The sequence below is a fragment of the Streptomyces sp. LaBMicrA B280 genome, from assembly GCF_049222185.1.
In the GTDB taxonomy this organism is placed as follows: domain Bacteria; phylum Actinomycetota; class Actinomycetes; order Streptomycetales; family Streptomycetaceae; genus Streptomyces; species Streptomyces murinus.
The window spans coordinates 111,500-169,170 of record NZ_JBMJCT010000065.1 but is presented as its reverse complement, the minus strand read 5'-3'; the positions used below and the strand labels follow the sequence as shown (position 1 = coordinate 169,170).

Here is a 57,671-nt window from a genome sequence, read left to right as displayed (position 1 = left end):
CGTTCATCTGTACATGCCCCTGAGCCACTCAGTGTTTGACTTCAGATACCGCAGGTTGACCCATTCCTGGGCAAGGCGATTTTCGCCGCACAACAGCGAGGTCGCCATGGACTGGTGCGAGGGGTCAAGCCAGCGGACTCGACCGGCTGCCTGTTGCCCCGTAAGCCGTCTCTCCTTGCGCGGCAACGGGGTGCCGATGGCAAGCAGCGCGTCATAGAGCCCGATCGCAGGCAGAACCGCGGGGAGGTCGTTGTCCTTGGCGGCTTCCTCGGCAGCCGCCGCCGGGATGGACAGCCCGGTCGGGTCGAGATCGCCGAAGTAGCGGATCTCCGCGATCTTGCCGCGTCGGAGCATCTTGACACCGGCGAGTGAGGCCAAGAACGAACTTCCCATCCCGCAGGCCACGTAGCCGACTGTGTGGTCCTTCATCCCGTCCAACGCCTCTATCAACGACCAGCATGTGGTGACGTTCTCCACTACGAGGAGAATGTCACCGTCGCCGATGCGCCCGTAGTAGCCGTCGCTCTCTGCGATGAGCCTTTCTGTGAGGATTTGAGGCGGCGCCGCATACATGTGCAAGAGTTTGTGCAGCGCTTCCCGGTCTGAGAAGAACGGACCACCCAACTCGTCGAACGCTTTTTCTTCGGCCTCGAACCATCCGGAGTATGCGCGACTACCGAAGATGTCAAGAGCGCGCTCACGTTTCGGCGCAGGCTTCATGTCCGGCTCGGAGAGGAACCAGTTGTTGACCGCGCGGTAGCCGACTCGTGTTCTGGGTGCGGCGTTGTCCCAGTACCCAGCCACCTTGCGCACGCTCGGATGCAAGGGAGGAAGAGGCTCCCGCACCCTCTTTGCCGCCTGATGAGTGGGTAGCACCCACACGCCCTTCGGCAACGGAATTTTCTCCCCGTCATCGCCCTTCATCGCTGTGATGGCTCCGCACTCGTACAGCTCGTCCAGGTGGCGGCTCAGAACCATAGACTCCAGCTCGTCCGCCACCTTCGGATGGGGCACCGTGCGGAAGACACGGCGCAACTCCGGCAGAGAGACGCTGGTCTTACGCGTGCCGTCCCACTTCTTCTGTGAACGGGCGTGTTCGTGCAGCGCGCTCAGTAGCTCACGTGCGGGACGACTCAGACCGGTCAACGCTCTCTTCCCCGGAATCCTGGTGGTTGTGTTCCGCGCCGGCGCGAGGGTGGTACCTGATGGACGTGATCACCGGGTTCTCGCCCTCTTCAAGAGGCTCAAGAAGATGCTTCCTCCTGTCGCCCACGACGGTGAGGTACATGCGGTGTGCGCGGAGGTCAGCGTCATTGCGTAGCCGGATCACGAGCGGGAAGGAGTCCAGGACCGCCAGATCATTCAGGCCTGTGGTGTAGACGAGTTGGACACCCAGCGCGCGGGCGACCGATTGCTGAAGCCGCAGCAGATATCCGGCCGAGGCACGACCGATCGGGTTGTCCAGGAACAGCACACCCGAGTTCCGGCGGTGCTGGACCTTGCCCTTCTCGTTCGCGCGCAATGCTGCCATGGTGCAGTAGAGGACGATTGCCGCGGTCAGCACCTGGCCGCCCGAGAAGAGGTCTTTCATGGCCGAGACGGGCACTCGTTCCGTCCGCAGAACGGCGTCCGGTTTGAGGATGCGTACCCTGAACCCCTTGGGGGCGGCGGCTTCGGTCACGCCGCGCAATAGCAAGGCCAGGCCGTCCCGTTTGACCTCCCTTCCGTGGATCACGGCTTCGGCGGTCTCGTCCACGACAGTGCCGAGCCGGTCCTCCAGCACTTGTTCGGAGACCTCGGTGAAGCGGATCCGCAGGAATTCCTGCTCGGACCACTCCTGCAGCCCTCTGGGCAACCGGGAGAGGGACTGCGCCCGCTTCAAGGTCCGCAGCGCCTCTTGCACCTGCTGGCAGAGCTGGAGCACGATCTGCCGGCGGTGCCGTTCGATGGAGTCCAGGTCCACGGTGAGACTACGCAGCCTGGGGCGAAGGTTGTCGCTCCATTCAGCCGCCCGTGCCGGCAGTTCGGCGCGAGGACAGGACTGGATGACGGTGCGGCTGGGGGAAGGCAGCCCACCGAACCGCGCGTCCGCGGCAAACCCGACCAGCTGGTCGGTCAGCGTTCGTTCTTCGGCGAGTGCCGTCTCGACCTTTGCCCCGATCCGGTCGTACTCGGTCTTCAGCACGGTGTGCCGGTCCCGGGCGGCCGAGACACCGCCCTCGTACGGCCTGTCGTCTTCTCGAGGCTCACCCGACCGGGACAGGACGGTGATCAGGTCCGTGAAGTTCTCCGCGGAGGAGTGCAGGGCGGCGGCGGTGCGTTCGGCACGCTCGCTGTGGTAGGCGACTTCGCGCCGGATACGTTCAGCCTCGTCCCGATCGTGCTCCGCCGCCTCGATCAGGCGCATGCCGTGCAAGACGTGCAGAGGCGGACCGTAGGGAGCGAGATCCACGTCGGTGAGCGGTTCCGGGAAGTCTTTGAGGACCGCTCGGTGTTCCGCGACACGCGCGTCCGCTTCGGACAGCGAGGCCTGGCAGTCAAAGACCGCCTGTTCGGCACGGCGTTGGGCGGCGGCCCGACTCGCGCCGTCCACTCCATCGGGACCGTTCAGCAATGCCTGGGCGGCTGCTCGGGATTCAGGAGAATCATCACCCAGCTCCTGCGCCGCCTGCTTCTCGCGGCTCTCCGCCTGATGCATGTCGAGAAGGAGGTCGGCTCCGACTGATGCCCGTTCGTACTCGATGGCAGCGGCTTCGTAGGCGCGGCGCAGCACGGGGAGCGGTTCCGCCGGGACTTCTGTCCCGTTCTCCGCAACAGCGTCGGCCCCCGGAAGCTCATCCAACTCGGCGGTCATACGGTGGGCGGAGCCGGTCAGACGGTCCATCGTGCGCACGTGCTCGGCGCCGGCAGCCCGGTGACTTTCGGCAGCTCTTTCCGCTTGCTGAGCGGCCTCTCGTGCTCGAGCCTCCGCCGTTCGAGCCTGGTCCACGGCGGTCTGCCAGTCGGGAATCCGCTCCTCTTGTGCGGCGAGTGCACGCAACGCGGACTTACGAGCTTCCAGTGAAGACTGTGTCTTGCGAAGCGGCGGAATGGCTTCGCGGATGGCTTTGAGATGGGCGGCTGCAGCCTCACGCTGCTTGGTCTGCTTGGTCAGCTCCTCCTGGGCCTCGTCGTGATCCTGCACCCGGATGGTGACGATTTCGCGCAGCTCGGCGAGCCTTCCTTCAGGGAAGTCCGACCGCCACTCTTCAAGCCGGTGGAGCAGCGAGAGGAACATACGTTGCCGCGCGTCCCACTCGTCGATCCGCGCGCGGTGTTCGTCATGGCGACGACCTAGGGCGAGCCGCTCCTCCGCGGCTGCTCTCTCGTCGTACAGCGCCGGGTGCGGAGGCACTACGAAATCCAGCCCGGAGAGTGACGCGTCGGGTTCGTGCATGTCCGTTGTGGTGCCCAGTGCCACCAGTGTGCTGGGCCACAGCTTCTGGCAGGCCAGGATCTCCACTGCCTGTGCCGTCTGTTCTGGATCGTTCAGGAGCACGCCCGTGACCAGATGTGGCACACGCTCGATGAGTGCACGGCGCTGCTCGACCCGGGGCAGGCCGGCGAGGTAGTCCCATCCGGCATAGGCGTCGACACCGGCTTCTCGCAATGTCTCGCACGCTTCCGCGGCCTCTGGGGAGGGCGGCAGCAGTTCGTTCGTCTCCAACGCGAGCCTGGCTCGTTCGTCACGGACCATGGCGATGCGGATCTCGGTCCTCGCCACATCAGCGGCGTCACGTCGCTGAACGAGCTTGCTGACCAGCCTGGGAGCATCCACCTCGAGATCGAGACGCTCGATGTCCAGGAGTGTGAGCGGCTGGATCTCCGCTTCCAGAGCACGGGTGCGCTCGTCGGCTTTCGTCCAGTCGCGGCGCGCCAGATCAAGCGAGTGCCGGGCCTCGGCCACAGCCTGTTCGGCGGCTTGGCAGGCCCGGTGGGAAGCATCGAGAAGACCCGCCGCGTCCTCGGCGGCGGATTCTTGCCGAGATATCTCCTCGGCGTTCTTATGGGCCTCCTCCTCGGCTTGCCGCGCGGCGTCACGAGCCGTCATGCCATCGCTCAGCAGACCGTCGCGCACGGCGTCTGCGAGGGCGTCCTGCACTTCCTGGATGCGAGTGTCGAGCACCTTGGCCTGCGCCCGGTGCTCGGCAGCCAGGGCGACGGCGGTGTTGTGCTCGGTCTGAGCCTGCTCGGTCAGCGTGTGTTCGCTCTCAGCCTGGCGTCGCGCTGCCTCCGCCTGCTCAGCGAGGCGCCGTGACATGGTGCGCAATGCCCCGACGAGAACCTCCAGCGCGGCGTCCCGGGCCTGCAGCGCCGGAAGGGCGGCTTCCTCGGTACGCCGGACCAGCTCACGCAACCGGTTCGCGTTGGCGGTCGCTTCCAGACTCCTGGCCAGGCGGGGTACGACCTTCCAGGCGCGGTCGGTCTCCTGCGCTCGATTCCACGCAGCGCGGGCCCTCTGCTGTTCCTCCTCGGCTTCGGCTAGCCTCAATGAGGCTGTGAGGCGGCCGAGTTCACGAGCGGCCGCTGCGAGCTTCCCGTGGTGGAGCACGGCCCGCCGCAGGTCGCCGTCAAGGCGTTTGGCGATCTCCTGGCTGGCCTTCGCGGCCTCGGCCTCACGGTGCGCGCGTACCTTCACCGAACGGACAAAGGTGTCCAGTGTTTTCCTCGCGGTCCGCTGTTCCTCCTGGGCGGTGAGAGCGGCGGTATGGACGCCTGCCAGCGGTTCGAGGAACTCCAGCGCGCCGGCTACGAAGTCCCGTTCCAGGGTCAGTGCACCACGCCTGCCGAGCTTGTCACCGTAGGAATTCAGCAGGTTGGCGAGATCCTGTGCCGGTCCGGTGGGCACCACGGCAGACAACAGGAACTCTACGAAAGCGGCGTCGCTGGCGAAGGAGAAGACGTCGGCCGCCTCCCCCTCCCCGGCATTCATCGCCCTCTGGTAGCGGAAGAGTTCAGGGTCCAAACCGAGGTCTGTGAGCCGTTCCGTCCACTCCGACTGGACGCGGAAGTGATTGAACTCAAGTTCGGGATCGGTTCGTTGAGCCCCGTCGAGTTCGCCGAGGAAATCGGCCAGCCGCAGATACCGTCCGGCCTCGGCCACGGGGAGGGTGTCGAGTGTGGTTCCCCGTGTAGGGCGGAAGTGGTACCAGCGCTCCACCAAGTTGGACGGGTCCTGTGTCGCCTTAAGGTGGCGCCACTCGGTGACTTTGCCGGTCACCAGCCGACGCCCGCTGCGGGCATGGGTCCACTCCAGCGCGATGTGGGCCACATCGTTGTCGAGTACGAAGCCGCTCAGCGTACGAGGATCACGAGCACCCACCACTTGACGGCGTCCGGGTAGCAGGACCGAGAAGATCAGTTTGATCAGTACGGACTTGCCGCCGCCGTTCTCCAGGAAGAGCACCGTGGCCGGGGAGGGGCGCCGGGCGGGTTGCTCGTCCCTGGTGCTGAACAAGGTGGCGGGGCGGTCGGCGATGGGATCTCCGACGCCGCTGAAGTCCAGTAGGACGTTCTCGTAGCGCGCTGCCTTGGGTCCGACGCACTGTAGAAGCACTCGGGACAACTCATACATCCTCCGGATCCTCCGCCACGATTCCCGGTGCGGTCGTCACAGCCATGGGAGGGACTACGCCGAGCGCCACCAACTCCTCGAAAGCGCTGGTGGCCGCAAGCTCACGCACCTGAAGCTGGTAACGCCGTGTGGTCTGAAAGACGTCCTCACCGGCGTTCTTTACCGGGGTCAGGAAACCCTGCTCCGCGAGGAAGTTCAGAGCTCGGGAGACCATGCCCTTGGTGGTGTTCATCGCCCGACGCTTGTCCTTAGTGGGGAAGGCCTCAGGGCGGTTGGCGTACGCGTGCCACGCCAATTCCAGTTCCGGTGCGTCACTGGGTACGTCGGCTGACTCCTCACGGGACGCCGCTTTTTCACGCAACCGGTCGCAGGCTTCGCGAACGACGGCGTCGACCACGTCGACACTGACCCTGCCGACGTACTCGTCTTCGGCGAGGTCGTCCGGCCGAGGAAAGGACACCGCGGCGACGGCAAGGTGGATGATGCCGTGCAGAAAGCGCTCGGCGTAGCCGCCTTCCTTTTGGGTGCGCCGGGCGTAGCTCTCCATCTTGGTCTCGAAGGGAGAACCGCCGTCGGCCGCGATGGCGAGGCCGACGTCCTCGTGTTCTCCCAGCACTCTGAGCCCCAGACCGGCGGCGATCCGTCCGGTCAACGTGCGGAACGCGCCGTCCTGCCGGTAGCGGCGCAGAAGCTCTCGATAGGCATTGTCACGACTCGGCAGCAGCCGAGGGCGCATCGCGAAAGCGAGCAGCTGCGCGGCGTGCTCGGCGTCGTCATCCGTGAAGCGAGATCTCATCACCGAACTCCTCGTGCCGAGCCGTGCGCGGCTCCTCCGATCCTGGAACGGCGGGCTTCACGCCTGCCTTCGTGAGCCACAGTTCATCACCGTCGAACTGCGGGCTGTGCAGGGGGTCCCCCGTGGGTACGGCGATCAGCACCTCGGGTACCTGCTCACGTACCGCTTCACCGACGGACGGGTTGAAAGCGTGTGCCGCCCGATGCATCACCAGCCGGGCGACTTGAGGCTCATGGTGACGCGCACGTGCGAGCAAGTCGCTCAGATACGCAGAGCCACCGGACAGGGAGAGGATCTCGCTCGCTAGCCTGAAATGTTCGGGAGTGAACAATTCCCGTTCCGGTATGGGGTCGAACTGAGGGTCTTGGACCTCGCCGGCGAATCGCTCAGGTTCCGAGGGCCGTTGCAGGAGACGTTCCACAAGTGACGGCAACGTGAGAACTTCGGGGGGCGCTGGGGCGACCGCCCCACGGAAGAAGTCGTAAACCGGCCCGAGTGCTTTGCCCACGGGAAGTCCGAGCAGTGGTACCAGCAGTTGTCCGTGCAAGTGGAGCGCGGCACGCTGCGGTTCGCCGGAGAATAGCTGACGGTCCTGCTCGGAACGGAACTGGTCGCCCGCTTCCTGTACGGCCTTCTGGAGCTGCATATGACGCCGGATGCAGTCGCGGACGATCTCCACGAGTTCCGCTGCCCGCTGCTTGTGGCGCGGATCGTCGGAGTCGTCCCGCGCGGCGGTGATGTTGATCAAGATGGCGTGTTCCGCCGTGTAGCGACCCTCGATGTGCTCAAGCGCGTCCAACAGCAGGTCTGGCACCACTCGTTCCCAGTCCACGGTGCGAACATCGCGGCGGGTGGCGTCGAGGTAGCGACGTAGTGTCTCTCCATATTGGACCGTGCGGTACCTGGCTTGTTCGGCGGCGAGTTTGGCATCGGCGAGCCGACCGCGCCTGATGAGGTTGTCGAGTTTGACCTCGGCGGCGATCTGCGCGGATTCCACATCCGTGTCCAACGCGCCGACGAGTACGTTGATGGCTTCATCGGTGGCCCGCAAGGAGAACCCATCGGGTGTCGACTGCTCCACCAGCAATTTGAAGTCGAACTCGAAGCGGCTGTAGGTTCCCTCGTCCCCGACGAGCCCGTAGTTCCAGGAGAATCCACGCTCGATGGTGCCAACGTTGATCAGCCGCTGGAGCACCCAGTTGGCCACAGCGGCGTGCTCGGCGTCACCCCTGTCGGGCGCCTGGGCAGCGACGAAGTGCCTTACTTGTTCAAGCACCTTGCTGTGCTCAGCTCCGGCGTCGAAGTCCATCGCGATGGTGACCTGATCGATCGTGTGCAACCCGATTTCAGCCATGTGATAGACCCTGGCATCTGCCCAGTCCAGCGATGCCTTGCGCTGATCCAATGCCTGCAACGGTGCTGTACAGGCCAGCGCCTTGACGCGGCGGACCAGTCCTTCGTCAGGCAAGTGTGGTGGATGGGGCAGTTCGTGATGCACGATCAGTCACGCTAGCACCCCCTGCACCATCGTAAGTGGGGATTCTCGGATACCCGACTTGACGGCTCCCTTCGCTCATGAGTGAGTCACGGGCTGAGAATCATCGCTCACGAACTGATGTTCCCCCTGTGCGGTGCGGTCTGGGCTCCTCAGGGTGCCGGATAAATCCAGCATTCGGATCTTCCCGTTCCGCTACAAGTTGCACCGGGAGCGGTCGCGATTTCAGTGTTGGTGCCAAGGGTGGCGGTGTGTGTAGGGAGCTTTCACCCTTTCCGGAAGAGTGCGGGTCGCGATCAGGGAATGTCATGTCGGCGGGTGCTGGGGACTTTGCGCGAGCAGGTGGCCCAGCTTCGTCAGCATCCGATGGCAGGTCAGTGCCAAGGGGCATCGCGAGGGCTGCCTGACACCCTTTGTCCCTCTCATGCATCGGATGGAGAAGGAGCGCCGAGACATCCCAACCGCCCTCGTTCGTCGAGCACAAGATCGATGCTCATCTCCGTAGGTAGAAGCCGCTGTCCGTGGTCTTCACGGGGAAGAAGGGCAAGCGGATCCGGCTCGAGATCTTCTTCACCCCGGGTCAGCCCGGCGTCGGCGTGATGCCGTCCGTCGCGTCCTACGGCTACCAGTTCAAGAAGGCATGCCTCTCGGCCGGACTGATCGATCTGGACGGCAATGCCAAGTACACGCCTCGTAGCCTGCGGCACTTTTTCGCCTCGACTGCCCTGGCCCCAACGGTGTGCCGATCCACGAGGTCTCGCGTTGGTTGGGGCACCGTCCGGTCAAGGCGACGGTCGATATCTACGGGCCCCCTGCTATCCAGCGCGTGGGAGCGCTGCCGGGAAGTCTTGCAGCGCTCCATACGGTCGGACCCCGGACGTGACGTCCCTACCGTCCGAGGGGGCGAACTCGAGCGCCGGCAACCGAGCTGTGTAGGCGTACGAGAGCCGACTGGCCTGCGTGGTGCTGGGATAGAACGCCCATGCTGGGATGGTGCTGGTACGCCCACTGTAAAACCCGCGTTTCCGCCGGTGGGGGCCCCTGCACGAACAGAGTCCGCTTCAACGTCTGAACCGATGAAGTGACGCCACGCCGCTGACGCGGCGGACACGGTGTGTCGAAGGGGTCGGGCTCGTGGGAGTCCGGCCCCTTCGGTTGTCGGGGTCACACGCCGGGGCGGCCCGCGCTGCCCGCGTAACCCGGGGCCGGGTAGGGGGAGGGGTCGGTGATCCAGCCTGACATCAGGGTCAGGCGGGAGTCGCGGTCGACGGCGAGGAAGGCGAAGGGGCGGTCGAAGGCGGCGTGGACGACGGTGGTCTCGTAGCGGGGCTGGGGCGGGGCGCCGCCGTACGTCTGCGCCACGGCCGTCACCGCGGCCGCGCGGAAGCCGAGGGCGCCGAAGCGGGTCACGGCCGACTGGCGGGCCTCCGAGACGGCCAGGGGGTGGGCGCTGACGCCGGGGAAGTGGCCGAAGCGGGGGTCGGTCGCGGTGTGCAGGCCGAAGAGGTCGGGGTGGGCGAGCAGATCGTGGTCCGCGCGGACCTCGTAGGCGACCGTCCGTACGTCCAGGGAGGTCGGCTCCGGGGTGATGGACTGTTCCCGTGCCACCCGCAGTCCGGGGCCTACCTCGCCGTACGGCAGGGTGCCGCCCGGGGTGAGCGGGAGCGTGCGTTCCGCCACGGACACGCCCGCGGCGATGACCTGGCCCGGCGTCATGCGCTCCTCGCCGAGGACGAGAAGGACGTCGATGCCGTTGTCCCCGGGGACCGTCAGCGCGGTGACGAAGCCGTCCGGGGTGCCGGCCACGCCGACCCGGTCCGGGCGCACGCTCCGCCGGTGCAGGCCGCGCAGGGTACGGCCCTGCCAGGGGCCCGCCGCCGGGGTGAGCGGCTGCTCGGTGAAGGGCTGGCGCCAGGTGGTGTGCAGGGCGAGCGCGCCCGCGAGCACCAGCCGCGTCCCCCGGTTCAGCGGCACCGGCATCCGCTCGACCAGCCCGCCGGTGCGCTCGGCGGCCCAACGGTCAAGGCGTTCCTGCGCGGTGACGAGATCGTCCCCGAACGAGCCGTGCGTGGCCGCCGGCAGTTGGGCCAACCACTCCTCGCGCAGCAGTAGTTCCTCTTGTGTCCACAGGCCGAGCGCCGCGTCCAGGCCGGACACCGAGCCCAGGGCCGCGAGCAACTCCCGCGCGGTGGCGGCCGCTTGATCCGCGGGCACGCCCAGCGCGTCGGCCAGTTCCTGCCGGGCGGGGCCCGCCGCGCCGTCCGCGAGGAGGGCCAGCAGCGGCCAGACCCCGGCGGCGGAGAACGCCGTGCCGCCCCGCGCGGTGGCGCCCCAGCGCGCGGTGAGTCTGTTCACCGTGCGTACGACGGCGCCGTCGACGACCCGGTTCTCCACCTTCAATTCCGCCCCCTGTGTCCCGCTTACCTGCGACAAGTCGTAAGAGGCACGGTACCGGTGTTCCTGGACTGCCGTTCGGGCGGCCGGAGTTGTCCGGGGCGCTCGGCAGGTGTGAAGGGGGGCGCGAGCGGGGGAGAAAGTGCTGGGTGGGGGCCTGCCCGGCCAGATGTCATCACTTCGAGTGATTCTCTGGCCTTTGCTTGCACGGCTCAACCCACGGTTGCCACGCTGTTGCTGTCTGTACAACCTGATGGGAGCGGCCAGTGACTTTCGGTGAACAGCCGGCGTACCTGCGCGTCGCGGGTGATCTCCGCAAGAAGATCGTCGACGGTTCACTGCCGCCCCACACCCGGCTCCCCTCACAGGCCCGCATCCGCGAGGAGTACGGCGTCTCGGACACCGTCGCCCTGGAGGCCCGCAAGGTCCTGATGGCCGAGGGCCTGGTCGAGGGCCGCTCCGGCTCGGGGACGTATGTGCGCGAACGGCCCGTGCCGCGCCGGGTGTCCCGCTCCGGCTACCGTCCCAGCGGCGGCGCGACCCCGTTCCGGCAGGAGCAGGCCGACGCCGGGGTGCGCGGCACCTGGGAGTCCAGCAGCCGGCAGGCCGAGGCCGGAGCCGCGATCGCCGAGCGGCTCGGGATCGAGATCGGCGAGCGGGTCATGCGCACCAAGTACCTGTTCCGCGAGGCCGGTGAGCCGATGATGCTCTCCACCTCCTGGGAGCCCCTCGCCGTCACCGGCCGCACCCCGGTGATGCTGCCCGAGGAGGGGCCGCTCGGCGGGATGGGCGTGGTCGAGCGCATGCGGGCCATCGACGTGATCGTGGACAACGTCACCGAGGAGGTCGGCGCGCGCCCCGGGCTCGCCGAGGAACTGCATCTCCTCGGCGGCGTCCCCGGCCATGTCGTCCTGGTCGTCCAGCGCACGTACTACGCTTCCGGGCGCCCGGTGGAGACCGCGGACGTGGTCATTCCGGCGGACCGGTACCAGGTGGCGTATCACCTGCCGGTGCGGTGAGGGTCGTACACAAGGTGGTACGCCACCCGTCGGCCGCGGAGTGACCTAGCGCACATCCCGGGCTCGCGCGGGAGGCGGATGCGCCGGTGACGGGATTACCCGGGTTGCGGGGCCGATGCTGCGATCCGGGTGTTTTCGCAGGTGGGTGCCGGTTCCGCTGGAATGCGTCCGGTGGCCTCGCCCCGGGCGCATTCGCTCTTGTGCGCCCCCGCCGGTCTGGCTGGTTGCGTACCTCTTTGTGAAAAGGCGTATTCGCTGAGTGAAGGTTGGGCGTACGCTCGGGCATATGCGGAGTGCGGTTTCCTCAGGCGGGGCCCGGCGAGGGCCCGGGACGGGATGGGGGTCCCGTGATGCCGGAAAGGGTGAAGGGCGCGATGGGGGCGGAGCGGACCATGAGTGAGGGCACGGCTTCCTTGCCCTGGATCGTCATACGGCAGGACGACAACGGCAACCGGTACCGCGTCGGCCGGTACGCGACCGAGGCCGAGGCGCAGAAGATCGCCGACAGCTTCGAGGATCCGGCGAACAAGCGGCTCTACATGGTCGAGCGTCTCGGACAGAACGGAGACGGCGGCCGCGGCTGACCCGCCGCCGTTCGTCAAGGGGTGACGGCTCGCGGCGCCGTGCGCCCCTGCGCCTCCCGTAGGCTCCGTTTCCATGACGTCCAAGACGCCCATGACGGAACGGACCGTGGTGGTCGGCGCCGCCCTGCTCGACGGTGGCCGCCTGCTCGCCGCGCGCCGCAGCGCGCCCGCCGACCTGGCCGGACGCTGGGAGCTGCCCGGCGGCAAGGTCGAGCGCGGGGAGCGGCCCGAGGACGCCCTGGTGCGCGAACTGCGCGAGGAACTCGGAGTCGACGCCGAGACCGTGGAGCGGGTACCCGGTGAGTGGCCCCTGCGGGAGCCGTACGTCCTGTGGGTGTGGACCGCCCGGCTGCGCCCCGGCTCACCCGCGCCGCGCCACCTCCAGGACCATGACGAGCTGCGCTGGCTGACCCCGGCGCAACTGTGGGACGTGCCATGGCTGGAGCAGGATGTGCCGGCGGTGTCGGAGGTCGGCGAGCGGATGGGGGCGGAAGCGCGCTGAGGCGGGCACTCCGTTCTTCCGCGTCCCCCCACTCCATTCTTCCGCGTTCCCCCATGGTCGCCTGTCGCGGGGTCGGCGGACGTGCGACGGCTGTCCTCTCCGCACGGCCATCCGGTGCCGTCCCTTACGCTGCCGCCCGCTGCGGCTGTCCGGCTCCCTCGGCGCGGCCCGGGTAGGCCGTTCGACCCACACCCCGACGGCCCCGGCGGTATTGGCCATCACTTATCGGGTATGGGCCCATTAACCCCACGAAACCGGACGGCTTGCGGCCTGGGAAGTGATCGGCGTGATCGACACCGATGGCGACTGCGCCGAGTGGACCTTTCCCGCGGAACCGGGCGCCGTGCGCAGCGCCCGGACCGCGGTCCGCGGCCAGTTGCACGGCTGGGACCTCGACTGTGTCGCCGACCTCGCCGCGCTGCTGGTGAGCGAACTGGTCACCAACTCGCTGCGCTACGCCACCGGCCCCATCGGGGTACGGCTCGTACGGCCGGTCGGCGCCGACGACTCCCTGTTGGTGGAGGTGTCCGACCCGCTCCCCGATCCGCCGCGCGAGCGGGTCGCCCGGCCCGAGGACGAGAGCGGGCGCGGACTCCAGCTGCTCGCGGGGTCCTCGCGCCGCTGGGGCACCCGGCCCGGCGCGAGCGGGAAGACCGTCTGGTTCGAGCTGGCCGTACCGGGATGACGGTGCCGGGGGCGCATCGGGGTGGCGCGGGGGTGCCCGGGGTGAGGCAGGGGCGCCCGAGGGGGCGGAGGGGGTGTACATCGACCGCCGTACGGTCCACCGTGTGACCCCGGCTCGCGGACGGGTGCGGAGTGTGTGATTCGAGGCCGTGTTCCCTGGTTAGAAGAGTGGAAGTGTTGTCGCGGAGCGGTCCGAAAAACGTCTGGACCGAGCTGTGATCGTGAACACCGTGTCGCGCGGCGCCGTAGTACTGGATACTGCGGGCAGCCGCCCCCGGTGACCGGTGCCGGGCGCGGTGAGCTGGAGGGGACGGTTCGCGTGAGCGAGATACCAGCGAAGGCCACGGAGTCCGAGGACCCGTCGGACGGCGCGAGGGACCAGACCGCCGCGAGTGCGGCGGCGACCGGTGGCGCCCTGTGGCAGAGCAGTCCGCCCGGCTCCATGTACGACTACATAAAGGTGGCCTCCTTCTCCATCGGCCCCGGCGGCCTGGTGGACCAGTGGAGCCTGCGCGCCGAGCAGCTGTTCGGCATTCCGGCCACGCGCGCCGTCGGTATGGATCCCATCGAGGCGTTCATCGACTCCGACCTGCGGGAACAGGGCCAGCGCAAGATGGCGGAGATCCTCGACGGGCGCGAGTGGACCGGGGTCGTGCCCTTCCGGATGCCGGATCCGCCGGAGGGCGGGCGCGGCGCGGACGGCCTGGCCGAGGTCTATGTGATGCCGACCCGGACCGCGGAGGGCGAGAAGGCCGCCGTCTGTATCGTCGTGGACGTCCGCACGCTGCGCAGGATCGAGACCGATCTCGCCGCGTCCCAGGCGATATTCGGACAATCCCCCTTCGGTTTCCTGCTGCTCGACTTCGACCTGCGGGTACGGCGCGTCAACCAGCGGTTCGCCAACGTCTTCGGCGGCAACCCGGACGACCACCGGGGCAAGGGCGTGTTCGACTATCTGCCGCGCGGCGAGGCCGAGCGGGTCTCGGCGACGCTGCGGCGGGTGCTGCAGAGCGGCGATCCCATCACCGACATGCATGTCACCGGTCATGTCCCGGGGACCGAGGAACGCCGGCACTGGTCGGTCAACCTCTACCGCGTGCACAGCGGCAGCGGCCGGCCCATCGGCGTGGCCTGGCTCGCCACCGATGTCACCTCCCGCCGCGCCGCCGCCCGCGAGGCCGCCGCCGCCCGGCGGAATCTGGCGCTGCTCAACGAGGCCGGGGCGCGCATCGGCAACTCGCTCGACCTGGAGACCACGGCGCGTGAACTCCTCGACGTCGTCGTCCCCGGCTTCTGCGACCTCGCCACCGTCGACCTCTACCAGGGGCTGCTGACCGGCGACGAGACCCCGCCCGGGATGGCCGACGGCAGTGCCGAGCTGCGCCGGGTCGCCATCGCCAGCGCGGTCGCGGACGCCCCCGTGGGCCGGGTCACCGAGACCGTCAAGGTCGGCGCCGTACACCACTTCCCCTTCAACTCCCCCTGCGCGGACGCCCTGCGCACCGCGCGGCCGCGGGCGGTGCCGGCCGAGGAGGGGAGCCTGGTGCAGTCCACGCTCGCCGTGCCGATGGTCGCGCACGACACGGTGGTGGGGCTCGTACGGTTCGCGCGGACCAAGGGCAGCGAGCCGTTCGGGGAGCGGGACCGGGACCTCGCGGTGGAACTGGCCGCGCGCGCCGCGGTCTGCATCGACAACGCGCGGCTGTACCGCCGGGAGCACGAGCGGGCGCTGATCCTGCAGCGCTCGCTGCTGCCGCCGGGCGACCCCGAGGCGTCCGGCCTGGACATCGCCTGCCGCTATCTGCCCGGCAACGCGGCGACCGAGGTCGGCGGCGACTGGTTCGACGTCATCGAACTGCCCGGCCACCGCACGGCGTTGGTAGTGGGCGATGTGATGGGGCGCGGGCTGCGGGCGGCGGTCGCGATGGGTGAACTGCGGACGGCCGTACGGACGTTGGCGCTGCTCGATCTCGAACCGGCCGAGGTGCTCTCCGCGTTGGACGAGATCGCGCGGGGGCTCGGCACGCCGGGGGGTGTGCAGCAGGCGACGCGCACGGCGCGGCAGCCCAGGGACGCGGATCTGTCAGAGGTGTATCTCGCGACGTGTGTGTACGCCGTGTACGACTCGGTGACCCGGCGATGTACGTTCGCCAACGCGGGCCATCTGCCGCCGGTGCTGGTGGAACCGGGCGAGCCCGCGCTGATGCTGGACGTGCCGCCCGGGATGCCGCTCGGAGTGGGGGGCGAGCCCTTCGAGGAGGTGGAGGTCGAGCTGCCCGAGGGCGCGTTGCTCGCGCTGTACACGGACGGTCTGGTGGAGTCCCGGGACCATCCGCTGGACGAGGGGCTGCACGCGTTCGTCGGCGCGCTCACCGATCCGGCGCGGCCGCTGGAGGATGTCTGCGACCACGTGCTCAACACCCTCGACACGCATCACGGCGAGGACGACATCGCGCTGCTGATGGCCCGGGTGCAGGGGCTGCCGGCGGATTCCGTCGGCGACTGGACGCTGCCGCGCGAGCCGCGGAGCGTGGGGCGGGCGCGGGAGCACGCCCGTGCGCAGCTGCTCGACTGGGGCCTTGAGGCGCTGGTCGACACGACGGAGTTGCTGGTCAGCGAGCTGGTGACGAACGCGCTGCGGTACGGCGAGGGGGAGATCAGGCTGCGGCTGCTGCTGGACCGGACGCTGGTGTGCGAGGTGTGGGACGGCGGGCTCGTGCAGCCCCGGCGTCGGCGGGCCCGGGACACCGACGAGGGCGGACGGGGCCTGCAGCTGGTGCAGTTGCTCAGCGCGGCATGGGGGTCACGGCGGACGCCCCGGGGGAAGACGGTGTGGTTCGAGTTGCCGCTACCGGGGGCGGAGGCGGTCCTCACCGACCCGGCGGAGGCACTGCTCAGCCTGTTCTGACCGCTTTTGAGGCCCCTCCGCGGAGGGCCACGGCGCCTCCTCATGCCGGCGCCCGCAGATGTCTTCGCCCCCGCGTCGACGGCCCCCCGAACGTGGCCGGGGGCCCGCCGTCGGGGTCCTCGGCGAGGAGGATGCCGCCGAGGACCGCGCCGGGGAGGCCGGTCGTGGCGGTGTCGGGGTAGGGGGTGCCGTGGGCGCGGACATCGCGTTCGGCGAGAGCGCGGGCCTCGCGGGCGGCGGTGTCGGCGGCGAAGGCGGTACCGGTGTCGGTGGCAGGTGCCCGGGCCGTCTCCGACAGCAGGGCGCGGGCCTCCGGGCCGACGGCGCCGCGGTGCACCGTGACGAAGTCCTCGGCCGAGTCCAGCGAGGTGCGGGCGACGAGGAGCGCCGCCGTGTCCAGGACGCCCGAGCGGCCCACGTCCAGGCGGTCGACGGCGCGGGTGATCCGGCGCAGGGCGTCCAGCGGGTCGTACGGGAGGTCGCCGGTCAACTCCTCCCGTACGGTGGCCAGTACGCCGTCGGCGTGGGCGAGGCGGGCGGTCAGCTCGCCGGTGGCCAGGGCGGTGCGGGAACGTCCGTGCCGGGCCGCCGTCAGCTCGGCCTCCGCGCCGGTCAGGGCGGCCGGTACCAGTGCGGCGGCCTCCCGTAGCCGGGCGGCGAGCCGTTCCACGCCGGTCACCAGGATCTCGGCCTGCGCCACGGCGCCCTCGGCGGCGCGCAGGTTCCGGGCCGTGCCGTCGCCGTCGGCGGCGTCGATCGACCGGCGGGCCGTGTTGAGGTGGGCGGTGGCGAACAGCAGGCGGTCCTTGGCCTGCTCGACCGAGCCGGTGACGGGGTCCGTGGCCGAGGGCGCGTACCGCTCCCGCAACGCCGCCAGGGTCGCGTGGGCGGCCACGGCGCGTGCCGCCAGCGCCCGGAACCTGCCCTCCACCACGTCCAGTGCCGCGCCGGCCCCCGGTCCCTCCAGCCCCCGTACCTGGTCCAGTGCCGCGGCCTCCGCGTCCAGCCGCCGCCCCGCCTCGGCACACCGCCCGACCACCCCGACCAACGCCTGCCGCCGCGCCCCCGCTTCCCCGGGCAACCCCCGCTCGTACCTCCGCCACATCGCGAACGCCGCCACCAACTCGGTTTCGGCGCCGCGCAGGGCATGAACGAAGGACGCGGTCGCCGTCTCCGCCTCGATCTCGGCAGCGGGTTGTTGCCGGGCCTCTTGCGGCGGGTGTCCGAGGGTGCCGCCGCCCGGTTCGGTCCCGGGTGCCGCCCGCGCGCTCGCCTCCGCTCCGGGCGCCACCCCGGCTCCGGTCGCCGCGCCCGCCTCGGGTCCGATCTCGGCGGTGGCCCGATGTCGGGTCTCCTGCGGTGGGTGTCCGAGGGTGCCGCCGCCCGGCTCGGTCCCGGCCGCCGCCCGTGCGCTCGCCTCCGCCCCGCTTCCCTGCCGAGTCCGCCGGTCGGCGTCGGCCCCGGCCTCGAACCGTGCCCCGGCCGCCCCCGCTCGCGCCTTCGCGCCCGCCTCGGCGTCGAATCCCCCGTGCGCCGCCTCCGCCCCGGACCCAGCACCCGTGCCGATCGCCGCCCCCGGTATCGCTCCGGTCCGCATCCCGTCTGCCGTAGGTGGCCCCGCCTCGGCCTGCGGTCTCCCCCCACCGCCTTGGGGCGCGGGCCCCGCCTCGGCCTGCGGTCTCCCTCCACCGCGTTGGGGCGCGGGCTCCGCCTCGGCCTGCGGTCTCCCTCCACCGCGTTGGGGCGCGGGCTCCGCCTCGGCCTGCGGCCCCTGTTCCTCCCGGGCCCACCCCCCGGCTTCACCCCTCAGAGCGCCCCCGCCCTTCCCCGCCCCGAATCTCTCGCGCACGAAGCCCAGTTCCTCGCGGCTCGTCCGTACGCAGTCGTCGGCCAGTACCAGCGCGATCCGGGCCTGGCGTTCGGCGTCGGCGATCGTGGGCGGTGCCGGGCGCCTTGGCAGTGTCGTCCCCGGTGTCGTACGAGTCCGGGTGCGGCGGACGCGGCGCAGGTAGCCGTAGGCCGCCAGTACCGCCGCCGCGGCCACGGCGATGAGCGGGAGCACGTAGTCCGCGGCGGAGGTGCCGCCCTGCCCCGGCGCCGCCGCCTCGGCCGGCATCCCGGGGGAGGTGGCGGGAACCGGACGGCGCGTGGCCGCCGTCATCAACGGCAACATCAGCCACCCGGCCCCCACCAGGGCACCCAGCACGGCATGCGTCACCCGCACCCGTATGTGCGCCTTGGCACGCCGGGAGCGGCCCCGGAACAGGGAGGACGTCACATTTCGGAGCGTATGGGGGAGTGGACCGCACCGCGAGCGGGGCGGATACGGGTGGGGGACCAGGCGGACAGGGGGACGGAATGGACGCGGAAACCGGGCCGGGGAAGGGACCGGGGACGGATCCGACGCCCCCCACCGAGAACCGCCCCCACCGCCCCCTCCGCCGCGCCCTCGCCGCCCTCTCCCTGGTCCTTCTCCTCCTCGTCCTCGCCCTCCTCACCGCCGAAGGCGCCCTTCGCGTCAACTACTCCGGTGAACCCGCCCCCGGCACCCGCACCCGTGGCCAGGACGCGCTCTGGCTCGGGCACGCCTGGGTGGACGGGCGGAAGAGCGAGGCGGATGTCAGGGCGCTGGCGGGGCGGTTGCGGGGGACCGGGATCAGGGATCTGTATGTGCACTCCGGGCCCCTGGAGGACGACGGGACACTGCCCGACGCGGACCACCCCAAGGCGCGTTGGCTGATCGGCGCCCTGCACCGGGAGCTGCCCGATGTCCGGGTGCAGGCCTGGCTGGGGGACGTGGTCGCGAGCGAGGGACCCGAGGGGCTGCACCTGGAGCACCCGGCGACCCGCTCCGCGATCCTCGCCTCCACCCGGCGGATCCTCGCCGCCGGTTTCCAGGGCGCCCACTTCGACCTGGAGCCCCTGCACTCCGGCGACCGCGACTACCTGACCCTCCTCGACGACCTGCGCACCCTCACCCGCGCCCACCACGCGCTGCTCTCCGTCGCCGCCCATCAGATCGACCCCCTGCCGGGCTTCCACTCCTTCTGGGGCGCGACCACCGGGCACCCCAAGTGGTGGTCGCAGGCGTACTTCGGGCAGGTGGCCCGCCGGGTGGACCAGATCGCCGTGATGTCGTACGACACCATGCAGCCGCTGCCGAGCCTGTACGGCGGCTACGTGGCCCAGCAGACCAGCCTCGCCCTGGAGGCGACCCCCCGCTCCACCACCCTCCTCATGGGCCTGCCCTTCTACCACGAGAACCGGTTCGGGCACTGGGCCCGCGCGGAGACCGTCCCGGCCGCGGTACGGGGCGTACGCCTCGGACTGTCCCGTACCGACGCCCGCCGCGCCCGCTTCGGCGTCGCCCTGTACGTGGACTTCGCCGCGACGGACGCGGACTGGCGGGCCTACCGCGCGGGGTGGGTGGAGTGAGGGGCGGCGGTCAGGAGGAACGCCTCCTGATCTTCGAGCCCAGCCACACCAGCGGGTCGTACTTGCGGTCGACGGCCCGTTCCTTCAGCGGGATCAGGGCGTTGTCCGTGATCCGGATGCCCTCCGGGCAGACCTCGGTGCAGCACTTGGTGATGTTGCAGTAGCCGAGGCCGTGTTCCTCCTGCGCGGTGCGCGCCCGGTCGAGGCCGGACCGCTCGGCCGCGTCCAGCGGGTGCATGTCCAGTTCCGCGACCCGCATCAGGAAGCGCGGGCCCGCGAACGCCCGCTTGTTCTCCTCGTGGTCGCGCACCACATGGCAGGTGTCCTGGCACAGGAAGCACTCGATGCACTTGCGGAACTCCTGCGAGCGGTCCACGTCCTCCTGGAACATCCGGTACTCGCCGGGCGCCAGTTCCGGGGGCGGTACGAACGCCGGGATCCCGCGCGCCTTCTCGTAGTTGAAGCTCACGTCCGTCACCAGGTCGCGGATCACCGGGAAGGCGCGCAGCGGGGTGATCGTGACGGTCTCCGCGCGGTCGAAGACCGACATCCGGGTCATGCACATCAGCCGGGGGCGGCCGTTGATCTCCGCCGAGCACGAACCGCACTTGCCCGCCTTGCAGTTCCAGCGCACCGCGAGATCCGGGACCTGGGTCGCCTGGAGCCGGTGGACGATGTCGAGGACCACCTCGCCCTCGTTGACCCCGACCGTGAAGTCCCGCAGCTCGCCGCCCTGTTCGTCGCCCCGCCACACCCTGAAGCGGGCCTCGTAGCCGCTCATTCGGACAGCCCCCCTTCCAGTTCCTCGTCGGTGAGGTACTTGGCCAACTCCTCCTTGTCGAACAGGGCGAGCAGATCGGGGCGGACGGGCGGGGTGGTCTCGCGGGTCAGGCGGATGCGGCCGACGGACGAATCGACGAGCGTGCACAGCAGGTTGACGTTGCGCCACTCCCGCTCCATCGCCGGGCAGTCCTCGCGGGTGTGGCCGCCGCGCGACTCCGTGCGCTCCCGCGCCGCCCGTGCCACGCACTCGCTGACCAGCAGCATGTTCCGCAGGTCCAGGGCGAGATGCCAGCCGGGATTGAACTGCCGGTGCCCCTCGACGCCCGCCCGGCCCGCGCGCTCGCGCAGCTCGGCGAGCCGGGTCAGGGCCTGCTCCATCTCGCCCGCGCGGCGGATGATGCCGACCAGGTCGTTCATGGTCTGCTGGAGTTCCTGGTGCAGGGTGTACGGGTTCTCCGGGCCGCCGCCGCCCGCCTCGGCGGCCCCGGTCGCCCCGCCTTCCGCCCCGAGGGAGAACGGGCGCAGCGCCTCCGCCGAGGCCGCGCCGATCTGGTCGTCGTCCACGCGTGGCCGCTCCCGGGCGAGGGAGTGCGCGTACTCGGCCGCGTGCCATCCCGCGCGCCGCCCGAACACCAGCAGGTCGGAGAGGGAATTGCCGCCGAGCCGGTTGGAGCCGTGCATGCCGCCCGCCACCTCGCCGGCCGCGTACAGCCCCGGCACCCCGCGGGCCGCCGCCGTGTCGGAGTCGACGGCGACACCGCCCATCACGTAGTGGCAGGTCGGCCCGACCTCCATCGGCTCGGCCGTGATGTCGACGTCCGCCAGCTCCTTGAACTGGTGGTACATGGACGGCAGTCGGCGCCGGATCACCTCCGCGGGCATCCGGGTGGAGACGTCCAGGAAGACACCGCCGTGCGGGGAGCCGCGGCCCGCCTTCACCTCGGCGTTGATGGCGCGGGCGACCTCGTCGCGGGGGAGCAGCTCGGGCGGGCGGCGGTGGTGCTCGGGATCGTCGTACCAGCCGTCGGCCTCCTGCTCCGACTCGGCGTACTTCTCCTTGAACACGTCCGGCACGTAGTCGAACATGAACCGCCTGCCCGCGGAGTCGCGCAGCACCCCGCCGTCGCCGCGCACCGACTCGGTGACGAGGATGCCCTTGACCGACGGCGGCCAGACCATGCCCGTGGGATGGAACTGCACGAACTCCATGTTCAGCAGCGGCGCCCCGGCGAGCAGCGCCAGCGCGTGGCCGTCGCCGGTGTACTCCCAGGAGTTGGACGTCACCTTGAAGGACTTGCCGATGCCGCCGGTCGCGAGGACCACGGCGGGGGCCCGCAGGACGAAGAAGCGGCCGGTCTCGCGGTCGTACGCGAAGACCCCCGAGACCCGTGAGCCGTCCTTCAGCACCCGGGTGACGGTGCACTCCTGGAAGATCTTCAGGTCGGACTCGTGGTCCCCGGTCCGTGCGTGGTCCCGCTGCTGCAACGCGACGATCCGCTGCTGGAGGGTGCGGATCAGTTCGAGGCCGGTGCGGTCGCCGACATGGGCGAGGCGCGGGTACTCGTGGCCGCCGAAGTTGCGCTGGGAGATCCGGCCGTCCTTCGTACGGTCGAACAGCGCGCCCCAGGTCTCCAGCTCCCACACCCGCCGCGGGGCCTCCTGGGCGTGCAGCTCGGCCATCCGCCACTGGTTGAGGAACTTGCCGCCGCGCAGGGTGTCGCGGAAGTGCGTCTGCCAGGTGTCGTGCTCGTTGGCGTTGGCCATCGCCGCCGCGATGCCGCCCTCGGCCATCACCGTGTGCGCCTTGCCGAACAGGGACTTGCAGATCACCGCCGTACGGGCGCCCCGTTCGCGCGCCTCGATCGCGGCCCGCAGCCCGGCGCCCCCGGCCCCGACCACGACGACGTCCCACTCCTGGCGGTCCACCACGGGCATCAGAAGAACCTCGGATCGTCGAAGGCACCGGACGCGAGCAGACAGACGTAGAGGTCGGCGACCGCCACGCCGAGCAGCGACGCCCACGCCAGCTGCATGTGCCGGGCGTTGAGCCGCCCCACGAGCCGCCAGGCCCGGTAGCGCACCGGGTGCCGGGAGAAGTGCTTGAGCTGGCCGCCGACGATGTGCCGACAGGAGTGGCAGGACAGGGTGTACGCCCAGATCAGCGCGATGTTGGCCAGGAAGACCAGGGTGCCCAGGCCCATGTGGCCCCACCGGTGGTGCTCGTCGCGGAAGGTCAGGGCGGTGTCGTAGGTCAGCACGCCCGCGACGAGCAGGGCGGCGTAGAAGAAGTAGCGGTGCAGGTTCTGGAGGATCAGCGGGAAGCGGGTCTCGCCGGAGTACCCGCGGTGCGGCTCGGCGACCGCGCAGGCGGGCGGGGAGGCCCAGAAGCCGCGGTAGTACGCCTTGCGGTAGTAGTAGCAGGTCAGCCGGAAGCCCAGCGGGAAGACCAGGATGATGATGGCGGGGGAGATGCCCCACCAGCCGCCGAAGAGGTCCGCATTGGGACCGCCGCGCATGGACTGGCAGTTGTGCGCCAGGCAGGGGGAGTAGAACGGCGAGACGTACGGCGACGCGTAGTAGTCGGCGTTCGCGAAGGCCCGCCAGGTCGAGTAGACGACGAAGGCCAGCAGACCGGCCGCCGTACCGGCGGGCGCCAGCCACCAGCGGTCGGTCCGTAAGTGGGCGGCGGTGATCGCGGCGCGCCCGGGGGCACGCACGCCGCCGCCGTGGGGTCGGTGTTCCGTACCAGTGGCCAAGACAGCACTCCGCTCGGCTCGGGGAACAGGGGCGTATCAGGGGGCGTGCCGGTCGCGGGCGCCCAGGCCCTCGTCGTCCGAGTCCGTCCACAGGCTGATGTCGTACGGCGTGTCGGAGATGGTGACGAGGTCGGGCCGGGTGGCCGAGCCCTGGGCGGCGGCCGCCTCACGCAGCAGCGCCACGCTCTCGCGCAGATGGTCGGCGTCCAGCCGGGCCCGGCGCATCTCCAGGCCGCGGCCGAGCTGCCGCTCCAGCCGGCCCAGCGACCGCCGCAGGTCGTCGAGGCTGCGCTGGACCATGGTCAGGTCGTCGTGCACGGACATGATGTGCCCTCACTTCCGCGGATGCTGCGGGTCCCGGGCGGCTTTGCTCATGCGCCTGAGAGTGTCGCGCGTCACACCCGGTGCTGTGAAGGGATCTGCGTCGATCGGTCAGGTGTCCGGGCGCTCGTCCCGGTGCGTTTGCGCCGCACGGGTGGGCTTGCCGTCCGCCGCCGCCGTGTCGCTCGTGGTCGGCGGATCCTTTCCTCTTCAGTAGCCGCATAGATCTGATCAGCTCCAAATACCGCCAAACGTGATCATATCGCTCGCGGCTTCCCGGAGGTAGCAGAGATGTCCCACCACGGCGTCGGCCTGCGCGCGGTCCTGCGCTCGGCCGCCTTCCTCACCGCGGGCGCCCTCGCGGCAGCGATGCTCACGGGTTGCGGCTCGGACGACGACGTGGCCAAGCCCCTCGCCGCCCAGGACATCGATCTGGTCGCCCGCAGTCAGGTGGCCGACGGCGGCACCCTGAAATGGGCCGTGGACGACCTCCCGGAGACGCTGAACACCTACCAGGCCGACGCCGACACCGGGACCACCCGCGTCGCCCAGGCCACCCTGCCGTCCATGTTCCGGATGGACGCCACCGGCCGCCCGGTCGTCAACCCCGCCTACCTGGAGTCCGCCAAGGTCATCGAGACCGAGCCGCGCCAGGTGGTGCTGTACAAGCTGAACCAGCAGGCCGTGTGGAGCGACGGCCGGGAGATCGGCGCCGCCGACTTCGTCGCCCAGTGGCGGGCCCTGTCCGGCAAGGACAGCGCCTACTGGACCGCGCGCAACGCCGGGTACGACCGCATCGAGAAGATCGAGCGCGGCGCCAACGACCTCCAGGTCCGGGTCACCTTCTCGCGCCCCTACGCCGACTGGAAGTCGCTGTTCTCGCCGCTGTACCCGAAGGACGTCATGGGCACCCCGGACGCCTTCAACGACGGCGCCCGCCGCAAGCTCGCCATCAGCGCGGGCCCCTTCAAGGTGGACAAGGTCGACACCATCGCCCAGGACATCGTCCTCACCCGCAACCCCCGCTGGTGGGGCAGGCCGGCCAAGCTGAACCAGATCGTGCTGCACACCGTGCCCCACGACAAGCGGGTCGGCGCGCTCGCCGACGGCACCGCCGACCTCGCCGACCTCGACCCGGCCGACGCCGAGCGGATCGGGCTCGCCACGAGCGGCAAGGGCGGCTCCTCCCCGCTCCAGGGCGGCGGCAGGACGTCCCTGTCGACGCTGCGCTCCTGGGCGCGCGCCCACGGGCTCGACTCCGCCGACGCCAAGGCGGGCCGCACCGAGCTGGCCAAGGCGATCAGCGAGTACCTCGCCCAGCAGACGGCCCTGAAGGCCTACGGCGTCCGCAAGTCCCTGGAGCCCGCCTACACGCAGCTCGCCCTCAACGGCGCCTCCGGGCCGCTCACCGACGAGCGGGTCCGCCGGGCCGTCGCGCGCGCCCTGGACCGCAAGGAGATCGCCCGCCTGGTGCTCACCCCGCTGGGGCTGCCCGCCGTACCCGTCGGCAGCCATCTCGCGCTGTCCGGGCAGCCCGCGTACGCCGACGACAGCGGGGCGCTCGGCGCGCAGGACACCAAGGCGGCGCAGGCGCTGCTCGCGGACGCCGGGTGGGTGGCCGGCGGACCGGTGAAGGAGGAGAAGAAGGGGCAGAAGGCGGCCGGGCCCGAGAGCGGCCAGGGGGAGAAGCCGGAGGAGAAGTCGGACGGCGGCCATGACGGCGAGTACATCGTCGGCGAGGACAACAAGGGCGACGCGGGCGGCAAGCACCTCGCCGAGTCGGGCCGGCACGGGGGAGCGGCGGGTGCCTACGCCCCCAAGGGCACGGCGGCGCCCGCCGGGGCCAAGGCCGGTCCGCTCGCCAAGGACGGCAAGGCGCTCACCCTGCGCTTCGTGCTGCCGTCCGGGCCGGGCTCGGACACGCTGAACACCGTCGCCACCCGGATCTCCGCGATGCTGGACCGGCTCGGGATCGTCACGACGATCACCAAGGTGTCCGACGAGAGCTACTTCAAGGACCACATCGCCGCGGGCGACTTCGATCTCGCGCTGTACTCCTGGCCGTCCTCCGCCTTCCCCGCGACGGACGCCCGGCCGATCTACGCCAAGCCGCTGCCCGGCGCGGACGGCTCGGTGAACGTCGAGCAGAACTACACCCGGGTCGGCACCGACCAGGTCGACCAGCTCTTCGAACAGGCGGCGACGACGCTGGACGAGGGCGAGGCGAAGTCCCTGATCCGGCAGGCCGACACCCACATCTGGGCCGCCGCGGGATCGATCCCGCTCTACCAGCGCCCGCAGCTGGTAGGGGCGCGGAAGGACCTGGTCAACGCGGGGGCGTTCGGCTTCCAGACACCGGTGTACGAGGACATGGGATTCCTGAGGAAGGGGGCCCGGGTTTCGGCGAGTCCGTCCCAGGGCTGAGGGGGCCGGAGGCCCTGCGGAGGCCGACCCGCCCAGGGCCACGTACCATGGGGTGAGGCCGTGGCGTGTCAAGCCCGGCAGGCCCGCGTCACACGGACGTACGCAGCAGGGCCTTCTCACCACTTCGGGAGTACGCCGCACTATGGCCACGCGCCACGACATCCGCAACGTTGCCATCGTCGCTCACGTCGACCATGGCAAGACCACCATCGTCGACGGCATGCTGAAGCAGGCCGGCGCGTTCGCCGCTCACCAGCTCGACCAGGTCGACGACCGAGTCATGGACTCGAACGACCTGGAGCGTGAGAAGGGCATCACGATCCTCGCCAAGAACACGGCGGTGAAGTACCACCCCAAGGACGGCGGGGAGGTCATCACGATCAACATCATCGACACCCCCGGCCACGCCGACTTCGGTGGTGAGGTCGAGCGCGGTCTGTCGATGGTCGACGGCGTGGTGCTGCTGGTGGACGCCTCCGAGGGCCCGCTGCCGCAGACCCGGTTCGTGCTGCGCAAGGCGCTCCAGCAGCGGCTGCCCGTCATCCTGTGCATCAACAAGACGGACCGCCCGGACGCCCGCATCGACGAGGTCGTCAACGAGACGTACGACCTCTTCCTCGACCTGGACGCGGACGAGGAGCAGATCGAGTTCCCGATCGTCTACGCCTGCGGCCGTGACGGCATCGCCTCGCTGACCAAGCCCGAGGACGGCACCGTCCCGGCCGACAGCGACAGCCTGGAGCCGTTCTTCTCCACCATCCTGGAGCACATCCCGGCCCCGACGTACGAGGACGACGCGCCGCTCCAGGCCCACGTCACCAACCTCGACGCCGACAACTTCCTCGGCCGTATCGCGCTGCTCCGTGTCGAGCAGGGCGAGCTGCGCAAGGGCCAGACCGTGGCCTGGATCAAGCGCGACGGCACCACCAGCAACGTGCGCATCACCGAGCTGATGATGACCGAGGCCCTCACCCGCAAGCCCGCCGAGGTGGCCGGCCCCGGTGACATCTGCGCCGTCGCCGGTATCCCGGACATCATGATCGGCGAGACCCTGGCCGACCCGGAGAACCCGATCGCGCTGCCGCTGATCACGGTGGACGAGCCGGCGATCTCCATGGTCATCGGTACCAACACCTCGCCGCTGGTCGGCCGCGGCGGCACCGGCAAGGGCGCGGACGCGAAGGCGGCCGTCAAGGACCGCAAGGTCACCGCCCGCCAGGTCAAGGACCGCCTCGACCGCGAGCTGATCGGTAACGTCTCGCTGCGCGTCCTGGACACCGAGCGCCCCGACGCCTGGGAGGTGCAGGGCCGCGGTGAGCTGGCGCTGGCCATCCTGGTCGAGCAGATGCGCCGCGAGGGCTACGAGCTGACCGTCGGCAAGCCCCAGGTCGTCACCCGGGAGATCGACGGCAAGGTGCACGAGCCGGTCGAGCGCATGACGATCGACGTGCCCGAGGAGCACATGGGTGCCGTCACCCAGCTCATGGGCGTCCGCAAGGGCCGCATGGACAACATGTCGAACCACGGCTCCGGCTGGGTGCGCATGGAGTTCGTGGTCCCCTCGCGCGGTCTGATCGGCTTCCGTACCGAGTTCCTGACCCAGACCCGCGGCACCGGCATCGGCCACTCCATCCACGAGGGCCACGAGCCCTGGTTCGGCACCCTGACGACCCGTAACAACGGTTCGCTGGTGGCCGACCGCTCCGGTTCCGTCACCGCGTTCGCGATGACGAACCTCCAGGAGCGCGGCGTGCTCTTCGTGGACCCGGGCACCGAGGTGTACGAGGGCATGATCGTCGGTGAGAACTCGCGCGCCGACGACATGGACGTGAACATCACCAAGGAGAAGAAGCTCACGAACATGCGGTCCTCGTCGGCCGACTCGTTCGAGGCGATCGTGCCGCCGCGCAAGCTGTCGCTGGAGCAGTCGCTGGAGTTCTGCCGCGACGACGAGTGCGTCGAGGTGACCCCGGAGGCCGTTCGCATCCGCAAGGTGAACCTCGACCAGCGTGAGCGCGCCCGCGCCGCGAGCCGCGCCAAGCACGGCTGATCCAGGGCCACTTGAACCCGGGTTCCCCCATGGTGGGGGGACCCGGGTTTTTGCAACCCGTTTTTCAGTGGTGTATGTCCGACATGCGGAGATCGCTGCCCGATAGCCATGTAACAAGTCCGTTTCGCGCCTTCTTCGGGCAGACGCTTTGTCCAGATTTTGAAAGATCTGGGCGGCAGCCGTGACTGAATCGAGATCTACGGGCAGTGGTCGGTGGTTCCGCCCATGGCAGATAGTTAGCCGCGTAGCGCTCGGGTCAATGGGTCACGCGCTGTGGGGACAGTCGCGTCGACTCACGAGCACCAAGGGGTGCCTGAGCCTCCGTCAGGGGTGTCGGAGGCGAGGCCAAAAACCCCTCCTGTAGGTGAACGCGTGCAGTCGTGAGGAGGAACGCCCATGCGCGGTGTCATAAACAGCAGGCGGATCGGTTCTTCGCTTCCCGTCGTGTGACCAGGTCTTTGAACTACGCGCGTCCGCCTATGGGTTCGCGCGTTCTCGGAGTACCCGGGCACCACTCACACTCATACCTGTGAAACGGATGAACCGTGACAAGTCCTATCGACATGGGGGGCGGCGGAACCGCGGTCGTCTCCGGCGGACCAGGGCCGAAGGCGACGGGCGAGGCAGGGCTGACGGGCCGGTCCCCCGGCCGGCTGATGTGGATCCGCTTCAAGCGTGACCGCACCGGAGTGACATCGGCCTATGTGGTGGGCTTCTTCTTCCTGATCGGCCTGCTCGCGCCGCTGATCTCGAAGGTGTACGGCAAGAACCCGTACACGGTCTACGCGGACGAGCGCCCGGACCTCTTCGACAGCGCCGGTGTGCCGGTGCATCCCAACGGCGGCATCAGCGGCCAGTTCTGGTTCGGGCTCGAACCCGGCAACGGCTACGACGTCTTCACCAAGCTCATCTACGGCATCCGCACCTCGCTGATGATCTCGGTCGCCGTCACCGTCGCGGTCGTCGTCACCGGCATCCTGCTCGGGGTCGCGGCCGGCTATCTCGGCGGCAGGACCGACTACTTCATCGGCCGGGTCATCGACTTCCTGCTCGCCTTTCCCGCGCAGCTGTTCTTCATCGCGAGCATGCCGGTCGTGGTCTCCCTGTTCGTCAGCCCGCGCGACGAGACGCCGACCTATGTCCGGGTGGTCGCGCTGATCCTCGTCCAGTGGTTCCTGGGCTGGATGGGCCTCGGCCGCATCCTGCGCGGCACCGCACTCGCCCTGCGCGAGCGGGAGTTCATCGAGGCGGCCAAGGTCAGCGGGGCCTCGCCCTGGCGGATCATCCGCAAGGAGATCCTGCCGAACATCGTCACCCCGCTGCTGGTGCAGTCGACGTATCTGCTGCCCAACTTCGTGACCGCCGAGGCGGGTCTGTCGTACCTGGGCGTGGGCATCGTCGAACCGACGCCGGACTGGGGGCAGATGTTCTCCAAGGCGTCCACCGAACTCGTGATGCAGAACGACATCACCTACATGTTCTTCCCGGGCGTCTCGATGATCGTCTTCGTCGTCGCCTTCAATCTGCTCGGCGACTCGGTCCGCGACGCCTTCGATCCCAAGACCGCGCGCTGACCCGTACCGAAGCGGCCGGCGGGAGACGGGCCCGTCCGGCACCTCCTGTGCACAGCACGGCACTTCAGCACTTCTCGCACCACACCAGAGTCCTTTTCATGCCGGTGTCGGATGAAACACGCCGGTGACACACAGATGGGTGGGAATCCTCGTGACGAGTAGGGGCGGACGCCAGGCATACGGCGCGCTCTCCGTGCTCGCGGCCGGAGCTCTCGTGCTCACCGGCTGCAGCAAGGGCGGCAGCGACGCGGGCGACAACAAGAAACAGGACCAGCAGAACGCGCAACGCCAGCAGGCCTCCATCAAGTTCGGTGACGCGGCCGACTCCACCGGACCCGCGGCCCCGGTGCCCGGCGCCAAGAGCGGCGGCAGCATGGAGGTGCTCGAACGCGACAGCTACGCGCACCTGGATCCGGCACAGGTCTACGTCTACAACGAGATGACGGTCGCCCAGCTGCTCGACCGCGGTCTCACCGGCTACAAAGCGACCAGCGACGACGGCAAGCAGCATGAAGTGGTCGGCGACCTCGCCACCGACTCCGGCACCACCACCGACGGCGGCAAGACCTGGAAGTACACGCTCAAGGACGGCATCAAGTTCGCCGACGGCACCCCGATCACCGCCAAGGACGTCCGGCAGAGCGTCGAGCGGCTCTTCGCGCCCTTCATCACCACGGGCCCGAGCTACCTCCAGCAGTGGCTCGCGAACACCAGCGGCACCGACTACCGCAAGCTGCTGCCCGACGGCCCCTACAAGGGCAAGCACCTGCCGGACAGCGTCCTGTCCACGCCGGACGACAAGACCATCGTCTTCCACTTCAAGACGCCCCACCCGGACCTGCCGTACACGCTGGCCATGGCGGGCTACTCCATCGTCTCCGCCAAGGGCGACACCAAGGAGAAGTACGACAAGAACCCGGTCACCACCGGCCCGTACAAGATCCAGTCGTTCAAGTCCGGCAAGTCGATGGTGCTGGTCAAGAACCCCGACTGGGACCCGAAGACGGACCCGATCCGCCATCAGTACGTGGACCGGTTCAACATCACCTTCAACCAGCAGTTCGAGGCGTCCACCAAGGCGCTGCTCGCCGACAGCGGCCCCGACCGGACGGGCATCAGCTTCAGCAACTCGGTGGACGCCGGCAACCTGTCCCAGGTGCTGAGCGACCCGAAGCTCAAGTCCCGCGTGGTCTCCGGCTACCAGCCGTACGTGGGCCAGATGAACATCAACATGAGCAAGCCCGAGATGAAGGACATCCGGGTCCGCGAGGCCATCGCCTACGCCCTGCCGATCACCCCCTTCATCCGCGCCTACGGCGGCACCGACGCCATGGAGGTCGCCGGCGGTCTCATCGGCCCGACCGTCAGCGGCTACGACCCCGCCTTCGACCCCTTCGGCAAGAAGAAGAACCCGGCGGGCGACCCAGCCAAGGCGCACGCCCTGCTCAAGGCGGCGGGCAAGCTCAACATGAAGCTGACCTTCGGCTACATCAACACCCAGGAGGGCCAGCAGTACTCCACCGCCATGGCGGCGGGCCTGAAGAAGGCCGGATTCGACGTCCAGCGCCAGGAGATCCCCTCCGAGACCTTCTACGACCAGGTCTCCAAGCTGAACAACCCCTACGACATCTTCCACACCGCCTGGGGCGCCGACTGGCCGTCCGCCTCCACGGTGATGCCCCCGCTGTACGACGGGCGGCAGATCGCCGACGGCGCGGCGAACTACTCGCAGATCAACGACCCGCACGTGAACAGCGAGATCGACCGCATCAACACCATCACCGACCCGGTCAAGTCCGCGGCCGAGTGGGAGAAGCTCGACAAGTACCTGCTGACCAAGGTGGTCAACGAGGTCCCGACCGCCTACTACAAGGCGACCCAGATCGCCGGCTCCAAGGTCGGCGGCCTCGTCTACGACGACGTGATCGGCGGCGTCGACCCCCGTCGCCTCTACATCAAGTAACCGTCTTCCGCCGGTACCCGGCGCGCCGCACCCGCGGGGCGCGCCGGGCACCGCCGGGACCGCCGACGTCTGAGAGCTGCCCCCTCATGCTGCGCTTCCTCGTCCGCCGGATCATCGGTGCCGCCGTCATTCTGGTCCTGCTGAGCATCGTCACGTTCGTGCTGTTCTTCGGGGTGCCCCGGGACCCGGCGCTGCTGATGTGCGGCAAGACCTGCAACCCGGACAGCATCGCGAACATCCACCATGTGCTCGGCCTGGACAAGCCCCTCACCGAGCAGTACTGGATCTTCCTGCACAACCTCGTCATGGGCAGCGACCAGTTCGCCCAAGGGCCGTGCCCCGCACCCTGCTTCGGCTACTCGTACCACACCAACGACCCGGTCTGGTCGACCCTGATGGACCGGCTGCCCACCACCGTCTCGCTCACCCTGGGCGCGGCCGTCTGCTTCCTGGTCGTCGGCCTCGGCACCGGACTGCTCGCGGCCTGGCGGCGCGGCACGCTGGTCGACAAGGCGGCCACCGGCGGCGCCATGGTGATCAGCGCCCTCCAGATCTACTTCCTCGGCCCGCTCGCCCTCGCGATCCTCGTCTACCAGACCCACTGGTTCGACAAGCCCGCCTACAACGACTTCACCGGCGACCCGCTGAGCTGGTTCACCGGGCTGATCATCCCCTGGGTGGTGCTGTCCACGATCTTCGCCGCGCAGTACACCCGTATGGCGCGCTCCGCGATGATCGAGCAGCTCCAGGAGGAGCATGTCCGCACCGCCCGCGCCAAGGGCATGTCCCGGCGCTACGTCTTCTTCCGCTACGCCTGGCGCGGCTCGCTGATCCCGATCGTCACCATCTTCGGCATCGACCTCGGCTCGCTGCTCGGCGGCGCCATCATCACCGAGTACACCTTCGGACTGCCGGGTCTCGGCCAACTCGCCGTGCAGTCCGTGTTCTTCAGCGATCTGCCGCTGCTGCTCGGGGTGATGCTGTTCGCCGCCACCATGATCCTGGTCTTCAACATCGTCGTCGACGCCACATACGCCTTCATCGACCCGCGTGTGCGGCTGTCCTGAGGAGAGACATCCATGAGCACCCCTCTCCTGTCCGTGCGGGACCTGCATGTCAGCTTCAAGACCGAGGACGGCGTCGTACGGGCCGTGGACCGGCTCTCCTTCGATCTGGAGCGGGGCAGGACGCTCGGCATCGTGGGCGAGTCCGGCTCGGGCAAGTCGGTGACGAACCTGACCGTCCTCGGCCTGCACAACCCGATGTTCACCACCGTCGAGGGCGAGATCCTGCTGGACGGGCGGGAACTCACCACCGCCCGCGAGTCGGAACTGGAGAAGCTGCGCGGCAACAAGGTCGCCATGATCTTCCAGGACCCGCTCACCGCGCTCTCTCCGTACTACACCGTCGGCCGGCAGATCGCCGAGCCGTACATGAAGCACAACGGCGCCTCCAAGAAGGACGCCTGGGAACGCGCCGTCGAGATGCTCGGCAAGGTCGGCATCCCCAACCCCCGCCAGCGGGCCAAGGACTACCCGCACCAGTTCTCCGGCGGTATGCGCCAGCGCGCCATGATCGCCATGGCCCTGATCTGCGATCCCGACCTGCTCATCGCGGACGAACCGACCACCGCGCTCGATGTGACCGTGCAGGCGCAGATTCTCGACCTGTTGAAGGACCTGCAACACGAGTTCGGATCGGGCATCATCTTCATCACCCACGACTTGGGGGTGATCGCCGACATGGCCGACGACATCATGGTGATGTACGCGGGCAGCGCGGTCGAGCGGGGCACCACCGAACAGGTGCTGCGCTCGCCCCGACACCCGTACACCTGGGGCCTGCTGAACTCCATGCCGCGCCTGGACTCCGACACCGGCGCGCGGCTTTCCCCGATCCCGGGCACTCCGCCCTCCCTGCTCAACCCACCGTCCGGCTGCCGCTTCCATCCACGCTGCGTCTTCCAGGACCGGGTGGCGGGAGCGGGCCGCTGTACGACCGAACGCCCACCGCTCGCCACCGACCGGGCATCCGCCTGCCATCTGACCGCGGACCAGGAGCGCGCCATCTTCATCGAGGAGATCAAGCCCCGCCTGGGCTAGGAGGACACTGTCATGAAAGAGGACCTGGTCCTCCCGGCCCAGCGCGCGCAGGGCCCCGGTACGGACGGGGAGCGGCTGCTGGAGGTCACGGGACTGACCAAGCACTTCCCGGTCAAGGGCGGCTTCCCGATCCGCCGCACCATCGGGCAGGTGCAGGCCGTGGACGGCATCGATCTGACCGTGCACACCGGCGAGAGTTTCGGGCTCGTCGGCGAGTCGGGCTGCGGCAAGTCGACCACGGGCCGGCTGATCACCCGGCTCATGGAGCCGACCGCGGGCACCGTCACCTACCGAGGCCGGGACATCAGCCACGCCTCGCGCAGGCAGCTGGCGCCGATCCGGTCCGAGATCCAGATGATCTTCCAGGACCCGTACTCGTCGCTGAACCCGCGGCAGACGGTCGGCAAGATCATCGCCGGTCCGATGGAGATCAACGGCATCAACCCGGCGGGCGGCCGAGAGAACCGCGTGCGCGAGCTGCTGGAGATCGTCGGTCTGAACCCCGAGCACTTCAACCGCTTCCCGCACGAGTTCTCCGGCGGCCAGCGCCAACGCATCGGTGTGGCACGGGCCTTGGCCCTGGAGCCGAAGCTGATCGTGGCCGACGAGCCGGTCTCCGCGCTGGACGTCTCCATCCAGGCGCAGGTCGTCAACCTGCTGCAGAAGGTGCAGGACGACCTGGGCATCGCGTTCCTCTTCATCGCCCACGACCTCGCGATCGTGCGGCACTTCTCGCACCGGGTCGCGGTGATGTACCTCGGCAAGATCATCGAGGTGGGCGACCGCGACTCCATCTACACCCGGCCCCGCCACCCCTACACCCATGCCCTGCTGTCCGCGGTCCCGGAGGTCAACCTCACGGACGAGGGCACCGGCGGGCGCGAGCGCATCCGCCTCGCCGGTGACGTGCCCTCGCCCATCTCCCCGCCGTCCGGCTGCCGTTTCCGCACCCGCTGCTGGAAGGCGCAGGACAGGTGCGCGACGGAGGAACCGCCGCTGGTACGGATCTCCGGCAACCACGAGGGCCACCTGACCGCGTGCCACTTCCCGGAGGAGCCGACGATCGAGGGGCGGGAGGAGGACATCGTGCTGGACCCGGCACTGGCGGCGCTGGAGGAGGCGGCGTCCGACGAGGGGGAGGGGCGGTCGTAGCGGCCACAGGCGAGGCCCGCCGCCTGATCCTCGTGCTCAGCCGGCGGGCGTCGCCACGGTGATGATCTCGGGGGCGGCGGGCGCCGTCGGCCGGCCGTCCCAGTCGCCGTACTGCGCCACGACCGCGAGCCCCGCCGCCGAGAGAAAGCCGGCGAGGGAGCCGGGGTCCAGAAAGCGCAGGACGGTGTGGCTGACGCGGGGGGCGGGCCAGCGGTCGCTTTCGTAGGTCTCCGAGAAGCGCACCCGGCCGTCGCGGGGGCCGCCGTCCCGGACCTCGTGCCGTATCCGTACGGCGGTGCCGTCGGCGGCGGTCAGCTCGCGCACGCGGTCGGGGGTCCACCGTTCCCATGGGCGGGTGGCCGGATTGCGGGTCTCGAACACGAACCGCCCGCCGGGGCGCAGGGCCTCGCGTACGGCCCGCAGGCAGTGCCGGATCTCCTCGTCCCCGACCAGTGCCTGGAAGGCGTGCCCGGTCATCACGACAAGGTCGAACTCCGCGTCCCAGCGGCGCACCCGGGTGTCCCCGAGGACCCACTCGACGTCCGGCCGGGCCGCGCGGGCCTGTACGAGCATGGCGGCGGCCGGATCCAGCCCCATCAGCCGCCCTTGATGCCCCTCGGCCCGGGCCCTGCGCAGCAACTGCCCGGTCCCGCACCCGACATCGAGCACATCACCCGCCCGCCGCACGAGCCCCAGACAGAAATCGTCGCCCGGACCCCAGGGGTTGAGGCTGTCGTACAACGCGGCGAGCGAGAGATCGGCGAACGAGTGATCCACCATCGCGGCAGTGTGCCATACGTTTCTGAACGGCACGCGTCGAACGGTGCTGATGTGCCGTGCGGAGAAGGGGAGTTGGGGCATGCTGCACCACGTCGAGCTGTGGGTGCCGGATCTGGACCGGGCGGTCGCCTCCTGGGGGTGGCTGCTGGGCTCCCTCGGCTGGGAGCCGTACCAGGAATGGGCCGAGGGGCGGAGCTGGCGGCTGGGGGAGACCTATGTCGTGGTCGAGCGGTCGCCCGCGCTGCGGCCCGGTGCCGGACACGACCGGATGCGGCCGGGGCTCAACCACCTGGCCTTCCGGGCCCGGGGGAGGGAAGCCGTCGACGCCCTCGCCGCAGAGGCGACCGCGCACGGCTGGAGGCCGCTGTTTCCCGAGCGGTACCCCCACGCCGGGGGCCCCGGACACTACGCCGTCTATCTGGAGGACGCGGACGGGTTCGAGGCGGAGGTCGTCGCCGGCTGAGCCCCGGCGGCCCGGGTACGGCGAAGGCCCTTCCAGCAGCGGGTGCGCGAGAGGCTGTCGTACAACGCGGCGAGCGAGAGATTGGCGAACGAGTGATCCACCACCGCGGCCGTGTGCCGTACCTGGTTGAACGAAGACGTCCCCGCGCCGGTGGCCGGTGCGGGGATCCGTCGTCATCGCAGTCGCGCGGGGCGGCTCCGGAAGGTCAGTACTTGATGATCCACATCATCTTCGGGGAGTAGGTCTTCCCCTTGACCAGGATGCGGGCGCCGCACAGGACCTTGCCCTTGACGACCTTGAAGTAGCCGCAGTCCATGGCCCCGATGGTGGTCTGGGCCTTCGGGCGCAGGCTGGAGTAGAACAGCTGCGGAGCCTTGGCCCTGCTGCGGCCGTACACGGGCTTCTCCCGGCCGGCGTCGCCCAGGCAGTAGTCGCCGCCGATGGAGACGTAGTTGCACAGCTTCGCGGCGGACTGGTTCCACCACTGGTACTTCGTCTTCTTGCAGCTCTCCTGGGTGATCGGCTTGTTGTAGCCGTTCCACTCCAGGCACTTGCCCGTGTCCTTGTTGACGATGTAGAAGAATCCGGTCCCGGCCGCCTGGGCCGTCGATGCCGGACCGATGATCGAGAAGGCGAGCGCCAGAACGGCGGCCACGATCCCGGAGAGGCGCAGGTGCTTCATGAGTGGTTGTCCCCCAACTCTCAGTGTTTGGTCAGTCACTGCGAGGGGAATCATGCACTGATGGGACGATCATGTAAAGCGAGTTGAGTGCCCCTTGAGGTTCGCCATGTCCTGGATGCGCAGAAGGCCCGTGCCTGGGTGGGCACGGGCCTTCTCTCCCCTGGAAGCGGACGTTCATGGGCTCGGGTCAATGGGCCGAAAAGTCCGTTCCACGGAGGGACGGTCGACGAAAGGGGTGTGTCAGACCGCCGCCTCGGGGTCCTTGGCGAGGCGCGGGGACGGCACGGTCTCCTGCGTCTCGGGGTAGTGGCACGCCGTGAGGTGGCCGGGCTTGTTGCCCTCGACCTGGACCAGCGGCGGGGCCTCCGTCGCGCACTTCTCCGTCGCCTTCCAGCAGCGGGTGCGGAAACGGCAGCCGGACGGCGGGTTGATCGGCGAGGGCACGTCGCCGACCAGGCGGATGCGCTCGCGCGGCTCCTCGTCCACCGTCGCCTCGGGCACTGCGGACAGCAGCGCCCGGGTGTAGGGGTGACGCGGGTTGTCGTACAGGTCCGCGCGGTCGGCGATCTCCATGATCTTGCCGAGGTACATCACCGCGACCCGGTGCGAGAAGTGCCGCACGATCGCGAGGTCGTGCGCGATGAAGACGAACGCGATGCCCAGCTCCTGCTGCACCTTCTGCAGCAGGTTGACGACCTGCGCCTGGATGGAGACGTCCAGCGCGGAGACCGGCTCGTCGGCCACGATCAGCTTCGGCTCCAGGGCCAGCGCGCGGGCGACGCCGATGCGCTGGCGCTGGCCGCCGGAGAACTCGTGCGGGAAGCGGTTGAAGTGCTCGGGGTTCAGACCGACGATCTCCAGCAGCTCGCGCACGCGCTTCTCGCGGCCGCCCGCCGGGTTGATGCCGTTGATCTCCATCGGACCGGCGATGATCTTGCCGACCGTCTGCCGCGGGTTCAGCGAGGCGTACGGGTCCTGGAAGATCATCTGGATCTCGGACCGGATCGGCGCCAGCTGCTTGCGGCCCGCGTGCGTGATGTCCTGGCCCTGGTACTTGATCGTGCCCGCGGTCGGCTCCATGAGCCGGGTGATCAGCCGGCCCGTGGTCGACTTGCCGCAGCCCGACTCGCCGACGAGGCCCAGGCTCTCGCCCGCGGAGACCTGGAAGTCCAGCCCGTCCACGGCCTGCACCGCGCCGACGGTCCGCCGGATCGGGAAGCCGCCCTTGATCGGGAAGTGCTTCGTCAGCCCGGAGACGTCCAGGAGGGGGTTCGTGTTGCTCATGATCGTGAAGTCCCGTCTGCGTCCGTCAGTGTTGCCGGGTCGCGGCGAAGTCGGCGAAGAGTTCCTGCTTCTGCTCGTCGGTGAGGTGGCAGGCCGTACCCCGGCCCTCCACGGTCTCCAGCAGAGGGCGCTCGCTTGAGCACTTGCCGCCCGGGACCTTCTCGGCGAAGGCGCAGCGCGGGTGGAAGCGGCAGCCGGACGGCGGGTTGAGCAGCGACGGCGGCGCGCCCGGGATCGGCGTCAGCGGCACATCGACCGGGCCGGTCAGGCTCGGCATCGAGTTCAGCAGGCCGAGCGTGTAGGGGTGCTGGGGGTCCCGCAGGACCTCCGCCTTGGTGCCGCGCTCCACGCACCGGCCGCCGTACATCACCAGCACGTCGTCGGCGATGTCGGCGATCACACCCAGGTCGTGGGTGATGAAGATGATCGCGGTGCCGAACTCCTGCTGGAGGTCCTTGAGCAGGTCCATGATCTGCGCCTGCACGGTCACGTCGAGGGCCGTGGTCGGCTCGTCGGCGATCAGCAGCTCGGGGTCGCAGACCAGCGCCATGGCGATCATCGCGCGCTGGCGCATACCGCCGGAGAACTGGTGCGGGTAGTCGTCCACCCGCATGTCCGGCTGCGGGATACCGACCCGGCGCAGCATCTCGATGGCGCGCTTGCGGGCCTCGGCCTTGCCGCAGCCGGTGTGCTTGCGATAGGTCTCGGCGATCTGGATGCCGACCGTGTGGTACGGCGACAGCGAGGCCAGCGCGTCCTGGAAGATCATGGACATCTTGTTGCCGCGCAGCCGCTCCATCTCACGCTCGGAGGCGGTGAGCAGCTCCTGGCCGTCGAGGAGGATCTCGCCCTCGATCGACGTACGGGCCGGGTCGTGCAGGCCGAGGATGGTCAGGTTGGTGACCGACTTGCCGGAGCCCGACTCGCCCACGATGCCGAGCGTCTGACCCTTGGCCAGGTCGAAGCTGAGACCGTCGACGGCCTTGACGACGCCGTCCTCGGTCGAGAAGTGGACCTTTAGGTCCTTGATCGAGAGGAACGGCTGCTGATCGGTGCTCGTCACGGGGACGCTCCTGGGGGTGATGCGAGGGGTCGGGAATGGGGCGGAGGTCAGGCGAGCCGGATCCGCGGGTCGATGGAGGCGTAGATGGCGTCCACGATGATGTTGAAGATCACGATCGCGCCGGCGGACAGCAGGGTGACACCGAGCACCATGGGCAGGTCGCTCTGCTCCACGGACTTCAGCGCGAGCTGGCCCACACCCTGGAGGCTGAAGACCGTCTCGGTGATGATCGCGCCGCCGATGAGGGTGGCGAGGTCGATGCCGAAGATGGTGACGATCGGACCCATCGCGCCGCGCCAGGCGAACCGGAAGAAGACCGTGCGCCGGGACAGGCCCTTGGCACGGGCGGTGCGCACGTAGTCCTCGGTCAGCGTTTCGACCATCTGGGAGCGGGTCATACGCGTGTAGTTGGCGGTCCAGATCAGCGCCAGCACCAGCCACGGCAGCAGCAGGCCGGAGGCCCACTCGGCCGGGTTGTCGGTGAGCGGCGTGTACGACGGGTTGTCGAGGATGCCGAGCTTCGCGACGAGGAAGTACATCGCGATGTAACCCACGAAGTAGATCTGCATCGAAGAGGCCACCAGGGAGGCCGAGCTGGCCACCTTGTCCTGCCACTTGCCCTGCTTGACGGCGGCGATCATGCCCGCGCCGACACCGAAGATGAGGAAGACCACGGCGGAGCCGAAGGCGAGCGAGAGGGTCGTCGGCAGACGGTCCATGATCGTGCCGAGGACCGGCTCGCGGTTGGCGAACGAGTAGCCGAGGCAGGGCGCGGGGCAGTTGCCGAAGTCGCCGTAGCTGCGGCCGGCGAAGATGCCCTTCAGCCAGTACCAGTACTGGACCGGGATCGGATGGTCGATGCCCAGGTTGTGCCGGACCTGCTTGAGCATGTCGGGCGTGCAGTTCTTGCCGCACGACATCATGGCGGGGTCACGCGGAATGGCGTAGAAGAGCCAGAAGGTGACGGCGCTGATGACCAGCAGGATGACCAGCGCGCCGAAGGTTCGGCGAACAAGGAAGCGGAGCATGGGGCGTGACTTTCCGGACGGGGCGCCGTCGCCGGGGGTGAGGGGGTGGCCGGAGGGGCGGCCAGGTCATGGCCGCCCCCGTGGGGTTGAGCGCGTCTACTTCTTGGCGTACAGCTTGCAGAGCGCGACGCAGGTGTTACCGGCGTCGTAGACGACGTTGCCGACCTTGGATCCGTACATCCAGTTACGGATGGAGTGGTAGTCCGGGACGACCGGCGCGAGCTCCATGATCTGGCGGTCGACCTCGCCCCAGGCCTTGTTGGCCTCCGCGACGTCCGTGATCTTCGCGGCGGCGTCGATCGCCTTGTTGACGCCCGGGTCGTTCAGCTGCGCGTAGTTGCTGCGGCCGTCACCGATGTTCTTGCCGTCCCAGCAGGGGTAGAACACGGAGTAGCCGTTCGGCCAGTCCGGGCTCCAGCCGGCCGCGAACAGGTCGTAGCCGTTGTCGATCTTGCCGATCTGGGTGTAGAAGGTCGTCTTGTCGACCTGCTGGTTGACGACCTTGAAGCCGGCGGCCTCCAGGGCGTTCTTGATCGACACGGCCTGCTTCACCGCGTTGTCCGACTGCTGGTAGGCGATGACCAGCTTCTGGCCTATCTTGCCGGCCTCCTTCAGCAGGGCCTTGGCCTTCTCGGGGTCGCCGCCCGGCTTCTGGGTCTTGCCGTACAGGTCGAACTTCTCGTAGCCGGGCGTGACCGGGCTGAGGATGGTGGTGGCCATCTCGCTGGAGGCCGCGCCACCGCGGACGGTCTGCAGCTGCTGCAGCGGCCAGGCGTAGTTGATGGCCTGGCGGACCTTGACGTCCTTGATCCGGGTCGTGTTGATCGGCCAGTAGTAGGTGACCGTGTCGACCTGGGTGAGGACGCGCTGCTTCAGCTTGGCGTTGGTGAGAACCTGCGCGACGCGCTCGGCGGCGACCTCGTTGAAGATCGACATCGCGTACTGGTCGTTGCCGCGGTCCGCGATGTAGCGGTCGGTGGACGCGACCGGCTGGAAGCCGAACTGGAAGACGTACTTGTCCGGGTAGGCGTTGCGGATCGAGTCCGTCTTCGGGTCCCAGTGGTCGTTACGCACGTAGGTGAGGGACTTGCCGATCTGGCGGCTGCCGATCTTGTACGGGCCAAGCGCGAACGGACGCTTGTCGTACTTCTCCTTGGTGTCCTTCTTCTTGTTGACCAGACCGTAGCCCGCCATGGCGAGCGTGTAGTTGAAGTCCGTGCGCGGCTCGGTCAGGTTGAAGGTGACCGTGTTGCCGGAGATCTCGAGCGAGTCGAGGTGCTTGCCGTCGTACGGGCCCTTGTACTTGTCGCCGCCGACCATCCACTGCTGCACGTAGCGCGGGCCCTCGGTCACGAAGGACGCGAAGAGGCGCTCGACCGTGTGGCGGACGTCGTCCATGGAGAGGGCGGAACCGTCCTCCCACTTGATGCCGTCCTTGATGGTGAACGACCAGGTCTTGCCGCCGTTCTTCATGGTGCCGGCGTCCGTGGCGACGTCGCCGACGAGCGTGGCGCCGCCCTTGTCGTCCACCTTGTAGCCGGTCAGGCCACGCAGGATCGGGCGGGTGATGGCCTGCTCGGTCGAGACGTAGATCTGGGCCGGGTCCATGTGGTCCATGTCGAACTGGTCGAGCGAGTAGATCGTCCCGCCCTTGACCGCACCCGAGACCTCGGGAGCCGGACCCGTCGAGTCGGCCTTGGTGCCGACCGGGATGTTCATGGTCTTGGCCTTGCTCACCGACGGGACGCCGTTGTCGTTCGAGCCCTTGTCGCTGCTGCTGCACGCGCTCAGCACAGTCGTGGAGGCCGCGGCCACACCGGTGGCGATCAGGAAGTTTCTACGAGAAAAAGACATGCTGAGCCTGCCTATTGAAGGTCAATTCGGACGGTCGGAACCAGCCGGACGTCATCGAACCGGGCCGGATGGAGCTTGCTTTCTACCGCTTGGACTTGGGGTCCAGTGCGTCACGTACGGAGTCGCCCAGCAGGTTGAACGCGAGGACGAAGATCACCATGGAGATGCCGGGGAAGAGCATGAAGGTGAGGTCTTCGGTGTAGAACTGCGCGCCGCGGCCGATCATGACGCCCCAGTCGGGGGTCGGGTCGATCATGCCGACGCCGAGGAAGGCGAGACCCGCCTCGGCGGTTACGTATGCCGGGAGGAGCAGAGTGGACTGGATGATGATCGGCGTCCAGAGGTTGGGCAGCAGCTCCTTGAAGACGATGCGCATCGGAGACGCGCCCGTGACCTTCGCCGCCTCGACGAACTCACGCTCACGCAGTCCGAGCACCTGGCCGCGCAGCAGTCGGGCGATGGACGCCCAGCCGAAGGCGGACAGGACCAGGATCAGCGCGGTGGCGCGCAGCGAGGTCGGGATGTTGTCGTCGGGGGCCACGAAGATGCCGAAGACGACAGGCATGAAGGCGATGAAGAAGAGGGTGGACGGGAACGACAGCAGGATGTCGATGATCCGGCCGACGAGGTAGTCCGTCTTGCCGCCCAGGTAGCCCGCCGTGACGCCGATGACGACGCCCAGGATCGTGGTGAGCAGGGTGGCGGCGGTGGCGATGCCCAGCGAGTTGCGGATGGCGTACAGCAGGAACGTGAAGACGTCCCGGCCGAGCTGAGGCTCGATGCCGAACCAGAAGTCCGAGCTCATGCCGCCGTTCGGCCCGGCGGGGTACGAGAACGCGTTGAGCAGCTCGGGATGCTGGGTGGTGTACGTGGTGTACGGGTTCTTCCCGTACAGCTTCGCGATCAGGGGTGCCGCGATCCCGATCACGAAGAAGAAGATCACGAGATAGGCGGATATGACACCCGTCTTGTCGCGCTTGAAGCGCTTCCACGCGAGCCGGCCCGGGGAACGGCTCTCACTGCCCTGCGGACCGCTCGAAGTGGTCGACTTCGCGACGGTCTCGTCGGTCACCTCAAGCGGGGTGGCCGCGGATGGAGTTGGGGAGGTCATGGTGCTCCTGGCCCAAGGGAGGGTCTGATGACTCCGCAGGGCACTCCCCTACGGGCTACGCCGGACTTTTTCAACGCAATTCATTCAAGGTCAATAAATTCTCGGCCGACTTGGGCTTGTCTTTACCTTCTTTGCCTCTACTTGGGGAAACTGTAGCTACGCGGGTAGCGCGCTGTAACCAATCCGTGCTTCACATCGGACCAATTGGACTAATCGGGCAAGAAGTTCGTTATGCGGACGGTCGAGTGTCGAAATACGTACATCGGCTGATCCGAATCCAACGTTTCGGCAACGTTACGCGGAGATCCGTTGCGTGCGCGGCACAAGATCAACGGGCGCTCGGGGCGGGGTGCCTGCATTCGGCCGACGTGTCCCTCTAAAGGTCCCTCAATCCGGTAATGAGCATGCGGTATGTGTCGTATGAGCCGATATTTACCGGGTAATAAATCTGGTGATCACCACGAGGAGGCGCCCATGCGGGGACCGACGCGCGCCGGACGGGCCGCCTGTGCTATTGCCGCCGCGCTGACGATGGCTGGATGCGGTGGTGGCGGAGGCTTCGGCGGGGCCGGGGTGCTCACCTCGTCCTGGGGCGATCCGCAGAACCCGCTGGAGCCGGCCAACACCAACGAGGTCCAGGGCGGCAAGGTGCTGGACATGGTCTTCCGGGGCCTGAAGAAGTACGACCCCCGCACCGGCCGGGCCGTGAACATGCTCGCCGAGCGCATCAGCACCCCCGACTCGCGCACCTTCACCGTCACCGTCAAGGACGGCTGGCGGTTCAGCAACGGGGAGCCGGTCACCGCCCGGTCCTTCGTGGACGCCTGGAACTACGGCGCGAGCCTGCGCAACAACCAGAAGAACGCGTACTTCTTCGGCTACATCGACGGCTACGACAAGACCCACCCCGACAACGGGCGGCAGCGCGCCGACACCCTGTCCGGGCTCCGGGTGACCGGGCCGCGGACCTTCACCGTCCGCCTGAACCAGAAGTTCGCCGGCTTCCCCGACACCCTCGGGTACGTCGCCTACGCGCCCCTGCCGCGCGCCTTCTTCACCGATCACGCCGGCTGGCTGCGCAAGCCGATCGGCAACGGGCCGTACCGGATCGCCTCGTACACCAAGGGCTCCGCGATGACCCTCAAGAAGTGGAACGGGTACCCGGGCCCCGACCCGGCCCGCAACGAGGGCGTGACCCTGCTCGTCTACACGGACAGCAACACCGCGTACACCGATGTGCTGGCCGGCAACCTGGACCTCGTCGACGACGTGCCCGCCACCCAGCTCAAGAACGTCCGCACCGACCTGGACGGCCGCTACATCAACACCCCGGCCGGCATCCTGCAGACCCTGGCCTTCCCCTACTACGACCCGAAGTGGAACACCCCGGGGGCGCGCAAGGTCCGCACCGGGCTGTCCATGGCGATCAACCGGGCGCAGATCACCGAGACCATCTTTCGCCGCACCCGCACCCCGGCCACCGACTGGACCTCCCCGGTGCTCGGCACGGCGGGCGGCTTCCAGGACGGGCTGTGCGGACACGCCTGCGCCTACGATCCCGCGGGCGCCCGCAGGCTCGTCCAGGAGGGCGGCGGGATTCCCGGCGGGCGGCTGAAGATCACCTACAACGCGGACACCGGCTCGCACAAGCAGTGGGTGGACGCCGTGTGCAACTCCATCAACAACGCCCTCGGCGACGACAAGGCGTGCGTCGGCAACCCGGTCGGCACCTTCGCCGACTTCCGCAACCAGATCGGGCAGCACCGGATGAGCGGACCCTTCCGGGCCGGCTGGCAGATGGACTACCCGCTGATCCAGAACTTCCTCCAGCCGCTGTACTACACGGACGCCTCCTCCAACGACGGCAAGTGGTCCAACCCCCGGTTCGACCGGCTCGTGGACCGGGCCAACGCCGAGACCGACCGGGCGGCCTCCGTACGGCTGTTCCAGGAGGCCGAGAAGGTCGTGCGCGACAACATGGCGGCCATCCCGCTCTGGTACCAGAACGGCAGCGCCGGCTACACCGCCCGGCTCTCCCATGTGACGCTCAATCCGTTCAGCGTCCCGGTCTACAACGAGATCAAGGTCGGCTGAGCCGCATGGGCCGCTATGTCGCGAGGCGACTGCTCCAGATGATCCCCGTCTTCATCGGGGCCACCCTGCTGATCTTCCTCATGGTGAACGTGATGGGCGATCCGATCGCCGGCCTGTGCGGCGAACGCGCCTGCGACCCGGCGACCGCCGCCCAGCTGAAACGCGAGTTCGGCCTCGACCAGTCGCTGTGGCGCCAGTACGTCACCTATATGGGGAACGTTTTCACGGGCAACTTCGGAACGGCCTTCAACGGACAGCCCGTCACCGAGCTGATGGCGGCGGCCTTCCCGGTCACCATCCGGCTCACGATCGTGGCCATCGCCTTCGAGATCGTCATCGGCATCGCGCTCGGCGTCGTCACCGGCCTGCGGCGCGGCCACCCCGTCGACACCGGCGTGCTGCTGGCCACCCTGGTCGTCATCTCCGTGCCCACCTTCGTCACCGGCCTGCTGCTGCAACTGCTGCTCGGCGTCGCCTGGGGCTGGATCAAACCGTCCGTCTCACCGGCCGCCTCCTTCGGCGAGCTGATCGTGCCCGGGCTCGTCCTCGCCTCCGTCTCCCTCGCCTACGTCACCCGGCTCACCCGCACCACCATCGCGGAGAACAAGCGTGCCGACTACGTGCGCACCGCGACCGCCAAGGGCCTGCCCCGGCACCGCGTCGTCACCCGGCATCTGCTGCGCAACTCGCTGATCCCGGTGGTCACCTTCATCGGCACCGACATCGGGGCGCTGATGGGCGGCGCGATCGTCACCGAGCGGATCTTCAACATCCACGGCGTCGGCTACCAGCTCTACCAGGGCATCCTGCGCCAGAACACCCAGACGGTCGTCGGCTTCGTGACCGTCCTGGTGCTGGTCTTCCTGTTCGCCAACCTCCTCGTCGACCTCCTGTACGCCGTACTCGACCCGAGGATCCGCTATGCCTGAACAGCCGTACGAGCCCGAGGGCGTCATCGCCGGGACCGGCATGGGCGGCGCCATGGACCTCGGCGCGAGCGAGGCCACCACCCTGGAGCAGGGCCCCGGCGGGCCGCCGGGCGGCGGACCCGCGGGCCGGCCCCGCTCGCTGTGGTCGGACGCCTGGCGGGACCTGCGCCGCAACCCCGTCTTCCTGCTGTCCGCCCTGGTCATCCTCTTCCTGGTCTTCATCTCCCTGTGGCCCTCGGCGATCGCCTCCGGCAGCCCGCTGAGCTGCGATCTGGCCAAGTCCCAGGACGGCCCGGGGCCCGGCGCGCCCTTCGGGTACGACGGGCAGGGCTGCAACGTCTACACACGCACCGTCTACGGGGCCCGTACGTCCGTCACGGTCGGCGTCCTGGCCACCCTGGGGGTCGCCGTCCTCGGGTCCGTCCTGGGCGGTCTGGCGGGCTATTTCGGCGGATGGTGGGACGCGCTGCTGTCCCGCACCACCGACATCTTCTTCGCCATCCCCGTCGTCCTCGGCGGCCTCGTGCTGCTCTCCGTGGTCACCAGCAACACGGTCTGGCCGGTGATCGGCTTCATGGTGCTGCTGGGCTGGCCGCAGATCTCCCGCATCGCGCGCGGCTCGGTCATCACCGCCCGCCAGCACGACTACGTCCAGGCGGCCCGGGCGCTGGGCGCCTCCGACTCCCGCATCCTGCTGCGCCACATCGCGCCGAACGCCGTCGCCCCGGTGATCGTGGTGGCGACCATCGCGCTCGGCACCTACATCTCCCTGGAGGCGACCCTGTCCTATCTGGGGGTGGGCCTCAAGCCGCCCAGCGTCTCCTGGGGCATCGACATCTCCGCCGCCTCGCCCTACATCCGCAACGCCCCGCACGCCCTGCTGTGGCCCTCCGGCGCCCTCGCCGTCACCGTCCTGGCCTTCATCATGCTCGGCGACGCGGTGCGCGACGCCCTCGACCCCAAGCTGAGGTGACGGCGCCATGCTGCTCGAAGTCCGCGATCTGCACGTGGAGTTCAGGACCCGGGACGGGATCGCCCGGGCCGTGGCCGGGGTGTCGTACGCCGTCGACGAGGGGGAGACGCTGGCCGTGCTCGGCGAGTCCGGGTCGGGCAAGTCGGTCACCGCGCAGGCCGTGATGGGCATCCTGGACGTGCCGCCGGGGCGGATCACCGGCGGCGAGATCCTCTTCCAGGGCCGCGATCTGCTGCGGATGAAGGAGGAGGAACGGCGGGAGCTGCGCGGCGCCCGGATGGCGATGATCTTCCAGGACGCGCTGTCGGCCCTCAACCCGGTGCTCTCCGTGGGCGAGCAGCTCGGCGAACTCTTCACGGTGCACCGGGGGATGTCGCGAAAGGCCGCGCGGGCCAGGGCCGTCGAGCTGATGGACCGGGTGCGCATCCCGGGCGCCGCCCAGCGGGTGCGCGACTACCCCCATCAGTTCTCCGGCGGGATGCGCCAGCGGATCATGATCGCCATGGCGCTGGCCCTGGAACCTGCCCTGGTCATCGCCGACGAGCCCACCACCGCCCTGGACGTCACCGTGCAGGCGCAGGTCATGGATCTGCTCGCCGAGTTGCAGCGCGAGTACCGGATGGGGCTCGTCCTCATCACCCATGACCTCGGGGTGGTGGCGGACGTGGCCGACCGGATCGCCGTGATGTACGCCGGGCGGATCGTGGAGTCGGCGCCGGTGCACGACATCTACCAGGCGCCCGCCCACCCCTACACCCGGGGCCTGCTCGACTCCATCCCGCGCCTGGACCTCAAGGGACAGGAGCTGTACGCCATCAAGGGCCTGCCGCCGAACCTGATGCGCGTGCCCCCGGGCTGCTCCTTCCATCCGCGCTGCCCGATGGCCCGGGACGTCTGCCGCGCCGAGGTGCCCCCGCTGTACGAGGTGTCCGAAGTCCGCGGCAGCGCCTGCCACTTCTGGAGGGAGTGCCTGGATGGCGACGAGCGGTGAACCCGTCCTGGAGGTCAGCGGGCTCGTCAAGCACTACCCGCTGACCCGGGGCATCCTGTTCAAGAAGCAGATCGGCGCGGTCCGGGCGGTCGACGGCGTCGACTTCACCCTCGGCCGGGGCGAGACCCTGGGCCTCGTCGGCGAGTCGGGCTGCGGCAAGTCGACGGTCGCCAAGCTGCTGTGCAACCTGGAGCGGCCGACCGCCGGGTCCATCCGGTTCAAGGGCGAGGACATCACCCGGCTGTCCGGGCGCGCCCTGAAGGCGGTGCGCCGCAACATCCAGATGGTCTTCCAGGACCCCTACACCTCGCTCAACCCCCGGATGACCGTGGGGGACATCGTGGGGGAGCCGTACGAGATCCACCCCGAGGCGGCCCCCAAGGGCGACCGGCGCCGCCGGGTCCGGGAGCTGCTGGACGTGGTGGGGCTCGACCCGGACTTCGTCAACCGCTATCCGCACCAGTTCTCCGGCGGCCAGCGCCAGCGCATCGGCATCGCGCGGGGGCTCGCGCTGCGCCCGGAGGTCATCGTCGCCGACGAGCCGGTGTCCGCGCTCGACGTGTCGGTGCAGGCCCAGGTGATCAACCTGCTGGACCGGCTCCAGACGGAGTTCGAGCTCTCCTACGTGTTCATCGCGCACGACCTGTCGATCGTGCGGCACATCTCGGACCGGGTCGGGGTCATGTACCTCGGCCGGATCGTGGAGATCGGGCGGGACGCCGAGATCTACGAGCATCCGACGCACCCCTACACCCAGGCGCTGCTCTCCGCGGTGCCCGTCCCGGACCCCGAGGCGCGGGAGGACCGCGAGCGGATCATCCTCAGCGGGGACGTGCCCTCCCCTACGGACATCCCCTCCGGGTGCCGCTTCCGCACCCGGTGCTGGAAGGCGCGGGAGCGGTGCGCGGTGGAGGTGCCGCGGCTCGCGGTACCGGCCTGCTTCGCGGAAGGTCCGGCCGCCCATGACTCGGCGTGCCACTTCGCGGCGGAGAAGCGGGTGGTGCCGCCGGAGTCGCGGTCCGGCCGGGCGGACGGCAACGGGCCCGGGCGGACGGCAACGGGCCCGGGTGACGGCAACGGGCCGGGGTGACGTCGTGCACCCCGGCCCGTTCACGGCACCCGCACGGCCGTACGTTCATCAGCCTGGCGTGTCCGTATATCGGAGCTGCTTCCGTCAAGTTGCCCGCGTGTTAACGCGGTTGACGGCCGCCGGCCGTCTCATCCCAGGGCCCGCCGCAGGAAGTCCAGCTGGAGGTTGAGCAGATTCTCCGCGACCGTCTCCTGCGGGGTCATATGGGTCACCCCGGACAGCGGCAGCACCTCGTGCGGGCGGCCCGCGGCCAGCAGCGCGGAGGACAGCCGCAGCGAGTGCGCGACCACCACGTTGTCGTCCGCCAGGCCGTGGATCACCATCATCGGGCGGTGCGGCTCGGCCGCGTCGACCAGACCGGCGTCGTCGATCAGCGAGTTGCGGCGGTAGACGTCCGGCCGCTCGTTCGGGTCGCCCAGGTAGCGCTCCTGGTAGTGGGTGTCGTAGAGCCGCAGATCGGTGACCGGGGCGCCGACCACCGCCGCGTGGAAGACGTCCGGGCGGCGCAGCACCGCGAGGGCGGACAGATAGCCGCCGAAGGACCAGCCCCGGATGGCCACCCGGGTGAGGTCCAGCGGGAACCGCTCGGCGAGCGACCGGAGCGCGTCCACCTGGTCCTGGAGGACGATCTCGGCGAGGTCGTCCTTGATCTCCTTCTCCCAGGCGGGCGAGCGGCCCGGGGTGCCCCGGCCGTCGGCGACCACCACGGCGAAGCCCTGGTCGGCGAACCACTGGGAGGTGAGATGGGCGTTGTGCGCGGCGACCACCCGCTGACCGTGCGGACCACCGTAGGGGTCCAGCAGAACCGGCAGGGGAGTGTCACCGTGGTAGTCCCGTGGCATAAGCACGGCGCACGGAATTCGACGTGCGCCCCCCTCGGTGAGCGTGACCCGGGGGGACAAACCGGGGTCTTCGGCGTACGACCGGACAGTCGCCGTCGGTTTTCCGTCAGCCAGCACCTGGACGCGCGCGCCCGGCCGGTCCGGCGTCGCGGACACCAGCACCGTCACGCCCCCGGCGCGCACCGCCGAGTGCACACCGGGTTCCCGGGACACGCGCTCCACGCCCAGTTCGCTCACCCGGTACACATGGATCTCGCCGATCTCGGGATCCTCCGCCTCGGCTCCGGCGGAGGCGGAGACAAGCGTGTCGTCCGCACCCACGTCCAGAACCGCACGGATGTGCAACTGGCCGCTGGTCAGCGGACGTTCGCCCACGGTGAGGACGCGGGCACCGCCCTCGTCCGCGATCCGGACCAGCTGCCCGGAGGGGTTCCAGCACGGCGCTCCAGCGAACAGTTCCAGCCAAATTGGGTCCTCGTCGGCGTGCACCATCCGGGTCGCCCCGGTGTCCGGGTCCACCGCCAGATACAGCAGGCCGCGCTGGTCCCGGGACTGCACCAGGACCAGCGGCGCACCCGCCGCTGACCAGTGCACTCGGGCGAGGTAGGGGTAGCGGTCGCGGTCCCAGAGCACCTCCGTGCGCTCCCCGTCGAGGCCCAGCACGAACAGCCGTACGTCCGCGTTAGGGGTGCCCGCGGCGGGGTACGCGACGTTATTTGGCTCACGGTCGGGGTGGGCCGGGTCGGAGATCCACCACCTGGTCACCGGCGTGTCGTCCGCGCGGGCCACCAGCAGCCGGTCGGCGCCCGGCGCCCACCAGAAGCCGCGGGTGCGGCTCATCTCCTCGGCCGCGATGAACTCCGCGAGCCCGTAGGTGACCTGCTCGGACTCCGGTTCGGCGAGCGCGCGGTCGCCCTCGCCGCCGGCGCCCACCACGCGCAGGGCGCCCTGGGAGACGTAGGCGATGTGCCGGCCGTCGGGGGCCGGGCGCGGGTCGATCACCGGTCCCGGCACGGGGAGTTCACGGGTCTCGCCGGTCGTCAGGTTCGCCGTGAAAAGCCGCCCTGACAAGGCGAAAGACGCCGACTCCACGGCGGCGTCGGTGGCGTAGCCGACGATGCCGGCCCCGCCCTCCCTGCTGCGCTCCCGGCGGGCCCGTTCCTCGGCCGAGAGCTGTTCGAAGGCGCCGCCCAGGAGGGCGCCCGGGTCTGCGACGAGACGCTCGGTGCCGTCCGGAAGGTCCAGCACCCAGAGGGAGTTGGCCCGGTCGGCACCGGAGCTCGAACGCAGGAACGCGACACGTGCGCCGTCGGGCGCCACGGTGAACCCGCGCGGCGCGCCGAGGGTGAATCGCTGGGTCCTGGCGTGTCTGCGGGGGAAGGAGTCGGACTCGGTCGTCATACCCCGACCATATTGGCCATGCGCCCCCTTGTGCGGCCGTGCGCCGAGCGATGCGCGAGCACGGATAGTTATGATCACTACCGCTGTGTGGGTATGAACCTGCCGGTGTCCGCATGGACTTGCTCTACCGATCTTTCCGAACAGCCGTGTCCCTGGGATCTTTGGAGGTGAGCCGCCGTGGCACTCTCGATTTCGGCGGTGGTGCTGCTGGCGATCATCGTCTTCCTGCTGATGAAGAAGTCGGGACTGAAGGGCGGCCACGCGGTCGTCTGCATGCTGCTCGGCTTCTACCTCGCCTCCTCCACCATCGCGCCCACGATCAGCCAGCTCACCACGAACGTGGCGAGCATGATCGGCAGCATCAAGTTCTGACGGCCGGGCGGGCCGCCCCGGGCCTGCGTAGGGTGGTGGCATGACGGAATTGCCCTCCTCCGCCCCGCGCGCCGCCCGGCGGCTGTTGCTGGTGCACGCGCACCCGGACGACGAGTCGATCAACAACGGCGCCACCATGGCCAAGTACGCGGCCGAGGGTGCCCAGGTGACCCTGGTCACCTGCACCCTGGGGGAGCGGGGCGAGTCCATCCCGCCCGAGCTGCGGCATCTGACCGGCGCCGCGCTCGGCGCGCACCGGCGCGGCGAGCTGGCCGCCGCCCTGCGCGAGCTGGGCGTCACCGACGCCCGGCTGCTCGGCGGCGCCGGCCGCTACGGCGACTCCGGGATGATGGGCATCGCCGACAACGAGGACCCCGGCTGCTTCTGGCAGGCCGACGTGGACGAGGCCGCGCGGCACCTCGTCGAGGTGATCCTGGAGACCCGGCCCCAGGTCCTCGTCACCTACGACGACAACGGCGGCTACGGGCACCCGGACCACATCCAGGCCCACCGCGTCGCCATGCGCGCCGCCGACCTCGCGGCCGGACGCGGGCACACCATCGACAAGATCTACTGGATCCGCACCCCGCGCTCCGTCGCCGAGGACGCCTTCGCCCGGCTCCAGGACGAGCTGCCCGCCCTGCCCTTCGAGAAGAGCGCGGCCCTGGACGACGTACCGGGCGTGGTGGACGACGCCCGCGTCACCACCGCCGTCGACGGCACCGCCCACGCCGGGGCGAAGGCCGCCGCGATGCGCGCCCACGCCACCCAGGTCGAGGTCGCCGAGCCCTGGTTCGCGCTCTCGAACGGACTGGCCCAGCCGCTGTTCACCACCGAATACTACGAGTTGGTGCGCGGCACCGCCGTCCCCGGGGAGAGCGACCTGTTCGCCGGGATCGCCGTCGGGGAGGCGTCGTGAGCGGCACCGGCACCCCGGGCCCGATGCTCGCCCAGCCGCTGCGCCCGCCGACCCCCGGGCGCGCGCTGGCCCACATCGGGCTGTTCCTGCTCGGCGGGGTCGTCGCGGTCGCCGGGACCCTGGTGCAGGCCGCCTGGTTCCCCGGCGGGCTGCTGCTCGCCCTCGCGGGCGCCGTCGGGACCTTCCTCGGCGGTGCGTACGCCACCCGGTCCCGGGGCGGCGCGATGGCGCCCGCGGCGGGCTGGATCGTCACCGTCATCCTGCTCACCACCTCCCGTCCCGAGGGCGACTTCCTCTTCGGCGCGGGCGGCGGCTCCTATCTCTTCCTGTTCGGCGGCATGGCCGTCGCTGTGATCTGCGCCACCCTCGGTGCCGGGAGGCAACCGCGCCTCGGCTCCGCCCGACTTGGGAAGTGACGTACCGCTTTCCGGTGCGGCCCACGTGCGAGTTGGGTGTGGGTTTCCTCAGCGGTCAGGGGATGTACGCCAGGGGCGGCCAGTATGGTGGTGCGCGCCGCCGAGCCTCCCCCGCGCTCTCGACCTCGTTCGAGTTGGGGGGACCGCCGAAGCAGTGAGGTCAGTGTCGGGCGGCGGAGCCAACTGGGAGAACCTGCCTTGAGTCGTGAAACTGACACTCCGTCCTCCGGGCCCAACGGGCGCGGCGGAGCCGCATACCCGTCCGGCACCCCGCCGTACGGAACCCCCATGGCTTCCGACGACGGTGCGGACGCGAGCCGTTCGGGCGCGCGGTCCGAGGAACGCAAGACCGAGACCACGCTGACGACCCGGATCCGGATCAACATCCCCGGGTCCCGGCCCATCCCGCCGGTCGTCGTGCGCAAGACCGTGGGTGACGGCGAGGCCGCCGACGCCGCCCGGGACGACAAGCCCGCCGCCGAGGCGCGCACCCCGGCCGCGCCCGCCCCCGAGGCCCCCGCGGAGCCCGCGCCCGCGGAGCCCGCGGCCCCGGCCGAGGAGAAGACCAGCGACTGGTTCGCGCCCCGCAAGGCGGGCGCGCCCGCCAAGGGCGGCGCGGCGGCCAACGGGTCCAAGAACTCCGGTGGTTCCGGCGCCCCCGCCGGTGCGCCGGGTGCCCGCCCGGGTGCCCAGGGCACCGGGAGCGCCACCGGTGGCAGCGGCGCCCGCCCCGGTGGCGTGGTCGGCTCCATGAGCGTGCCCGGCCGCGCCTCCGGCAAGACGAACGGCTCGGGCCTGCCCGGCGCCACCGGCGGCCCCGTGGCCCCCGGGCACGGCGGCGGCACCGGCTCCTTCGACGTCACCGAGGCGCTGGCCGCGGGCCCGCTGGGCGGCGGCTCCCGTACCCCCGACGCGGGCGGCGGCGAGCCGCGCCGCGACGATCTGCCGTACTTCTCGGAGAACGGCCCGGCCGGCGGCCAGGACCCCTTCGGCACCGCGGGCGCGGGCGGCGCGAACGAGATCGGAAGGGCGCCGGTGGCCTGGGCGGCCGGGGCGGTCCGCAGGGGCCCGCGGGGCCGACCGGCGGTCCGGTCACCGGTGACAGCCCGCTGCGGCCGGGCGCCGAGGGCCCCTACGGGCATCAGGGTGCCGGGCGCAGCGCCCTCACGGACATCGCCGACCTCGAAGGACCGGCCGGGGTGCCGGGCGCCGGGCTCGGCCCCGGGGGCGGGCTCAGCGACGACACCGCGATCCTCACCCCGCAGAAGCCGGCCCCCGAACCGGGCACGCCCGGCTACCGGGCCCCGGACAACGTCTCCGGACACACGGTCACCAGCGGTATCCCGGTGGTCCCGGGCGGCAACGGCGGCCCGTTCGGCGCCGGTGGTCCCGGCGGCCCCGGGGCTCCGGCCGGTGGCCCGGGTGGTCCCGGTGGTCCGGCGGCTCCGGTGGCGCCCAAGCCCGAGCCGGCCGCGGCCGCGCCCAAGGCGGCGGCCAAGCCGAAGAAGAAGGGCCGCAGCAAGCTGGTCCTGCTCTGCGTCGGCCTGGTCGTGATCGCGGGCGGTGTCTACGGCGCCGGGCTGCTGATGAACCACACCGATGTGCCCAAGGGCACCACCGTGCTCGGCGTCGACATCGGCGGCGGCACCCGTGACGACGCGGTCAAGAAGCTGGACGAGGTGTTCGGCACCCGGGTCGCCAAGCCGCTGAAGCTCTCCGTGGGCGGCCGTACGGTCATGCTCACCCCGGCCAACGCCGGTCTCCAGTTCGACTTCCAGGCCACCGCGAGCGCGGCCGCCAAGAGCGACTACAACCCGGTCTCCGTGGTCGGCACGCTCTTCGGGCAGCAGCGTGTGGTCGACCCGGTCATGCCGGTGGACGAGGAGAAGCTCCAGGCCGCGCTCCAGCAGGCGGGCGGCGGCTCCGGCTCGGGCGCGGTGGTCGACGGCGGCATCACCTTCCAGGCGGGCAAGGCCGTGGCCGTGCACGGCAAGGCGGGTACGGCCATCGACGCGGCCCGCTCGACCCAGGCGATCGAGCAGGCGTACCGCGCCGAGGTGGAGACCGGTGCCTCCCCGGTGATCACCGTGCCCACCGCCAACCGGCAGCCCGCGGTCTCCGACGCCGAGGTCAGCCGCGAGATGAAGGAGTTCGCGCAGCCGGCCATGTCGGCGCCGGTGACCGTGCGCGCCGACACGGGGCAGACGGTCATGTTCAGCCCGCAGAAGTCGCTGTGGAAGTTCCTCGGCGTGGCCGCGGTCGACGGCAAGCTGACCGACAAGCCGAACTACCCCGCCCTGAAGGAGCTCTACGGGCAGACCTTCGACGGCGTCCTGATCACCCGGGGCAACGGCAAGAAGACGCCGGTCACGCCCCAGGACGTCTACCTGGCCATGCGCCAGGCGCTGACCAGCACGACCAACCGGGTCGCGGTGATCAGCACGCACCCCAACTGAGGGGCGCCGACACGGCTCTTGAGGGGCGCCCGGCGGACATGCCGGGCGCCCCTCGCGGGTCCCCGGGGGTCAGTCACCCCCGCCCCCATGACATCTGTCATCCGGCACCCAGGACCCACGACACTGCCGGGCACCCGCCCGGTACCGGCACCATGGACGACATGACAACGACAGCGGTACCGGCCACCTCCACCACCGAGGTGGTCGGGTTCGACCAGGTGACCAAGACGTACGGGACGGTACGGGCCGTCGACGGGCTCTCGCTGCGGCTGCACCCGGGGGAGACCGTGGCCCTGCTCGGCCCGAACGGCGCGGGCAAGTCCACCACCCTCGATCTGCTCCTCGGCCTCAAGCAGCCCGACGCCGGCACGGTGTCCGTGTTCGGCACCAGCCCGCGCGAGGCGATCGTGGCCGGGCGGGTCGGGGCGATGCTGCAGAGCGGCGGCCTGATGGACGACGTCACGGTGGCCGAGCTGGTCAAGCTGTCCTGCTCCCTGCACCCGCGGCCGTACAAGGCCGCCGATGTGATGGCCCGCGCCGGGATCGCGCAGATAGCCGACCGCAAGGTCAACAAGCTCTCCGGCGGCCAGGCCCAGCGCGTCCGCTTCGCGCTCGCCACCGCGGGCGACAGCGATCTGATCATCCTGGACGAGCCGACCACCGGCATGGACGTCTCCGCCCGCCACGCCTTCTGGGCCACCATGCGCGAGCAGGCCGACGAGGGCCGGGCGGTCCTGTTCGCCACGCACTACCTCGAAGAGGCCGACGCCATCGCCGACCGGGTCCTGGTGCTGCACCGCGGCCGCCTCCTCGCCGACGGCACCGCCGCCGAGATCAAGGCCCGCGCGGGCGCCCGCCGGATCGCCTTCGACCTGGAGGGCGCCGTCGACGCGGCCGCCCTGCGCGCCCTGCCCTTCCTGACCGGCATCGACGTGTCCGGGCAGACCGTGCGCATCCAGTCCTCCGACGCCGACGCCACCGTGCACGCCCTGTACGGCCTCGGCCTCTACCCCCGCAACCTGGAAGTCGCCGGCCTCGGCCTGGAGCAGGCGTTCGTCGCCATCACGGAGGCCGAGGAGGCCAAGCAGTCATGCTGAATACATTTGCTACGCGGGCCCTGATCAAGCTCGAACTGACCCGCGCCCTGCGCAACAAGAAGTTCCTGTTCTTCTCGGTGCTCTACCCGGCGGTCCTCTTCCTGATCATCGCGGGCAACGCCGACAACGCCAAGATCGACGGCACCGGGCTGACCCTGGCGACGTACATGATGGTGTCCATGGCCTCCTTCGGCGCCCTGACCGCCGTGCTGATGGGCAACAGCGAGCGCATCGCCAAGGAACGCGAGAGCGGCTGGGTACGGCAGCTGCGGCTGACCCCGCTGCCCGGGCGCGGCTACGTCCTCGCCAAGACCGCCAGCGCCGCCGTGGTGAGCCTGCCGTCCATCGTGGTGGTCTTCCTGGTCGCCGCGGCGGTCAAGGACGTACGGCTGGACGCCTGGCAGTGGCTCGCGCTCACCGGGATCATCTGGGCCGGCAGCCTGGTCTTCGCCGCGCTCGGCGTGGCCATCGGCTACCTCGCCTCCGGTGACGCGGTCCGCCCCATCACCATGATCGTGTACTTCGGTCTGTCGATCCTCGGCGGCCTGTGGATGCCCACGACCACCTTCCCGCAGTTCCTCCAGGACATCGCCAAGTGGCTGCCCACCCACGCGTACGCCGCGCTGGGCCGGGCCATCGAGCAGAGCCAGGCCCCGCACACCACGGACATCGCCGTCCTCGCCGTGTACTTCGTCCTCTTTGCGGGCGGCGCGGCCTGGCTGTACCGGAAGGACACGCTGAAGGCGTGAGCACCATGGCGGAAGACCCGAGGACGGCCGAGGACCGGCCGGAGACACAGGTCCGGATCGGACAGGGCGTACAGGGGCGGCGCGAGCTGCTGGTGAAGGCGCTGTGGATCGCCGTCTGGCTGGTCTTCCTCAGCTCCCCGATCCAGGACCTGACCGGCGGCCGGCACACCACGGCCGGCACCGTGGCGGGGGCGATCGGCCTCACCGTCTTCGTGGGCGCGTATCTCACCCTGGTCTTCCGGCAGATGGGGGAGCCCTTCGCACCGCGGACCGTGGCCCTGCTGCTGAGCACCCTCCTGGTGCTCGCGCCCGCCCTGACCTACGGCCTCGGCACCCAGTGGAGCGGGCTGTTCGTCTACCTCTCGGTGGCCTGCGGGGCGACCCTGCCGCTGCGCCTGGCGTACTGGGCGATCCCGGGCTCCGCCGTCGTGATGTACCTGGTCGGGCTGCGCTGGGGCGCCTACTCGATCGACGACAACATGCTGATGGTCGTGCTCATCGGGTTCGCGATGGTCGGCGTG

At 69.7% G+C, this 57,671-nt stretch carries 44 protein-coding genes and 1 pseudogene (2 of these 45 running past the window's edge); 26 read left to right on the top strand and 19 right to left on the bottom strand.

Annotated features, from left to right (window positions below; all coding sequences use genetic code 11):
- From ACLF5H_RS36570 to ACLF5H_RS36545, 6 genes are all read right to left on the bottom strand, one after another.
- Window positions 1-7, bottom strand: the beginning of a protein-coding gene (locus ACLF5H_RS36570; protein ID WP_421680294.1) for a tetratricopeptide repeat protein. It extends 1,883 nt beyond the left edge of the window; only the first 7 of its 1,890 coding nucleotides appear in the window; the start codon lies at window positions 5-7; its stop codon lies beyond the left edge, outside the window.
- The gene (locus ACLF5H_RS36565; protein ID WP_421680293.1) at window positions 4-1,146 is read right to left on the bottom strand and encodes a hypothetical protein; all 1,143 of its coding nucleotides are present in this window, start codon (window positions 1,144-1,146) and stop codon (window positions 4-6) included. Before ACLF5H_RS36565 ends, ACLF5H_RS36570 begins: the two co-directional genes overlap by 4 nt.
- Entirely contained in the window at window positions 1,118-5,614 is a 4,497-nt protein-coding gene (locus ACLF5H_RS36560; RefSeq protein ID WP_421680292.1) for a hypothetical protein, read from the bottom strand. Before ACLF5H_RS36560 ends, ACLF5H_RS36565 begins: the two co-directional genes overlap by 29 nt.
- Window positions 5,607-6,410, bottom strand: a complete 804-nt coding sequence (locus tag ACLF5H_RS36555) for a hypothetical protein (RefSeq protein WP_421680291.1) — start codon at window positions 6,408-6,410, stop codon at window positions 5,607-5,609. Before ACLF5H_RS36555 ends, ACLF5H_RS36560 begins: the two co-directional genes overlap by 8 nt.
- Window positions 6,388-7,908: a hypothetical protein gene (locus ACLF5H_RS36550; RefSeq protein WP_421680290.1), complete on the bottom strand. Its 1,521-nt coding sequence runs from the start codon at window positions 7,906-7,908 to the stop codon at window positions 6,388-6,390. Before ACLF5H_RS36550 ends, ACLF5H_RS36555 begins: the two co-directional genes overlap by 23 nt.
- Before the next feature lie 1,161 nt (window positions 7,909-9,069).
- Window positions 9,070-10,305 carry a serpin family protein gene (locus tag ACLF5H_RS36545; RefSeq protein WP_421680289.1) on the bottom strand — a complete coding sequence of 412 codons (1,236 nt, stop codon included), beginning with the start codon at window positions 10,303-10,305 and terminating at the stop codon, window positions 9,070-9,072.
- A 260-nt stretch (window positions 10,306-10,565) separates the two neighbouring features.
- Here ACLF5H_RS36545 and ACLF5H_RS36540 point away from each other — a divergent pair, with 260 nt between their 5' ends.
- From ACLF5H_RS36540 to ACLF5H_RS36520, 5 genes are all read left to right on the top strand, one after another.
- The gene (locus tag ACLF5H_RS36540) at window positions 10,566-11,318 is read left to right on the top strand and encodes a GntR family transcriptional regulator (RefSeq protein WP_421680288.1); all 753 of its coding nucleotides are present in this window, start codon (window positions 10,566-10,568) and stop codon (window positions 11,316-11,318) included.
- Window positions 11,319-11,710: 392 nt separating this feature from the next.
- On the top strand, window positions 11,711-11,902 hold the full coding sequence (locus tag ACLF5H_RS36535) for an SPOR domain-containing protein (protein ID WP_421680287.1): 192 nt from the start codon (window positions 11,711-11,713) through the stop codon (window positions 11,900-11,902).
- A 91-nt stretch (window positions 11,903-11,993) separates the two neighbouring features.
- Window positions 11,994-12,404 (top strand): (deoxy)nucleoside triphosphate pyrophosphohydrolase, encoded by a 411-nt coding sequence (locus ACLF5H_RS36530; protein WP_421680337.1) that lies wholly within the window; start codon window positions 11,994-11,996, stop codon window positions 12,402-12,404.
- Window positions 12,405-12,681: 277 nt separating this feature from the next.
- Window positions 12,682-13,089: an ATP-binding protein gene (locus tag ACLF5H_RS36525; protein ID WP_037661696.1), complete on the top strand. Its 408-nt coding sequence runs from the start codon at window positions 12,682-12,684 to the stop codon at window positions 13,087-13,089.
- 318 nt (window positions 13,090-13,407) lie between these two features.
- On the top strand, window positions 13,408-15,996 hold the full coding sequence (locus ACLF5H_RS36520) for a SpoIIE family protein phosphatase (RefSeq protein ID WP_421680286.1): 2,589 nt from the start codon (window positions 13,408-13,410) through the stop codon (window positions 15,994-15,996).
- Window positions 15,997-16,036: 40 nt separating this feature from the next.
- On the opposite strand, the gene ACLF5H_RS36515 is transcribed toward ACLF5H_RS36520, so the two are convergent.
- A complete protein-coding gene (locus ACLF5H_RS36515) occupies window positions 16,037-18,274 on the bottom strand; it encodes a hypothetical protein (protein ID WP_421680285.1) in 2,238 nt (745 codons plus the stop codon).
- A gap of 80 nt (window positions 18,275-18,354) precedes the next feature.
- On the opposite strand from ACLF5H_RS36515, the gene ACLF5H_RS36510 reads away from it, so the two are divergent.
- The gene (locus tag ACLF5H_RS36510; protein ID WP_421680284.1) at window positions 18,355-19,431 is read left to right on the top strand and encodes a hypothetical protein; all 1,077 of its coding nucleotides are present in this window, start codon (window positions 18,355-18,357) and stop codon (window positions 19,429-19,431) included.
- Between the two features lie 10 nt (window positions 19,432-19,441).
- Here the strand turns inward: ACLF5H_RS36510 and ACLF5H_RS36505 are convergent, their stop codons facing one another.
- From ACLF5H_RS36505 to ACLF5H_RS36490, 4 genes are read right to left on the bottom strand one after another with little or no spacing between them, the layout of a single operon-like run.
- Complete coding sequence (locus ACLF5H_RS36505; protein ID WP_421680283.1) at window positions 19,442-20,212, bottom strand: succinate dehydrogenase/fumarate reductase iron-sulfur subunit; 771 nt, start codon at window positions 20,210-20,212, stop codon at window positions 19,442-19,444.
- Window positions 20,209-22,149, bottom strand: coding sequence for a fumarate reductase/succinate dehydrogenase flavoprotein subunit (locus ACLF5H_RS36500; RefSeq protein WP_421680282.1), 1,941 nt, complete (start codon window positions 22,147-22,149; stop codon window positions 20,209-20,211). Before ACLF5H_RS36500 ends, ACLF5H_RS36505 begins: the two co-directional genes overlap by 4 nt.
- Window positions 22,149-22,970 (bottom strand): hypothetical protein, encoded by an 822-nt coding sequence (locus tag ACLF5H_RS36495; protein ID WP_421680281.1) that lies wholly within the window; start codon window positions 22,968-22,970, stop codon window positions 22,149-22,151. The genes ACLF5H_RS36500 and ACLF5H_RS36495 overlap by 1 nt, the downstream gene beginning before the upstream one ends.
- Before the next feature lie 36 nt (window positions 22,971-23,006).
- A complete protein-coding gene (locus ACLF5H_RS36490) occupies window positions 23,007-23,294 on the bottom strand; it encodes a hypothetical protein (protein WP_421680280.1) in 288 nt (95 codons plus the stop codon).
- Between the two features lie 288 nt (window positions 23,295-23,582).
- On the opposite strand from ACLF5H_RS36490, the gene ACLF5H_RS36485 reads away from it, so the two are divergent.
- The 7 genes from ACLF5H_RS36485 (at window position 23,583) to ACLF5H_RS36455 (ending at window position 34,556) form a co-directional block, all read left to right on the top strand.
- Complete coding sequence (locus ACLF5H_RS36485; RefSeq protein ID WP_421680279.1) at window positions 23,583-25,715, top strand: ABC transporter family substrate-binding protein; 2,133 nt, start codon at window positions 23,583-23,585, stop codon at window positions 25,713-25,715.
- Between the two features lie 142 nt (window positions 25,716-25,857).
- The gene (gene typA, locus ACLF5H_RS36480) at window positions 25,858-27,765 is read left to right on the top strand and encodes a translational GTPase TypA (protein ID WP_421680278.1); all 1,908 of its coding nucleotides are present in this window, start codon (window positions 25,858-25,860) and stop codon (window positions 27,763-27,765) included.
- 545 nt (window positions 27,766-28,310) lie between these two features.
- Complete coding sequence (locus ACLF5H_RS36475; RefSeq protein WP_421680277.1) at window positions 28,311-29,339, top strand: ABC transporter permease; 1,029 nt, start codon at window positions 28,311-28,313, stop codon at window positions 29,337-29,339.
- Window positions 29,340-29,490: 151 nt separating this feature from the next.
- Window positions 29,491-31,302, top strand: a complete 1,812-nt coding sequence (locus ACLF5H_RS36470) for an ABC transporter substrate-binding protein (protein ID WP_421680276.1) — start codon at window positions 29,491-29,493, stop codon at window positions 31,300-31,302.
- Window positions 31,303-31,388: 86 nt separating this feature from the next.
- Complete coding sequence (locus tag ACLF5H_RS36465; protein ID WP_421680275.1) at window positions 31,389-32,369, top strand: ABC transporter permease; 981 nt, start codon at window positions 31,389-31,391, stop codon at window positions 32,367-32,369.
- A gap of 12 nt (window positions 32,370-32,381) precedes the next feature.
- Window positions 32,382-33,404 (top strand): ABC transporter ATP-binding protein, encoded by a 1,023-nt coding sequence (locus ACLF5H_RS36460; RefSeq protein ID WP_421680274.1) that lies wholly within the window; start codon window positions 32,382-32,384, stop codon window positions 33,402-33,404.
- Window positions 33,405-33,416: 12 nt separating this feature from the next.
- Window positions 33,417-34,556, top strand: coding sequence for an ABC transporter ATP-binding protein (locus ACLF5H_RS36455; protein ID WP_421680273.1), 1,140 nt, complete (start codon window positions 33,417-33,419; stop codon window positions 34,554-34,556).
- 36 nt (window positions 34,557-34,592) lie between these two features.
- Here ACLF5H_RS36455 and ACLF5H_RS36450 read toward each other — a convergent pair whose 3' ends face one another.
- Window positions 34,593-35,336: a class I SAM-dependent methyltransferase gene (locus tag ACLF5H_RS36450; RefSeq protein WP_421680272.1), complete on the bottom strand. Its 744-nt coding sequence runs from the start codon at window positions 35,334-35,336 to the stop codon at window positions 34,593-34,595.
- 79 nt (window positions 35,337-35,415) lie between these two features.
- Here ACLF5H_RS36450 and ACLF5H_RS36445 point away from each other — a divergent pair, with 79 nt between their 5' ends.
- The gene (locus tag ACLF5H_RS36445; protein ID WP_421680271.1) at window positions 35,416-35,799 is read left to right on the top strand and encodes a VOC family protein; all 384 of its coding nucleotides are present in this window, start codon (window positions 35,416-35,418) and stop codon (window positions 35,797-35,799) included.
- Window positions 35,800-36,004: 205 nt separating this feature from the next.
- Here the strand turns inward: ACLF5H_RS36445 and ACLF5H_RS36440 are convergent, their stop codons facing one another.
- The 6 genes from ACLF5H_RS36440 to ACLF5H_RS36415 form a co-directional block, all read right to left on the bottom strand.
- Window positions 36,005-36,481 carry an RICIN domain-containing protein gene (locus tag ACLF5H_RS36440; protein WP_421680270.1) on the bottom strand — a complete coding sequence of 159 codons (477 nt, stop codon included), beginning with the start codon at window positions 36,479-36,481 and terminating at the stop codon, window positions 36,005-36,007.
- Between the two features lie 240 nt (window positions 36,482-36,721).
- Window positions 36,722-37,765, bottom strand: coding sequence for an ABC transporter ATP-binding protein (locus tag ACLF5H_RS36435; protein ID WP_421680269.1), 1,044 nt, complete (start codon window positions 37,763-37,765; stop codon window positions 36,722-36,724).
- A 25-nt stretch (window positions 37,766-37,790) separates the two neighbouring features.
- Entirely contained in the window at window positions 37,791-38,828 is a 1,038-nt protein-coding gene (locus ACLF5H_RS36430) for an ABC transporter ATP-binding protein (RefSeq protein ID WP_421680268.1), read from the bottom strand.
- 47 nt (window positions 38,829-38,875) lie between these two features.
- Window positions 38,876-39,856 carry an ABC transporter permease gene (locus ACLF5H_RS36425; RefSeq protein ID WP_421680267.1) on the bottom strand — a complete coding sequence of 327 codons (981 nt, stop codon included), beginning with the start codon at window positions 39,854-39,856 and terminating at the stop codon, window positions 38,876-38,878.
- A 96-nt stretch (window positions 39,857-39,952) separates the two neighbouring features.
- On the bottom strand, window positions 39,953-41,710 hold the full coding sequence (locus ACLF5H_RS36420; RefSeq protein WP_421680266.1) for an ABC transporter substrate-binding protein: 1,758 nt from the start codon (window positions 41,708-41,710) through the stop codon (window positions 39,953-39,955).
- Between the two features lie 82 nt (window positions 41,711-41,792).
- Window positions 41,793-42,821 carry an ABC transporter permease gene (locus ACLF5H_RS36415; RefSeq protein ID WP_421680265.1) on the bottom strand — a complete coding sequence of 343 codons (1,029 nt, stop codon included), beginning with the start codon at window positions 42,819-42,821 and terminating at the stop codon, window positions 41,793-41,795.
- Window positions 42,822-43,295: 474 nt separating this feature from the next.
- On the opposite strand from ACLF5H_RS36415, the gene ACLF5H_RS36410 reads away from it, so the two are divergent.
- From ACLF5H_RS36410 to ACLF5H_RS36390, 5 genes are read left to right on the top strand one after another with little or no spacing between them, the layout of a single operon-like run.
- A complete protein-coding gene (locus ACLF5H_RS36410; protein ID WP_421680264.1) occupies window positions 43,296-44,915 on the top strand; it encodes a peptide ABC transporter substrate-binding protein in 1,620 nt (539 codons plus the stop codon).
- A 5-nt stretch (window positions 44,916-44,920) separates the two neighbouring features.
- Window positions 44,921-45,844, top strand: a complete 924-nt coding sequence (locus ACLF5H_RS36405) for an ABC transporter permease (RefSeq protein WP_421680263.1) — start codon at window positions 44,921-44,923, stop codon at window positions 45,842-45,844.
- Window positions 45,837-46,817: an ABC transporter permease gene (locus ACLF5H_RS36400; RefSeq protein WP_421680262.1), complete on the top strand. Its 981-nt coding sequence runs from the start codon at window positions 45,837-45,839 to the stop codon at window positions 46,815-46,817. The genes ACLF5H_RS36405 and ACLF5H_RS36400 overlap by 8 nt, the downstream gene beginning before the upstream one ends.
- 7 nt (window positions 46,818-46,824) lie before the next feature.
- Window positions 46,825-47,808: an ABC transporter ATP-binding protein gene (locus ACLF5H_RS36395; RefSeq protein ID WP_421680261.1), complete on the top strand. Its 984-nt coding sequence runs from the start codon at window positions 46,825-46,827 to the stop codon at window positions 47,806-47,808.
- On the top strand, window positions 47,792-48,898 hold the full coding sequence (locus tag ACLF5H_RS36390; RefSeq protein WP_421680260.1) for an ABC transporter ATP-binding protein: 1,107 nt from the start codon (window positions 47,792-47,794) through the stop codon (window positions 48,896-48,898). Before ACLF5H_RS36395 ends, ACLF5H_RS36390 begins: the two co-directional genes overlap by 17 nt.
- Window positions 48,899-49,026: 128 nt before the next feature.
- Here ACLF5H_RS36390 and ACLF5H_RS36385 read toward each other — a convergent pair whose 3' ends face one another.
- A complete protein-coding gene (locus ACLF5H_RS36385) occupies window positions 49,027-51,141 on the bottom strand; it encodes a prolyl oligopeptidase family serine peptidase (protein WP_421680259.1) in 2,115 nt (704 codons plus the stop codon).
- A 177-nt stretch (window positions 51,142-51,318) separates the two neighbouring features.
- Between ACLF5H_RS36385 and ACLF5H_RS36380 the strand changes: the two genes are divergently transcribed.
- From ACLF5H_RS36380 to ACLF5H_RS36350, 7 genes and pseudogenes are all read left to right on the top strand, one after another.
- Window positions 51,319-51,513, top strand: a complete 195-nt coding sequence (locus ACLF5H_RS36380; protein ID WP_037659963.1) for a hypothetical protein — start codon at window positions 51,319-51,321, stop codon at window positions 51,511-51,513.
- A 40-nt stretch (window positions 51,514-51,553) separates the two neighbouring features.
- Entirely contained in the window at window positions 51,554-52,432 is an 879-nt protein-coding gene (gene mshB, locus ACLF5H_RS36375; RefSeq protein WP_421680258.1) for an N-acetyl-1-D-myo-inositol-2-amino-2-deoxy-alpha-D-glucopyranoside deacetylase, read from the top strand.
- Between the two features lie 23 nt (window positions 52,433-52,455).
- On the top strand, window positions 52,456-52,848 hold the full coding sequence (locus tag ACLF5H_RS36370) for a DUF6113 family protein (protein WP_421680336.1): 393 nt from the start codon (window positions 52,456-52,458) through the stop codon (window positions 52,846-52,848).
- A 198-nt stretch (window positions 52,849-53,046) separates the two neighbouring features.
- Window positions 53,047-55,304 (top strand): annotated as a pseudogene (locus ACLF5H_RS36365) (hypothetical protein).
- A gap of 161 nt (window positions 55,305-55,465) precedes the next feature.
- Window positions 55,466-56,401, top strand: a complete 936-nt coding sequence (locus ACLF5H_RS36360; RefSeq protein WP_421680257.1) for an ABC transporter ATP-binding protein — start codon at window positions 55,466-55,468, stop codon at window positions 56,399-56,401.
- On the top strand, window positions 56,395-57,150 hold the full coding sequence (locus tag ACLF5H_RS36355; RefSeq protein ID WP_421680256.1) for an ABC transporter permease: 756 nt from the start codon (window positions 56,395-56,397) through the stop codon (window positions 57,148-57,150). Before ACLF5H_RS36360 ends, ACLF5H_RS36355 begins: the two co-directional genes overlap by 7 nt.
- 5 nt (window positions 57,151-57,155) lie before the next feature.
- Window positions 57,156-57,671, top strand: the 5' end (the start) of a protein-coding gene (locus ACLF5H_RS36350; protein WP_421680335.1) for a sensor histidine kinase. Its footprint extends 678 nt past the window's final position; 516 of the gene's 1,194 nt are visible here — the first part of the coding sequence; it begins with the start codon at window positions 57,156-57,158; its stop codon lies beyond the right edge, outside the window.

Bases quoted from the DNA above. Each gene is read 5' to 3' on its own strand.
- ACLF5H_RS36455 (WP_421680273.1), top strand. From the start codon at position 33,417: ATGAAAGAGGACCTGGTCCTCCCGGCCCAGCGCGCGCAGGGCCCCGGT.
- ACLF5H_RS36425 (WP_421680267.1), bottom strand. From the start codon at position 39,856: ATGCTCCGCTTCCTTGTTCGCCGAACCTTCGGCGCGCTGGTCATCCTG.
- ACLF5H_RS36535 (WP_421680287.1), top strand. From the start codon at position 11,711: ATGAGTGAGGGCACGGCTTCCTTGCCCTGGATCGTCATACGGCAGGAC.
- ACLF5H_RS36410 (WP_421680264.1), top strand. From the start codon at position 43,296: ATGCGGGGACCGACGCGCGCCGGACGGGCCGCCTGTGCTATTGCCGCC.
- ACLF5H_RS36505 (WP_421680283.1), bottom strand. From the start codon at position 20,212: ATGAGCGGCTACGAGGCCCGCTTCAGGGTGTGGCGGGGCGACGAACAG.
- ACLF5H_RS36555 (WP_421680291.1), bottom strand. From the start codon at position 6,410: ATGAGATCTCGCTTCACGGATGACGACGCCGAGCACGCCGCGCAGCTG.
- ACLF5H_RS36485 (WP_421680279.1), top strand. From the start codon at position 23,583: ATGTCCCACCACGGCGTCGGCCTGCGCGCGGTCCTGCGCTCGGCCGCC.
- ACLF5H_RS36405 (WP_421680263.1), top strand. From the start codon at position 44,921: ATGGGCCGCTATGTCGCGAGGCGACTGCTCCAGATGATCCCCGTCTTC.
- ACLF5H_RS36435 (WP_421680269.1), bottom strand. From the start codon at position 37,765: ATGAGCAACACGAACCCCCTCCTGGACGTCTCCGGGCTGACGAAGCAC.
- ACLF5H_RS36370 (WP_421680336.1), top strand. From the start codon at position 52,456: ATGCTCGCCCAGCCGCTGCGCCCGCCGACCCCCGGGCGCGCGCTGGCC.
- ACLF5H_RS36420 (WP_421680266.1), bottom strand. From the start codon at position 41,710: ATGTCTTTTTCTCGTAGAAACTTCCTGATCGCCACCGGTGTGGCCGCG.
- ACLF5H_RS36385 (WP_421680259.1), bottom strand. From the start codon at position 51,141: ATGACGACCGAGTCCGACTCCTTCCCCCGCAGACACGCCAGGACCCAG.
- ACLF5H_RS36465 (WP_421680275.1), top strand. From the start codon at position 31,389: ATGCTGCGCTTCCTCGTCCGCCGGATCATCGGTGCCGCCGTCATTCTG.
- ACLF5H_RS36395 (WP_421680261.1), top strand. From the start codon at position 46,825: ATGCTGCTCGAAGTCCGCGATCTGCACGTGGAGTTCAGGACCCGGGAC.
- ACLF5H_RS36390 (WP_421680260.1), top strand. From the start codon at position 47,792: ATGGCGACGAGCGGTGAACCCGTCCTGGAGGTCAGCGGGCTCGTCAAG.
- typA (WP_421680278.1), top strand. From the start codon at position 25,858: ATGGCCACGCGCCACGACATCCGCAACGTTGCCATCGTCGCTCACGTC.
- ACLF5H_RS36490 (WP_421680280.1), bottom strand. From the start codon at position 23,294: ATGTCCGTGCACGACGACCTGACCATGGTCCAGCGCAGCCTCGACGAC.
- ACLF5H_RS36400 (WP_421680262.1), top strand. From the start codon at position 45,837: ATGCCTGAACAGCCGTACGAGCCCGAGGGCGTCATCGCCGGGACCGGC.
- mshB (WP_421680258.1), top strand. From the start codon at position 51,554: ATGACGGAATTGCCCTCCTCCGCCCCGCGCGCCGCCCGGCGGCTGTTG.
- ACLF5H_RS36445 (WP_421680271.1), top strand. From the start codon at position 35,416: ATGCTGCACCACGTCGAGCTGTGGGTGCCGGATCTGGACCGGGCGGTC.
- ACLF5H_RS36440 (WP_421680270.1), bottom strand. From the start codon at position 36,481: ATGAAGCACCTGCGCCTCTCCGGGATCGTGGCCGCCGTTCTGGCGCTC.
- ACLF5H_RS36360 (WP_421680257.1), top strand. From the start codon at position 55,466: ATGACAACGACAGCGGTACCGGCCACCTCCACCACCGAGGTGGTCGGG.
- ACLF5H_RS36450 (WP_421680272.1), bottom strand. From the start codon at position 35,336: ATGGTGGATCACTCGTTCGCCGATCTCTCGCTCGCCGCGTTGTACGAC.
- ACLF5H_RS36460 (WP_421680274.1), top strand. From the start codon at position 32,382: ATGAGCACCCCTCTCCTGTCCGTGCGGGACCTGCATGTCAGCTTCAAG.
- ACLF5H_RS36355 (WP_421680256.1), top strand. From the start codon at position 56,395: ATGCTGAATACATTTGCTACGCGGGCCCTGATCAAGCTCGAACTGACC.
- ACLF5H_RS36560 (WP_421680292.1), bottom strand. From the start codon at position 5,614: ATGTATGAGTTGTCCCGAGTGCTTCTACAGTGCGTCGGACCCAAGGCA.
- ACLF5H_RS36415 (WP_421680265.1), bottom strand. From the start codon at position 42,821: ATGACCTCCCCAACTCCATCCGCGGCCACCCCGCTTGAGGTGACCGAC.
- ACLF5H_RS36510 (WP_421680284.1), top strand. From the start codon at position 18,355: ATGGACGCGGAAACCGGGCCGGGGAAGGGACCGGGGACGGATCCGACG.
- ACLF5H_RS36530 (WP_421680337.1), top strand. From the start codon at position 11,994: ATGACGGAACGGACCGTGGTGGTCGGCGCCGCCCTGCTCGACGGTGGC.
- ACLF5H_RS36500 (WP_421680282.1), bottom strand. From the start codon at position 22,149: ATGCCCGTGGTGGACCGCCAGGAGTGGGACGTCGTCGTGGTCGGGGCC.